The sequence below is a fragment of the Methylovulum sp. genome (assembly GCF_028687615.1).
Taxonomy (GTDB): Bacteria; Pseudomonadota; Gammaproteobacteria; order Methylococcales; family Methylomonadaceae; genus Methylovulum.
In genome coordinates, this window is the sequence record NZ_JAQTZU010000003.1 from 115,344 (window position 1) to 172,228 (window position 56,885).

Below are 56,885 nucleotides of genomic sequence, written 5' to 3' on the forward strand. Positions count from 1 at the left end.
TCAGCAAAAAAAGACCGCCATCGAACGCCAATTCAATCAGAATTATCAACAGGCGATTGATAGTGTCGATAAAAAAGCCAGGGCTATGAGCATCGCACTGTTCCGTGAAGATGACAATATCACCTTTGCGCCCATCCACGGCAACAAAACCCTCAATGAAAAACAATTCAGCCAATTGCCGGAGGCGGAGCGTGAAATGTTTCACTGCCAAGTCGAAGAGCTGGAAGATTTTCTAAGCGAAGTGCTGCTGGAAATGCCGTTGTGGCGGCGGCAAGTGTTGGAAAAAATCAAGCAACTGGACAATGACACCATCAAGCAAGAACTCCAGCCCTTGTTTATCGAACTCCACGATAAATATCTCGCCATTGATGATGTCATCAGCTATTTATCCGCCTTGGAGCAACAACTGTACACCACCATCTGCGATGAACTAATGCCCACGCGGACATCGGATTCACTCAGCCATGCCGCTAAACGCGCCCGCTTGTTTGAGCAATTCGCGCCGAATATCCTGGTCGACCATTCGCAAGACAGCGGTGCGCCCGTGGTTTATCAAGCCCATCCGACTTACCAAAACCTGTTCGGACGCATTGAATACGCCAGCGAACAAGGTATGTGGGTCACGCATTACCAGCGGATTTGCAAAGGTTCGTTGCATAAGGCCAACGGCGGTTATTTGATCCTCGATGCCGAAAAGCTGTTGGAATATCCGTTTGTTTGGGACGCGCTGAAACGGGCGTTAAAGTCCGGCACTATCGACATTGAATCGCCGTATTCGGAAATGGGCATCAGCACGATGACCTTAAGACCGGAATTGATCCCGCTGAATGTCAAAATCATCCTGGTTGGTTCCGGCGATATTTATTATTTGCTGGAAGAGCTGGATAACGAATTCAATGAAATGTTTAAAGTGCTGGCGGATTTTGATTATGAAATTCCGATTACACCCGAATCCATGCAACATTTCGCGATATTGGCGAACAAGCACGCCGCTGATTCCGGCGTAAAACTGTTGACCAAGGCGGCGATTGCCAGTTTGATGGAACACAGTTGCCGGCTTGCCGAAAATCAGCACCGCTTCTCGGCACATATCAATGACTCGCTCGAACTCATCGGCGAAGCCAGCCTGTTTGCCAAACAAGCCGCTAGCGGACAACTAGAGCGCATCCATATTGAACAAGCCTTGGCGGCCCGCGAATACCGCAATGGCGGGCTCTCGCAACGCATTCTCGAAGACATGCTGGACGGCACGATTTTGATCGATACCCACGGCGAAGCGATAGGCAAAATCAATGGCTTGACGGTGCTGACTATCGGTGGCAGCAGTTTCGGCGCCCCCGCCCGCATCACCACCACCGTTTATCCAGGCTCACGCGGCATCGTCGATATTGAACGCGAAGCCGAATTGGGCGAGGCGATACATTCCAAAGGCGTGATGATTTTGACGGGCTATTTGGGGCATTTTTATGCCCAGCAATTCCCGTTGGCGATTTCCGCCAGCATCGCCATCGAACAATCGTACAGCGCGATAGACGGCGATAGCGCGTCACTCGCCGAGTTGTGCTGCCTGATTTCCGCGCTGACCCGTATCCCGATCAAGCAAGCCTTTGCCGTGACGGGTTCGATCAACCAATACGGCGAAGTGCAGGCCATCGGCGGCGTCAATGAAAAAATCGAAGGCTTTTTCAGATTATGCCAAATGCGCGGTTTGACCGGAGAGCAAGCCGTCATTATCCCGGCGGTAAACAAACGCAACCTGATGTTGAAACAGGATGTGATTGATGCCGTGGCGCAAGGCTTGTTTACGGTTTACACTGTCAACAGCGTCGATGAAACGCTGGAATTATTGACCGGACACCTGGCGGGAGAAGCCGATGCGGAGGGTAATTACCCAGAAAACAGCATCAACTTCAAGGCCATTTCACGGTTGAAAGAAATTTCAGAAATGGCGGGGGATGATGAACATAAGGAAGAGGGATGTTGATGTTTTTATGTTGGAATTGGAGCTTTGGGGTTTTGAAGCTGTTCAACTGGCTTCAAGGAATTCCCGCACAATCCACGTCTGCCGCTATAATGCAAAATCCCTGATACAGCAACGAGGTGGCCCATGTCTGCCGTAATCCAACAAACAAGCTACACCGCCGAAGAATATTTAACGCTGGAACGTAACGCGCCCTATAAAAGCGAGTTCCACAATGGACAAATTTTTGCCATGACCGGAGCCAGCCGCAAGCATAATTTGGTTTCGATAAATATTGCTGCGGAATTGCGTAGCCAACTCAAAAAACGCCCCTGCGAAGCCTACATCAATGACATGCGGGTCAAAGCTGCTGAAATGCGTAGTTATTATTACCCAGACATTGCGGTTGTTTGTGGGGTCGCGCGATTCGAGGACAATATGCTCGATACGCTATTGAATCCGACGGTGGTGATCGAAGTGTTGTCGCCTTCCACCGAAGCTTATGACCGTGGCGGCAAATTTAGTCATTACCGTAAAATTGCTAGCTTGCGCGAGTATTTGCTGGTGGCGCAAGACCAGCCGATTATCGAGTGTTTTACGCGGCAGGAAAACGGCTGGGTGTTGACGGAAACAACGGGGCTTGATGCGGTTGTGAAACTGGCAAGCATTGATTGCTCGCTGAGTTTGCGCGAAGTTTACGATAAGGTGCTGGATGATATGGCAGATGGGCGGAGCGTTGATCAGGCGTCATAACCCGCAATAGTAAGCGAGGGCTACCAACTTAAGGCGGGACAAAAAGACCTGATCTAGAGCTGTCAGGTTTTTAAAACCTGACAGCTCTAAAGTCCTGCGAGTAATTGGGAAGTTACCTCTGCCCCGCCTTAAGTTGGTAGCCTAAGCGAGTGGATACAAGCCCGTATGGGGGGGGTATGGAATACGGGATTTTTCAGTGCTGATATGTCGTGTTTCATTGTTTTTCGCGTGTTTTGGGGAATTGCATGTTGTGCGGCTTCGACCCCCGTATTCCGCTACCGCTGCATACGGGCTACTGGCTGAACTTATTTTCGATTAAACAAAAGCCTCGGTTGCTTTCAACAACCGAGGCTTTTTTGTTCAAATCGGATGGGATTAAAGTGTCTATTCTAAAATCACAAATCAAAATGGGCAGCCAAACCGAAAATCAACTGGTGGTTGACCGTTTCGGTGTTGATTGTGCCGCCGCCTTTCAGGTCATCTTCAACATCGACATAAGTCAATTTATATTCGGCAAAAGCCGAGACATATTTGATTAAATCATAATTGACGCCCATCATGCCATTGATGACAGGGCCGGCACCCCACTGATATTCGTAAGTTTGGGTTCCGTTAATCACAGCTTCGACATGAGGGACGCTAAAGCCCGCTCCCAAACCGGTATACAACTGCATACGGCCTAACAAGGTGTTGTCACGTTGACCTGCTGGAAACCAACGGTATTGGCCGTTAAAGGTCAAGGTGTTGACGCCATGTGACATGTTAAAGTCCTGGATGTGGTTGCTAATTGGCTCTACGCCATTGACGGGATTGCCATTCAAATCCGTGCCGTTGATTTGCGCATTATTGTCATAGTTCAGATAGTTTTTAAGATGGGCAAAGTCTATGGACAAACCCCAATTGGGCGCATCATCAAACCAATAACCCAAGCGTGCCCCGTAAAATACGGGTTCTTCAAAAGAATTGTCTTCCCAGCTCACATCGCTGAAATTCAGGTTGGTTTTGCCCTGCGTCAAATTCAAATCACCATTATCAATGAATGATTGTCCTGCATAGATGGCAACATTGATTTCGGCACTTGCTAAAGATGTCACTAACAACCCGGTCAGCAGTGTAAGCATTTTTATTCTGGTGGGTACGCCTCTGGCAATTGCTGTCTTTTGCTTCATTTTTATAGATTTCCTGTGCTGGTTAAGACAAACTCAAAATACGCATGGGTGATTGTTTTTGAGCCGGTAAAAATGCTTACCTTACCATTTTTGGGCTATTTTTGGCAAAGATTGCGTTAGCAATTGCTTAAGTGCTTCTGTCCAATTTACGGTAACTGATGGCTTCACTTAAATGAGGGATTTGAATTTGCGGTGATTGCGCGAGGTCGGCAATAGTGCGGGCGAGTTTTAAAATGCGGTGATAGGCGCGGTTTGATAAGCCAAATTTGTCCATTGCCTGCTCCAGTAAACGGTGTCCGGCTTCGGGCAATTCGCAGACGATTTTGACTTCTTTCGCGCTCAAGGCCGAATTGGCTTTGCCGGAACGCGCCAAGGCAATATTGCGTGCCGCCACCACCCGCGCCCGAATCGCCGCACTGCTTTCTTCGCCCGTCGCCGAACCTTTACGCAAGACTTCATGCGGCACATGCGGCACTTCCAGGTGCATGTCGATACGGTCTAGCAAGGGGCCTGAAATCCGTCCGCGATAACGGGCGACTTGCTCGGATGTGCAATGGCAACGGCCTGACGCATCGCCCAAATAGCCGCAAGGGCAAGGGTTCATCGCCGCAACCAATTGGAAACGCGCGGGAAAATCGGCTTGGCGGTTGGCGCGGGAAATGGTGATGTGTCCGGTTTCCAAGGGTTCGCGCAAAACTTCCAAGACTTTGCGGTCAAATTCCGGCAGTTCATCCAAAAATAACGTGCCGTTATGCGCAAGCGAGATTTCCCCAGGTTTAGGATTGCTGCCGCCACCCACCAAGGCCGCCGCCGACGCGGTGTGATGGGGTGAGCGAAACGGCGGTTTCAGCCAATTATTGACATTAAAGCCTTGGTCGCTAATCGATGCAATCGCGGCGGTTTCCTGCGCCTGTTGTTCGGTCAACAACGGCAAAATCGTCGGCAAACGCGAGGCGATCATGGATTTGCCCGTACCCGGCGGGCCTAGCATCAAGATGTTATGTGAACCCGCCGCGGCAATCTCAAACGCGCGTTTGACGTGGTATTGCCCATGCACATCGGCAAAATCCAATTCATGCAGCGTCGGTTCGGGTTCGGTTTGTTGGCTTTGCATGTCGATTTGCGTCTGCCCGCTCAAATGCGCACAGATTTGCAATAAATGCTCGGCGGGGATAATCTCCAAGCCCTTCACTAAGGCCGCTTCGGCGGTGTTTTCCTTAGGCACAATCAGTTTCCGCCCCTGCTTACGCGCTTGCAACGCAACCGGCAACACGCCGATGACAGGCCGCAATTCCCCGCCTAAGGACAATTCGCCGATACATTCATATTCCGCCAACCGCGCGGTGGGAATCTGCCCCGAAGCCGCCAAAATGCCTAGCGCGATGGCTAAGTCAAAACGCCCGCCTTCTTTCGGCAAATCAGCAGGGGCGAGGTTGATGGTGATGCGCTGCATCGGAAAATCAAACTGCGAATTTAGCAAGGCCCCGCGCACCCTGTCTTTGCTTTCCTTCACCGCCGTTTCGGGCAAACCGACGATGGACAAAGCAGGCAAACCATTGGAGACATGCACTTCGACGGTGACGAGCGGCGCGTCAATACCGGAACGGCCCCGGCTGTAGATGACGGCTAGGGATGACATAAGGACGCGGGAAAACTGGCAAGCATATTAATTTTCATAGACTTAGACGGGTGTTATATTGTCATTGCTATACGTAAATTGTATTGGCATTTATTATAGGTCAGGTAAAAGATTATAGCTGTAACGAAGCCATTGGAGAGAGCTATGCACGGTCAACAATTATTACAGGAAATAGAGGTTTTACCGCCGGAATTACAAAAACAAGTGTCCGATTTCGTCATTTTTCTACGCAAACAGCAACAACAGCAATTCATCCAAAAACGGACGGTAGGCGAATATAAGGAAACTATCGTCATTCATGATGATTTTGACGAACCCTTGGCTGATGATTTCTGGTTGGGCGGACAATGAATATCCTGCTCGATACCCATGTGTTCTTATGGCTGAGGACAGAACCTGAAAAAATCCCAGAACAGGTGTTGGCAGCGTATTACGACATAAACAACGATGTCTATTTAAGCCTTGCCAGCATTTGGGAAATGCAAATCAAGCATCAGTTGGGAAAACTTGATTTGGAAGTGCCGCTTAAAGACATGATTGAAAAACAGCGTGCCAATAATGGCTTGCAGATTTTATCTGTCGAACCTCGCCATATTTATGGCTTGGCAGAGCTGCCTTTCCATCATAAAGACCCTTTTGATAGGATAATTTTAATCCAAGCAAAATTAGACGGTTTGGAGCTTGCTACTGCGGATACCGCTTTTTGCCATTATGGTGTTAATTTGTTTTGGGATTCCTGAGTTAAATAAAACTTATCCAGAATAATTTGATTTACATCTTCTCCCGCAATTTCAAAAACCGCTGATACCTTGTCAGCGCAATATCCCCTTGTTCTGCCGCCGCCCTGACCGCACAACCCTTGTCCGAAACATGGCTGCAATCATTAAATCGGCATCCGTCCAATAAAGGCTGGAATTCGCGGTAGCCATGAGCCAGTTGATTATGGTTCATGTCGGCGAGGCCAAAAATCGCCACGCCTGGGCTGTCGATCAAATCGCCGCCGTCGGGCAAATGGTACAAAGTCGCGGCGGTGGTGGTGTGCCGTCCGTGTTTGGTGGTGGCGGAAATGGTGTTGGTTTTGAGTTCCTTATCGGGAATCAGCGCGTTAGTCAGCGAGGATTTGCCGACCCCGGATTGTCCGGTGAATATGCTGGTTTGCTGGTTCAGGGCCTGTTTCAAATCGTCCAGGCCATTGGCGGTGGTCGCACTGACGCGGTGCAAAGGATAGCCCAGTTCTTGGTAAATGCTAAGTTCCTGTTCGATGTCCGGCGAAGGCGGCAAGTCGGTTTTGTTCAGCACTAAAGCCGCGCTAAAGTCGTGGTTTTCGCAAATCGCCAAATATTGGTCCAGCAATAAAAAATCACAAAACGGTTCGGTGGCGAACACGACAAACACGGTGTCGATATTGGCGGCGACGGGGCGGGCTTTGTCGCCCCGGCTGGGGCGCAGCAGCACCGAGCGGCGAGGGAGAATTTCTTCGATGCGGCCTTGTAACAAGCCAGCTTCTGATAACAGCACTTGATCGCCGACCGCGACGGTGTCCACTTTCCGTCGCGTTTGGCAGAGCCAGATAATGCCGTTGACTTCTACGGCGATACCTTGACCTAAGTGGGCGATGACCAGACCTTGACACAAGTCCGCAGCCATCAGGCTTTGGCAATCAGATGGGCGATGCGGATGGCCGCTGGCGGATGGCTGTAGTGGAAGGCGGAATACAAGGGATCGGGGGTCAAGGTGCTGGCATTTTCTTCGTATAATTTCACCAAACCGCTGATCATTTTGCTGGCTTGGGAATTTTGCGCGGCGAAATCGTCGGCTTCAAATTCAAACTGGCGTTGGAAAAACGCCGTGATCGGCTGCATGAAAAAGGTGAACGTCGATGATACCAGCATGAACAACATCAATGCGGCGGCGTTGGATTTTTGTTCAATGCTGACACCCAGGCCCGTGTAAAACCAGTCTTGGTCGATTAACCAGCCTAACACGGCAAAACCAATCAGGCTCATGATAGCACTGGCGATGAGCATTTTAATGACGTGTTTACGTTTGAAATGTCCTAACTCATGCGCCAACACCGCTTCCAATTCTTCTTCATCTAAAGAATTGACCAAGTTGTCATAAAACACGATGCGTTTGTTATTGCCCAAGCCCGTGAAATAAGCGTTGCCGTGACCGGAGCGTTTCGAACCATCCATGATGAAAATGCCCTGGCTGTTGAATCCGCAACGTGCCAACAGGTTTTGGATGCGGTCTTTCAGTGAACCGTCTTCCATCGGCGTGAATTTGTTGAACAGCGGCGCGATCAGGGTGGGGAACAGCCAGCTCATCAATAAGGAAAAACCCATCAAAATCGCCCATGCCCACAGCCACCAGGACGAACCGATGCTGTCCATGACCCACAAAATCAATGCCAGTAAAGGCAAGCCGATTGCCGCACCTAAGGCTAGTTGCAGGGCTTGGTCTTTGGCAAATTGTTGGATGGTGCTTTTATTAAAACCGAATTGCTCTTCAATGACAAAAGTCTGGTAGAGGCTGGTGGGGATTTCAACCAGCATCATGATTAGAAACACGGATGCCGTTGCCAGCAAACCTGCCAGGATGGGCGAATCGAGCATTTGTGACCAGCAAGAAAAAGCCAGATTGATACCGCCGCCCAAAGTCAGCAATAGCAACACGGCTACGCCGACAATCCGGTCAACATCGCCCAGCTTGCCTTTTGCCAAGGTATAATCGGCGGCTTTTTGGTGTGCATCTAAAGAGACGCTGGCGAGGAAAGCTTCCGGCACTTCGCCACGATGCGCGGCAACATGGTTGGCCTGGCGTTTTGCCAGCCAAAATTCAATGCCAAACGATAAGATTAAGGCGATCAAAAAAAACAGCGTGAAGGTATTCATACGGGCAAACAAGTCAGGTTGGAGGGTTAGACGTTCAGTGTACCCAATGCTACACTAAGCGCAATAGCAAACACAACGGAATCGACATGGCGCAGGAACCCCAAAACCTTATCTGGATAGACTTGGAAATGACCGGGCTGAATCCCGACACCGACCTTATCATTGAAATGGCGACGATAGTCACCGACAAAGAACTTAATATCTTGGCGCAAGGCCCGGTCATCGCCGTACACCAGTCAGATGAAGCGTTGGCGGCAATGGATGACTGGAACCAAAAACACCACGGCGAATCCGGCTTGATTGAGCGGGTCAAAGCATCGGTTATTAATGATGCCGAAGCTGAGGCCATGACGATTGAATTTCTTAAAGAATGGCTTCCTGAACGGACATCACCTATGTGCGGCAACACGATAGGCCAAGACCGCCGCTTTTTAGCCCGCTACATGCCCCAACTGGAAGCGTTTTTCCATTACCGTAGCATTGATGTGTCCACTTTGAAAGAATTGGCGGCGCGTTGGGCACCAGAACTTAAGCAAGGCTTCAATAAACAAGCCAAGCACCAGGCCCTGGACGACATCATCGAATCCATAGAAGAATTGCGTTATTACCGGACGCATTTTCTTAAATACTAGCCATGAACCAACTGTTCGCCGTCGCGCTGGGCGGGTCTTTTGGGGCTGTGCTGCGGTTCTTGGTTTCTACAGGAGTCTATCACTGGCTAGGGCGAGGCTTCCCTTATGGCACGTTGGTGGTCAATGTCTTAGGTTCGTTTTTGCTGGGTTTGCTGACTGAGGCATTGGTGTTAAACCGCATTGCTTTTGCCTTGGATTACCGCGCGGCGATTCTGGTGGGTTTTATCGGCGCGTTCACCACCTTTTCGACATTTTCCCTAGAAACCGTTTATCTGCTGGAACAAAACCAATTCAGCAAGGCGGCGTTGAATATTGCGGTCAATGTCGTAGCGTGCCTGTTGGCGATTTGGCTGGGTTTGTTATGTGGCAAGGCTTTGGCGGGTAAGGCCATTGTTTGGGCGGGTGGGATATTCCCGTATGGCATCATTATCGTCAATGTCCTTGGCGCCTTGTTGATCAGCTCGGTTTCCAGCTTGTTATTGCTGAAAGTGCCGATGGCTATTGAACAGCAACTAACTTTGGTTATTGTTATGGCCTTTGCGTATTTGGGATTGTCCGGTTTATACGTTTTGCTGCATCTATTGGAGCATGGCTATTCATATTCCACGCATGAGCGTCTTTTGATGTTTAGTTTTGCGGCCAACACCTTTGCTTGTCTACTGGTGATGTGGCTAGGTTGGTTGGCGGTCAAGCCGTTAACAAATTTTTGTAATTCGTAGGGGATATACTCTACGGCTACTGTATACATTCAATCTACAAAAGGTAACTATGCTAGACCTCCGTTTATTCAGAACCGAACTTGATTTTGTCACGCAACAATTGCAACGCCGTAATTTTGCGTTTGATGCCAGTGCGTATGAAGCCTTGGAAAACCAGCGCAAGGCTATTCAAGTCAAAACTCAAGACCTGCAAAATGAGCGTAACAGCCGCTCGAAAGCGATAGGTCAAGCCAAGGCTAAAGGTGAAGACGTGCAGCCCTTGCTCGATCAAGTCCAACACTTGGGTGACGAGCTGAAAGCTGCTGAAAACGCATTGGCGGACATCCAAACGGCGATGACGGCTTTGCTGGAAGGCATTCCCAATATTCTTGACGAGGCCGTGCCGGATGGCAAAGACGAGGAATCGAATCTGGAAATCAGCCGTTGGGGTGAACAACCGAATTTTGATTTTACGCCAAAAGACCATGTGGATTTGGGTACAAGCAAAGGCATGGAATTTGAACTGGGCGTAAAAATCGCCGGTAGCCGTTTTGTCGTGCTGAACGGGCCGCTGGCGCGTTTGCAACGGGCGATTATCCAGTTGATGCTGGACACGCACACGGCTGAGCATGGCTATTCTGAAACCTATGTGCCGTTTTTGGTCAACGCCGATAGCCTGTATGGCACAGGGCAATTGCCAAAATTCGCCGCTGATTTGTTCAAGGCTAGCGAAGATCCCGCTTTGTATTTGATCCCGACCGCCGAAGTGCCGGTCACCAACATCGTCCGTGACACGATTATCGAAGCGAAAGAGCTGCCGTTGAAATTTGTTTGCCACAGCCCTTGTTTCCGTAGCGAAGCGGGTGCGTATGGGCGCGATGTGCGCGGCATGATCCGCCAGCATCAGTTTGAAAAAGTCGAAATTGTGCAAATCGTCAAGCCGGAAGCATCCGCCAAGGCGCATGAAGAATTGACCGCCCATGCCGAAGTGATTTTACAAAAACTGCACCTGCCGTACCGCAAAATGTTGCTGTGCGCGGGCGACACGGGTTTTTCTTCCAGCAAAACCTACGATTTGGAAGTGTGGCTGCCAGGGCAGGGCGCGTACCGCGAGATTTCATCTTGCAGTAATTTCAAAGACTTCCAAGCCCGCCGTTTGCAAGCCCGCTGGCGTAACCCTGAAACCGGCAAACCCGAATTGGTGCATACTTTGAATGGTTCTGGGCTTGCCGCAGGACGGACTTTGATTGCCGTGATGGAAAATTACCAAGATGACCAAGGCCGTATCCATATCCCACAAGCCTTATTGCCTTATATGGGTGGTTTGACGGTTATCGGCTAAGGCAACCTGCAATAAATAATCTTCTTGGAACAAGACAAAACATCGTCCACGAAAAGCACGAAAAAACGATTCAAAAGTATCGTGTTGTGGTATTTTTCGTGCTTTTCGTGTCTTTCGTGGACAATTCTTTTAGTGGATTAATCAGTTGTGTTGCGAATCTGTGGCGGTTTATTTTTGCGAGTTGCCTAAGATGCTATCCATTCCGGTGTCATCACCGGATTTTTTAATAATCACAAAGGCGTAGATTGATGAAGAACATAATTAAAGGCTTGCTGTTGGTGTCTGTATTGTCGATAGCCACAGCTTGGGCTGAAGAAGCGGTGCAGGAAGATTTGGTGCAAGCAGCGGCTATCCAGGGTGATGCCAAAGCCCAGGCAAAATTGGGCGCGATGTATTTGCTCGGCAATGGTCAGGAAAAGGACGAACAACAAGCCGCCGAATGGCTGCTAAAAGCCGCAGCTCAGGGCTATCTTGATGCCCAGGTGCTGGTCGCCGCCTTGTATGATCGTGGCATAGGTGTGAAAAGCGATGTCAAAACCGCGACAGAGTGGTACGAAAAAGCCGCCGCCCAAGGCCATACCGCATCGCTTGCGATCTTGGGCAAAAATCCGGTTGCGGCGGGTGGCGTGGCTTTCAGTTACCAGAAAATGCGCCTGAATGCCGCCAAACAAATCCCGACCGAATACGCTAAAAAAATCTTACTGACAAAATAATCTGATGACCATTACCACACGTTTTGCCCCTAGCCCAACAGGCTATTTACATGTTGGCGGTGCCCGCACCGCGTTGTTTTCTTGGTTGTACGCCCGTAAAAATGGCGGAACCTTTATCTTGCGAATTGAAGACACGGATTTGGAGCGTTCCACGCAAGCATCGGTGGATGCCATTTTACAAGGCATGGACTGGCTAGGTTTGGGCTATGACGAAGGCCCGTATTACCAAACCCAACGCTTTGACCGTTACAAAGAAGTGATCCGGCAATTGCTGGACACAGGACATGCTTACCATTGCTATTGCAGCAAGGAAGAATTGGAAACCTTGCGCAATGAGCAAATGGCGAACAAGGAAAAGCCCCGTTATAACGGGCGTTGCCGCGATCATGCCGTGGCGATTGCAGGCCGTGAGCCGGTTGTCCGCTTTAAAAATCCCGTTGATGGCGTGGTGACGATTCCTGACTTGGTCAAAGGTGACATTACCGTTGCCAATAAAGAATTGGATGATCTGGTTATCGCCCGTGCTGACGGCACACCAACTTACAACTTAACCGTGGTGGTGGACGACATGGATATGGGCGTGACCCACGTTATCCGTGGCGATGACCATATCAACAACACGCCACGGCAGATGAATATTTTGGCGGCATTAGGCGCGCCTTTGCCGAAATACGCGCATCTACCGATGATTTTAGGCGCGGACGGAGCGCGTTTGTCCAAACGCCACGGCGCGGTCAGTGTCATGCAGTTCCGTGACGAGGGTTATTTGCCGGAAGCCCTGCTCAATTATCTGGTGCGTTTGGGTTGGTCGCATGGCGACCAAGAAATTTTCTCAATAGCTGAAATGATCGAATTTTTCGAGCTGGAAGATGTAAACGGTTCAGCTTCTACGTTCAACATGGAAAAATTGTTGTGGTTGAACCACCAATACATCATGGATAGCGATCCTGAACATGTCGCTAAGCACCTGCTCTGGCATATTGAACAGCGTGGCATCAATCCCGCTGATGGCCCGGCTTTGGCGGATGTGGTCAAAGCGCAACGCGAACGCTGTAAGACCTTGGTGGAAATGGCGAATGCCAGCGTGTATTTCTATAAGGAATTCGATGCCTATGACGAAAAAGCTGCTAAAAAAGCCTTTTCAGAAGGTTCGGATGCGGTGTTGGCGCAGATTTATGACGCATTTGCCGCTGTCCCTGACTGGCAAGGTGATGCTTTGCACGACATTATCATCAAACTAGCCGAAACTTTGGAATTGGGCATGGGCAAAGTCGCCCAGCCGCTACGGGTTGCGGTTTGTGGATCAGGTGTTTCGCCAGCGATAGATGTCACTTTGTCATTATTAGGCAAGGAAAAAACGCTGGCAAGAATACAGAAGGCCATTGATTATTTGCATAATCAATAACCAAATTTTATTTCAATTACTAGATAATTCTGATTTATTAAACTTGCAAGTGTTTAGTCGAAAAAGCTCGAATAGACATGAAATTTAAAATAACTATTGGACATAATGGGTAATTTCTGTAAAATGGCTGGCTTTACTGCGGGGCCATAGCTCAGATGGGAGAGCGCTTGCATGGCATGCAAGAGGTCAGGGGTTCGATCCCCCTTGGCTCCACCAACACATTTAAGTCATCATATAGTTTAAGTCCCCATCGTCTAGCGGCCTAGGACACTGCCCTTTCACGGCGGTAACAGGGGTTCGAACCCCCTTGGGGACGCCATACCGTATGATATAACTTAAATAGGCCAGACTAAACCGAGTTTAGTCCCCATCGTCTAGCGGCCTAGGACACTGCCCTTTCACGGCGGTAACAGGGGTTCGAACCCCCTTGGGGACGCCATTAATAAAAAAGGCTATCTTTAGATGGCCTTTTTTTATGCCTGTTATTTTGCCACGGTCTGGGCAATGGCGGTTTTTAGTGGTTAATTTCGCCACTTGCCGAGAACAGGAAAAATTATGTTATTTTTATCCTTTAAGCCCTCCGCATTCGTTTTTCGGATGTTTTTTTATGCTAGAATCCAACACTGAAGATAGCTATTTGATTTTATTACCATACTCTAAGTAAGGATTTGTTGTGTGGCTAGATTCACTACTAAAATATTAACTATAAGGCATACCTATGAAACAATTAAAACAAACCGTAATTTCTATCGCTATGGCCGCAACTTTGGCAATGGCTTCATCGCCTATTTTCGCTGAAGCGACAGGTGAAGCTAAAGTTAGAGAGGCAGCAGAAGGTGCTATTGCCAAGATAGAAGAAGCGGTTAGTTTGGTAGAAAAAGGCGCGGACAAAAATGAGATTATTAAATCTATCAATGATGCGCGTCAGCTTCAAAAAGAATTCCGTTACGAACTTACAGAGCGTCAACGTCAAAAAGCCAATGACAAATTGAGAGTGGCACGCGATGGCTTTGAAAATGGTGAGATACAACCAGCCGAAGCAAAATTGAGAGAAGCTTTGGCGGGCTTTAAAGAAATGAAAGAATTTTACGACGCAAACCATAAATAATCAGTTGTCAGCCAGATCCGGTCTATTGGTCCAATAGCATCGGGTCTGTCGTTTGCAGGCTGGAAATAATTCGGGAAACCATAATATTTAAGCGGTTTTCAAGATTAAAAATATTTAAAGTATGCTAGAATAATTTTGTCACATAACTGTAAATAATAGTTATGCAGGCAAAATTTTTACGATAATAACAACTAGGGGACTAGTGAAATATGAAAAACTTAAAAAAAATCTTACTTTCTTTATTAGTAGCATCCGCAATGGGTGGTGTTTCAGCCGTTGCTGTTGCTGAATCTGATCCAGGCAGAATTACATACGCTCCTACTGAAGCGATTGACATGGTGGCAGCTAAAGTAAAAGTTGCTATTGATGCGGTCTCTACCGGTTCAGACGGCGAAGCCGTTGCGAAATTGATTAAAGACGCTATGGATGCGAGCAAAGAAATCAATGCCAATGATAAAGTTGATATGGCTCGTTCAAGAGCGAACAACAAATTAAAATCGGCACGTACCCATGCTAAAGAAAATGCGTTACAAGAAGCCGAACAAGAATTAAGAAATGCTTATAAAGGCTTCCAGGATCTGAAAGGATTGCTGTAAGCTCCTAAAACCATACTGGGATGCTTTTTGCAGGTTTCTTGGTATGGTTTTAAACCGCCCCGCAAATACTCGCTACAGCGCTGCTTGCCCAGGCAAGCAAGTTACCCAAAAATTACTGGGCATCTTTCTGGTAATCTTCTGAAATCCCGAAGAACACAATATCCTTCGGGATGTTTATAATCAATCAATAGCCGATGTTGCCGGCATTTTCCTTGTCCCGGTATTGCTGCTCACTTCGGCATGTCGAATAAAGATTTGTTTTAACCTTTCAAACGCGCTTGATAACGTTTTGTCCATTACGGTTTCGTTACCTATCGAGACAATCACCCGCGTCAGTTCCGGCATTTTGTTTTTAGTCGATGCGATATAAATCGGTTGCACATATAGCACCGTGTTGCCCATAGGTAGAATCACCATCCTGCCCATTTCTACGACCGAACCCGCTTGTCCCCATAAAGTAAATTGCGCGGAAATTTCCGGCACCTGTTGGGTTAGGGCTTCGATTTGTGCCGGGCCGTTGACTTGCACTTCTTTGCCAAATTTATACACTGTGATATTGGGGCTGTAATCCGAGCCGCAATTTTTGCTATCTACGGTACTGGCAACGCCGATCATGCTCAAATTATTGCGATTGACTGGTGTCATGGGGTTGATCAGTACAAACTCTTCGCTGTCATTACAATTGCCAAAGTCCATTGTTTGATAATAAGGCAACACTATTTGGTCGCGCACATCGGCGAATTGCCAGGATTCCGCCTGCTCGTAGAACAATTCTGGACGGTCTTGATGATATTTGGCGTACATTTGCATTTGCACATAATAAAGGTCGCGCGGATAACGTAAATGCTTGCGTAATTCACTTGGCATGTCCTCCAGCTTTTTGAACAGACTGGGATAGGCACTGCTGTATGCGCGGATAATCGGATCTTTGTTGTCGGCAATATAATAATCTACGTCGCCATCGAAAGCGTCAACGACCACTTTTACTGAGTTGCGGATGTAATTGAAATGCTGTTTGCCATTTTGGAAATTGTCATCAATGGGTTTGGAAACCGGGTATTTATCGGACAAGGTATAAGCATCCAGTATCCAATAAAAGCGATCATTGGTGATGACCAGATAAGGGTCTTTGTCCAAATGTAAAAACGGTGTCAGCCTGTTGACCCGTTCGCTGATATTACGGAATATTTTCAGCTTGCTTTCTGTTGAGATATTGGTGGAGAAAAAGATTTTTTCGTCTTTCAGATAAAATGCGAACAAAGCCTTGCGAAAGTACGAAGGTATTGGGATGCCACCTTCGCCGTGGTAGGTTTCTGTCATACCCGGATCGCTGCCGGCAATGCCAACGATGTCCAGTTTATTGGGTACGATGGCATAATCGAGATTTTCCTGACCGTAATAAATGTCGGGATGTTTGATTTTAAACCCTACGTCAGAACCCATGTTCAAATCCCGTAAATACCAGGCTTGTGGTTTGTCGGCATCCTGTGCGGCGGGAGTGACTACGGCACCATAGCCGTGGGTGTAACGTAAGTGGATGTTCTCCCAATTCTGTGCTTCGTAAGGCAATTTGGATATATTGATTTCACGCGCCGAAATATTTACTTGCCGTGTATGGTCAAGCACAAAATAGCGGTCTTCATCAACCGAGCGGAAACGGTAGTATGGCCGTATTTCCTGCAATTGCCGGTAACTATCAATAATGAATTCCCGATCCCAGACCGGAATATTCTCAAAACGCTTTTGTGTGCCCCAGGTTTCTATGTCTTTGGCGGCGTTCAAGTTAATAGATACATCAGCTTGTTTAATGTTGCGCAATTGGTAGGCATCCAATGTGGCGTTGATATTGTGCTGGATAAATGATTTTTCGGCTTTGACCGGATTGGGGTTGACGATATAACGCTGGATCAGTTGCGGGATAAACTCGATTTTTGGCAATGCCAATGCACACAAAAATGCCGCCAGTGACAGAAAAAATGGCGTTTTGATGCGGTGTCTTGAGGAAAAAATAAATAAGCAGGCAGAAAGGGCTGTGGCTAAAAATGTACCTACAGCTAACCAAATCAAAGGCAATTGATAACGCAGTTCGACAAATCCCGGCCCATAAAAAATCGGCTCATGGCTATTATTGTAGAGCAGGGCAAACCGTTGCAACATAAAGCCCCAAACCACAAATGCAACGATAAATCCAATCAGCAGCGACAAATGGATTTTTGCGCCCAATGGGAATTCTTTGCGTTGGTTGGGGATAAACGTGTGTTCCAGCCAGTACAAAACGGTGACCATGACAAAGACTAAGATGGCGGTGCCCAACAATTCTTGTTGGATAAGCTGGTATACCGGATAGAACAGCATATAAAAACTGACATCCTTGCCATAAACCGATTCAGAGACCCCTGAGTCAGCCCCGAAAAAATACAGCAGCGAAGTTTCCCATTGGGTATAAAAAGGAATGGCAATAAAAACGGCTAATACCAGCGATATAGGCGTATAAACTTTTACCGAGCCGCTCATGAAGGTGTCGGCAAAACCTTGAAATTTACGACGTTTGACACTGTCATTCAGCACCTCGTCGGGTGGATTCAAGCCTAAAAATCTTGAGGCAATCCAAAAATGCAGGAAGAAAATAGTAAAGAAAAACAGTGTCACTGCACCTGACAGAAAAAATTTATAAAGGAGTTTCAACCAAAAATAAGCCTCCAGCTTTAAGGATTGAAACCACCACAAATCAACAAACAGATCAAGAAATATGAAATGGAAAGCAACATACACAATGATGGCGATGACCAGTGTTGCTCCAATCACCCCGGGTAACAACTTCAACTTCCCCATATCGTCCTCTATAAAAGTTTGTTAAATGATTTCGTTACCAGTCAGCTTGGGCTGGATTTAATAAAAAATTATTCCGTATTCTAACACCCAATAATGTCTTCGTAATATTTAGACTTTGCGGTTTTAATTTACAAGCCATGAAATGTGCATAAAACAAAGCGGATCATCGTATAGATACAGAAGCTAATCAAGCGACAAAGCCACACCTGCATATGAAGGCCAGCTTTTAGTTCATTCGTTCCCATGTCACTTTGTTAGCTTCGGACTCTATGTTGGTGGTAAACTTGGCGACGTTTATTTTTATCACAGATATTTGTTTGAATTTGCCGCCGCTCAGCCTTTATATACATATTCCTTGGTGTATAAAAAAATGTCCTTATTGCGACTTTAATTCCCATGCCGTTAAAGACGATGTGCCGGAATCCCAGTATATTTTAGCTTTGCTACAAGATTTGGCGCAGGATGTGGCTTTATATGGCATCACGCGGCCAATTAGCAACATTTTTATTGGCGGGGGCACTCCTAGCTTATTTTCACCAGAAGCAATCAATCGGCTTTTGGAAGGTGTTGGGCATCAGTTGGCCTTTGCAGATGATTTGGAACTGACCCTGGAAGCCAATCCAGGCACGTTTGAAAGCCATAAGTTTGCCGAATTCAGGGCGATAGGCATTAACCGGCTATCCATAGGCATCCAAAGTTTTAATGATGTTTTATTGACCAAGCTGGGTCGCGTACATACGGCTAAAGAAGCCGTCCGCGCCATAGAAATCGCCCACCAAGCGGGATTTGACAATCTCAATCTGGATTTGATGTTTGGTTTGCCTGAAGCCACCGCTTCTTGTAGCCAGAAAGACTTGCAGGCAGCAGTGGCCCTTGCGCCCACACATATTTCCTTTTACCAATTGACCTTGGAGCCGAATACTTATTTTCATAGAGTTCCTCCTTCATTGCCGGATGATGATGCGATTTTTATAGTGCAAAAAGCGGGTCAAGCATTATTGGCAGACAAGGGGTATCAACAATATGAAATTTCTGCATACAGCCAAACAGGTCGGCAATGTAAGCATAATTTGAATTACTGGCAATTCGGCGATTATTTGGGTATAGGGGCGGGCGCGCACGGCAAAATTACCCGGAAAGTGCCGGGGCATATTTTCCGTACACATAAACCTAAAAGTCCTGGACAATATTTGCCGGGTAAGCATAAAAATAACGATGCTGCCGGAAGTATTGCCGTTGCCGATTTGCCGCTGGAGTTCGTTATGAACCACTTGCGTTTACGGGAAGGTTTTTCACTGGCGCATTACCATTCTGCAACTGGACTTGACCCATGCACTTTGGAGCCGGCTTTATCTGATTGCAGGGCACAAGGATTAATCGATTATCAGCACGGACATTATCGTTGTTCACCAAAGGGTTGGGATTTTTTGGACAGTGTTTTGCAAAAATTCCTACCTAATTGATATGGTTTTGTGCCTTATCATGTGCTGAAATTATTTTTTCCCCAATGGAAGGAAGGCCGGATGTAGGCAAGGTCGTGGCAATTTTTGTCACTACCTTGTCAAATTAGTCACTCCTATGGCAACCTATTGCTGGGAATAGTGGTTTAACCACAAATACAATAGTCAAGATACCAGCAATAGTAAGTTGTTGGGTTGGCGATTCATAAAACCTTCGACACTAATGTACTGATTTTGCTGAGATGACTATAAAAACTCAAAACACATTACGATTAAGCTATTTTTTGTGGGATAGCGAACCGAATCAGTAGCATCTGATCGCTTTTATAATTAAATATAAAATCAATTTCTGGCATTTAATTTGCTTATTATTTTGAGTTGATTGATCACATTTAAATTTTCGTTTCGCACAGATAATTAATATTTTTGAAACAACCGTCTATTACTTTGTTTGGGTCTAGTGGTTAAAACTACCATGATATTTGTTTTTAATGTTATATGATCGATTATAAAAAAGAATTTATTTCCTACGCCATAGGGTGCGGGGTATTAAAATTCGGTGAGTTCATCCTTAAGTCAGGACGTACAAGCCCTTATTTTTTCAATACGGGTTTATTTGATACGGGTGCAAAGCTGGCAAAATTAGGTGAATTTTATGCCCTGGCTTTACAGCAATCGGACATCCAGCCTGATATGCTTTATGGCCCCGCTTATAAAGGGATTCCTTTGGTCTGCGCCACCGCGATTGCATATTCCCGATTAACCTCAGTTGATATCCCATTTGCTTTTAACCGTAAAGAAAGTAAAGATCACGGGGAAGGTGGTGTGCTAGTAGGGGCCCCTGTACAAGGTCGCGTCATTATCATCGATGACGTAATCAGTGCAGGTACATCAGTCAGGGAATCCGTTGACATCCTAAAGCAAACGGATGCGGTGCCAGCAGGCGTATTAATTGCTTTGGATAGACAAGAAAAAGGGCAAAACCACGTCTCTGCCATTCAAGAGGTGAAGGGGCATTTGGGTTTGCCGGTTATTGCCATTATCAGTTTGGCTGATATTATTGAATATTTAACCCCAATTGCGCCTGGACAGGTCAATGCGATCCATGCCTATCAACGGCTCTATGGATTAGATAACGGTGACCTTGCGCAGATTTAAAATTAAAGATTTATGACCCTAACCGTTGTCGATATTTGAACTACAATTGTCAGATATAATTTGAATTCTCGATTCATTTACTAAAATCGTGTTTTTTACAAAAGGCTTGCCATGAGGAACTTGGAATTTAAAGAAAAAATGCACGAATATTCGATATGGCGTGCAAATCTGATACAAGCAGTAGAAATGTATCAGCAATGGCTGGTGCGCTATGGGATGGATGAAGGCTATCGCACGAATACTCTTTTAAATATCCTGTCCAGCTTAAAAAATGACCGCATTACCTTGGCGTTTGTTGCGGAATTTTCGCGTGGTAAGACAGAGCTGATCAATGCAATGTTTTTTGCCGAGTCCGGCGTAAGATTGTTGCCTTCTTCACCAGGGCGCACCACGATGTCGCCGACCGAAATTTTCTATGATGAACAGGGCGGCAATTATATCCGTTTATTGAATATCGAAAGCCGCCTTGAAGATATATCATTGGCAGAATTCAAGAACATACCCGAGCGGTGGACCCAATTGGATCTTGACTTCAATTCGCCGACACAAATGCAGGCTGCATTTAAAGAATTGATCGCCAGTAAAAAAGTGGACCGTGAATTGGCTGACCGATTGGGTTTATGGAATGAGCGCGAAGCGGCCACCCAAGGTGAATTGAACCCTGATAAAGTGGAAATACCCTGCTGGCGGCATGCCCTCATCAGTTTCTCTCATCCTTTACTGAAAGAAGGATTGGCCATCATTGATACTCCTGGGTTAAACGCATTAGGTACGGAGCCGGAACTGACGCTCAATATGTTGCCTAGTGCCCAAGCCATAATTTTTATGTTGGCGGCTGATACCGGCGTGACTAAAAGTGACTTGGAAATATGGTTGAACCATATCAACCGTGCCCGTAGCAGCAGAAAGCAAGGTTTGGCGGTGGTTATGAACAAGATTGATGCTATGTGGGATGATCTGGGCGGAAATGCTGACTATGACCGTTCAATTAAATCGCAAATCAAAGCCTCCGCAACTATTTTAAAAATAGATGAAGATTCCATTTTTCCGCTTTCAGCCAAACAAGCATTGCTTGCCAAAATTAAGGGTGATGAGGAACTTCTAGAAAGAAGCCGGATCTCGAATTTAGAAAATTATCTTGCCAATGATATTTTAAAGGATAAGCGTAGCATCATGGCATCCATTGTTGCTCGTGATATTGGTGGCCTGGTTAGTGAATCGATTAATGCAAGCAATATGGCATTGTCACACGCAACTGAGCAACTGGAAGAATTTAGAAAAGTTGATTTCCATAATCAGGACATGACCGGCAAATTAATGGCCGAAACCCGTGACAGACAAAATGTCTATATGGCGAATGTGGAAAATTTCCAATCCAGCCGACGGGTGTTTATCGTTCAGGCCAAGATGCTCATCAATTCTTTTTCCGAAGAAAAGATCAATGAAGTTATTGGTGTCGCCAAGCATGATATTAGCAAAAGCCTCACTACGATAGGCATGAAACAGAATATCCGCAAACTATTTGATGACTTGCGGGATATGCTTCAAGACTCGGTGGATATTACCAACGAAACCCGACGTTTGGTTAAGGCGATACACAAAAAGTTTAAAGATGAATATGGTTTTAAAGAAATCGAGCCCAAATTATTTGACATAAAAAAATATCAATTGGAACTCGAAGAAGTCTTTGAAGAGGGCGAGGTTTTCCGCACCAGTGCCAGAGTAACTATGACCCAGCAGGGGGTCGTGGTTGATAAGTTGTATAGCACATTGGTTGCCAAAGCGAAAGGCATACTTAAACAAGCCTATGCTGATGCGATTGCTTGGAGTAATGGGGCGTTGTCGCCGTTGGCGAGGCAGATTAAAGACCACAAAAAGCAAATTGAAGGCCGTTTGCAGATGTTAAGAAAGATTAATGAATCTAAAGGTACAGTTGCTGAAAACATAGCAGCCCTTGAAGCGGAGCTGGCACCCTTGAAACGTCAGCGCGAAGAGCTGGCCATTATTATCAAATCCATGCAACTGGAAACTCAAATAGTAGCAGAAAACAATCCATAGATGTTTGCCATGCCAACTTAGGCGAGGTTTAAAATTAATTTTATCAACGTATTAGGCTTACTTAGCCTAGGTGTTTAAATGATATTCAAGTGCTGCGACCATAAAACGCGCTTGAATATCAAATCCCAAACCCCGTGCCCTAAACGCAAACCACGTTGCTCAAACTTGGTTAATGGTCGATAGTTGGGGCGGTCACAATAGCCATTCGTTTCGCTGTTGTTCTTCAAGCGAGGTTCTGTAGCAAGCATTTTCAGCATCCATTCCGCATAATGTTGCCAATCAGTGGCGGCGTGGAAATAACCGCCAATAACCAGTTTCCTGGTTAATAAATCGACAAAACCAGAGCTTACGATACGGCGTTTATGATGTTTTTTCTTGGGCCAAGGGTCGGGGAAAAATAAATGGATACCTGCCAAGCTCTGGTCGGGAATTTTCTGCTCCAAAATCTCGATGGCGTCGTGGCAATAAATCCTGACATTATTTAACCTCTCCTGCTCCAGCAGCATCAGCAAATGTCCGACTCCTGGGCGATGCACTTCTATTCCGATATAGTCCTGTTCTGGATTCGCCGCCGCCATTTTTGCCAAACTTTCACCGTTACCAAAACCGATTTCCAAAATCAGCGGCGAGGTGCGTCCAAATACTTCGCTAAAGTTATAATCCAATTCGGGATTTAAGCAAAATTTGTCCCAATGCGTATCTAACGCCAATTGTTGTCCAGGAGTCAAACGGCCTTGCCTACGGATAAAACTGCGGATTTTTTTCAGGGGAATTTCAGGATTGAGCATAAATTGATGAGGGAGCGTCTTAAGCCACGAAGGGCAGGAAACGCACGAAATTTTGTTAGGGATTGTCCACGAAAAACACGAAAAAAGCACTATTTGTAATCAATGATGTGTCCTTCGTGCTCTACGGGCCGTGGATATGGCTTTTAAGCAATGGCTAAATAATCAGGCCATCAATAGGGGAGGAAGCGGAGGCAAACCGCCGTCTGGGCATACGTCCCGCCAAGAAAGCTTCGCGTCCGGCCTCTATGCCTTTGCGCATGGCTGAAGCCATCAGGATAGGGTTTTTCGCGTCGGCAATCGCGGTGTTCATCAACACGCCGTCGCAACCCAATTCCATCGCAATGGCGGCATCGGAAGCCGTGCCGACCCCTGCATCGACCAAAATTGGCACAGAAGCGTTTTCGACGATAGTCAATATGTTATACGGATTGCGCACACCCAAACCAGAACCTATCGGCGCCGCCAACGGCATCACCGCGATGCAGCCTATCGCTTCCAGACGCTTTGCCGCAATCGGATCATCGTTGGTGTAGACCATGACATCAAAACCGTCTTTCACCAACAATGCCGCCGCGATATAGGTTTCGGCAACATCCGGGAACAAGGTTTTCTGGTCAGCCAACACTTCCAGCTTGACCAATTTATGCCCGCCCAACAATTCCCGCGCCAAACGGCACGTCCGAACCGCATCATCGGCAGTGAAACAACCTGCGGTATTGGGCAAAATCGTGTATTTGTCCGGTGAAATGACATCCAACAAATTCGGCTCGCCTGGATTTTGCCCGATGTTTGTGCGGCGTATGGCGACGGTGACGATTTGCGCCCCGCTAGCTTCAATCGCCAAACGGGTTTCTTCCAAATCTTTGTATTTGCCAGTGCCGACCAGCAGACGCGATTGGTAAGCCTTACCCGCCAAAATAAAGGAATCATCCTGGCCGCCACCTATCGCGTGGACGATTTCCAAACGGTCGTCTGTTTGTAGCAATTGGCTAGCGTATTGGTTGAAGGGCAAAATTTCCTTATTCAATTCCACGGCAATTTTTTTGCCAGTCAACCCTAAGTCAGCGACCAAATCGGCTACTGAGGCATTGTCGGCACAATCACGGCTAGCGCCGTTCACAAAAACTTTCATATTTTCAAACTCCCATCAGGATTGGCGACACGGCGTTTTTGCACCGCCGCCGCCAATTCATGCAATAACGGCACGGTATCTTCCCAGCCCAAACAGCCATCAGTGATGCTTTGTCCGTAGACCAATTCCTGGCCTTCGATTTGTTTTTGGCTGCCCGCCTTCAAATGGCTTTCAACCATCACGCCCATGATGCAGTGGTCGCCATGGGCAATTTGCGCACTGACATCTTCACCGACGATCATCTGCCGTTGGCATTGTTTCAGGCTATTGGCGTGGCTGAAATCAATCATGATATTGGGTCTAAGGTTGGCTTTACGCAGGCCTTCGGCAACTTGCCCGACACTGACCGCATCGTAATTCGGGCGGTCATTGCCACCGCGCAGAATGATATGCACGTCTTCATTTCCGGTGGTGGAAAAAATTGCCGAATGCCCGGTTTTGGTCAAGGACAAAAAGTGATGCGGGCTCATCGCCGCGCCTATCGCGTCAATGGCGATTTTAATCGTGCCGTCGGTGGAGTTTTTAAAGCCGATAGGGCAGGACACGCCGGAAGCCAATTCACGGTGGCCTTGGCTTTCGGTGGTGCGTGCGCCGATGGCGCCCCAGGCGATCAGGTCGGAGATATATTGCGGGCTAATCAAATCCAGGTATTCGGTCGCCGCCGGCATGCCCATGCTGGTGACATCGACCAACAACTGCCGCGCAATGCGCAAGCCTTTGTTGATATTGAAGCTGGAGTCCAAGTCAGGGTCGTTGATCAAACCTTTCCAACCTACCGTGGTGCGCGGTTTTTCAAAATAGACGCGCATGACGATGAGCAGGTCGTCTTTCAGCTCATCTTTAACGGCTTTCAGGCGTTGCGCGTATTCTTTGGCGGCAACCGGGTCATGGATGGAGCAAGGCCCGATCACCACCAGCACACGGTCATCCGCACCCGTCAGGATGTTGTGGATTTCGGCCCGTGCGACCAGGGTGGTTTCTGCCGCCGCGTCGGTAATCGGCAATTCCTCGTGGACCAGAATCGGCGCAATCACTTCTTTAATTTCACAAATTCTCAAATCATCAGTATTGTATTTTGTTTGCATGAGTGCTACCAAGCGGCTGTTTTGTTACAGGATGTGTTTCAAATTCTGGCATTTTAACTGTTTTCGGCTTTTTGGGGGTTAGTTTTTGCTTATTTCAGTACTCGAATCAACTTCAAAAAGCTATAACTGAAAGTGACCTGCGGGTCATCGGCTATATCTTCCCTGGCCACTTCCCGCCATTCTTCCGCCCGCACTTCAGGGAAAAAGGTATCACCCGCAAATTCTTGTTGGATTTCGGTCAGATACAACTCATCGGCGAGCGGTAGCAACGCTTCGTACAAGCTTGCCCCGCCAATCACAAACACCCGTGCTGATTCCGTGCAGGCATGGCGTAACGCAGCATCCAGCGAACCAAAGACTAGGCAGCCACCTTGTTGATAATCGGTGTTACGGCTGATGATGATATTGCTCCGTCCTGGCAAGGCTTTGCCTATGGATTCAAAAGTTTTCCTGCCCATGATGATGGGGTACCCCATCGTAATCTGTTTGAATTTTTTCAAGTCCGCCGATAAATGCCAGGGCATTTTATTGTCCAGACCAATCACGCGGTTGCTGGATAGGGCGACAATCAGCGATATTTTCATATTCTTAAAAAGAAGGCTTTGCTATGCTTTGAGAAATTATGTTTAACATCGCATCATACACTATGGTTAAAAAAAATATTTTGCTGGTGTTTACCGGCGGCACGATAGGCTCTACAACAACGGCGGGTACGATTGACACGTCCGATACGGCTTCGTTCAAGCTCCTGCAATTGTTTCAGCAACGTTATCCAGGGCATCAGCAGATTGCTTTCAAAACTATCCAGCCCTTGAATGTGTTAAGCGAAAATTTGGCTCCGGCAGTGTGGACGGAGTTAATTGCCGCCATTGAAAACGAGCAGCCGGGGCAATATGACGGCATTATCATCACCCACGGCACAGATACATTAAGCTTCACGGCGGCGGCCTTAAGTTTTTATTTTCACGCGCTGGGCTTGCCGATGTTGTTGGTGTCCAGCGATTTTCCGCTGGATGATGGCCGCGCCAATGGCTTGGACAATTTTATTTGTGCGGTGGAGTTTATCCGGCAATCCCCACAATCCGGCGTATTTGTCCCTTACCGCAATCAAGGGCAGGCCATGCAAGTGCACCAAGGTGCCCGTCTTGCCGCCTCCTTGCAATTAAGCGGCGACTTTTTCAGTGTGCAAAATAAAAGTTTTATGCAATATGACGGTGCCATGTTCAGCGTGTTGAATCCCCTTAAAATAAGGCAACATACAAATTATGGCTTAACTGCCAAATTTGCCGGGCGCGTCCTGCTGTTAAGGCCTTATCCCGGTTTGGATTACCGCGCGGTCAATCTGGATCATGTCGATGCCGTGCTCCATGATTTATACCATTCCGGTACGGCTTGTGTGTCGTCCGAATGGGGCAAACAACACTCGTTGCTTGAGTTTGCCAAACGCTGCCAGCAACAAGACATCAGCGTTTATTTGGCTCCAGCCTTGGAATCGCCCAATGCCTACCAAAGCACCCGCGCCTTGGTCGAACAAGGTGGAAAGATGTTGTGGAATCTTTCCATAGAAGCCGCTTATGTCAAGCTACTGCTGGCGTATGGTAATTTTACAAAGGAAGAAGACATGGTTGCCTTTATGGAGGCGGATATTGCGGGGGAGCATGTTGAGTGCGACAGCTAAATTACGCAGCTAGGGAATCAGGGCAATTAACACTTCAAATCACGATAAAAATTCTCATGCACTCCAATGGCTTCTAAATAAACCCATCGGACGGCATCGTTAAATGTGTAACCTAGTAAATAAAGCTGGCCATGACTGCGGAATTTATGGACGTGTATTCGGCTAAATCCCTTTTTTTTCGTTCACCAAATTCTGGATTATTGGCTATGGCAACAACAGCTTGGTCAACATCAACGGCGATATTATCGTGTAATTTCTTGTATTGACTGGCAAAACGACGCGTTTGTACGACATCATTAGCCATGTAATCCGCCCCGTGGCATAAACGGCTCAAGTTCGGTATGCGGTTCCATTAATGACAACAATGATTCAGCGATAAAACTGATGGGCAAATCGGGATTTTCCAACGCGGCACGTCCCAATTTTGCCCAAAACTCAATTTGTTCGGTGGTAGATCGGTGTTCCAAAGCCGCCTTATCCTGTGCTTGCTCGTAAAGCTCTTGGTCGATAGCAATAGAAATGGTTGCCGTCATAGGGCTTTCTTATTCTCCCAGCATCCCAAACATCCATTCTGTGCTATGCTTTTTGCCCAACAGAAACAGAATCGTCCACCAACCGTCCGAGGACATAAAAATGGGCTTGGCATTAAAAGACACCCAATATTACTGCTATGGCGATTATCTGGCTTGGCCTGATGATGTGCGTTATGAATTGATCGACGGTCAGGCCTATGCGATGTCACCCGCGCCGGATTTGGCCCACCAAGATGTCGCTGGGGAGATTTATCTGCAAGCGCGGTTAGCATTGAAAGGCAAGCCCTGCCGCGCTTTTATCGCGCCTGTGGATGTGCGCTTGCCGAAGCACGATGAAGCCAACGAACAGGTTGATACCGTTGTGCAGCCGGATGTGTTGGTGGTGTGTGATGGCGGTAAGTTAGATAAACGCGGGGTGCGCGGTGCGCCGGATTGGCTGGTGGAAGTGTTGTCGCCGTCCACCGCCAGCCATGACCAAATCCGCAAACGTGCGCTTTATGAGCGGCACGGCGTGAAGGAATATTGGCTGGTGCATCCGGTTGACCGTTTATTGACGGTTTATCGCTTGGCTGGGGCGGAATACGGTAAACCGGAGCTTTATGAGCTGTCCGGCGAAACGCGGGTGATGGCGTTGCCGGATATTGTGATCCAGTGGGATGAGTTGGTGGCGCGTCTGCCGGATGATTATTAAGCAGTGTTTTTGCGCCATAATCCGTAACCCCCGTGGCACAAGCCGTTGTATTTCGTCTCAAATGTTATTGCATTTAGTTGGGGGATTGGAGGACACAGGCTTAGGCAAGATAGAATTATCCCAATAAATCAGTTGGTCAAAAATTAGGCAGCAAGCGAAAACCAGATAAGCCAAAGCCAACATTAGGGTTTCTGGGTATAATCAAATTTTAATTTATCAAACACCCACATGCTGACACCGACATCATTATTCAAATGCCTGGCCGATGAAACCCGCCTGCGTTGCCTGGTGCTGCTCCACCAAAAAGGCAGGCTGTGTGTTTGCGAGCTGACACAGGCCTTGGATATGCTGCAACCCAAGATTTCCCGCCATTTGGCCTTGTTACGGCAAAGCAAAATCTTGCTCGATAGCCGGGAAGGGCAATGGGTGTATTACCAGATCAATCCTGAATTACCGCAGTGGGTAGCGGATGTCTTGGAAATCACCGCGCAACAGTTCGCCAATCATCCAGGTCAACAAGAAGATTTGCAACGCTTACAAGCGATGGCAAACCGTACTGACAAGCTGAATTGTTGTGAATAGTTTTTTTCGCCCATATAATATATGGAAATACGAATATTAAAATATAGAGGCGATCATCATGATAAACGTGTTAATTTTGTGTACCGGCAATTCCTGCCGTAGCGTGTTGGGCGAGGCTTTGATCAACCATTTGGGACAAGGCCGTGTGCAGGCGTTTTCCGCAGGCAGCCGTCCGGTCGGCAAGGTCAACGACAACGCGTTGGCTACCTTGCAGCGCAACGGTTTGCCCACTGAAGGCTACAGCAGCCAATCTTGGGATGAATTTGCCGATGCGGGCATTGACATTGCCATCACCGTTTGCGACCAAGCGGCGGGCGAGGTGTGTCCGGTGTATCTGAACAGCACCACCAGGGCGCATTGGGGCTTGCCTGACCCGGCGCATACGGGTGGCACGGAAGCAGAAACCAAGGCCGCGTTCCAAGCGACATACAACGCTTTGGAACGCCGGATCAAAGCGATGCTTGAGTTGCCTTTAGAATCCTTATCCGGTGCCGAGTTGGGCGAAAAGCTCAACCACATCGGCTTGGCCTATTAATTTTAAAGGATATTGACTATGGCTACGCAAAACACCCACGTTGCCGACGGCAATGGCACGACTAAACGCTTAGGCTTTGTCGAACAATTTTTAACACTGTGGATTTTTCTGGCGATGGCGGGCGGTGTGGCCTTGGGCTATTTTGTCCCTGAGGCGACGCAATGGCTAGGGCATTTCCAGACGGGGACAACGTCGATTCCAATAGCGGTTGGCTTGATCCTGATGATGTACCCGCCGCTGGCTAAAGTGCGTTATGAAGAACTGCCGCTGTTGTTCAAAAACTTCAAAATCCTGTCCATTTCCTTGCTACAAAACTGGGTGATAGGCCCGGTGCTGATGTTCGCGTTGGCGGTGATTTTCCTGCACGATTATCCATCTTACATGGTCGGCTTGATACTCATCGGCCTGGCGCGATGTATCGCAATGGTGCTGGTTTGGAACGAACTGGCGGATGGTGATGGCGAATATTGCGCCGGATTGGTGGCCTGCAATTCAATTTTTCAAGTCTTGTTGTTCCCATTATATGCCTACGTTTTTATCACCGTCTTGCCGGATTTGCTGGGCATTGCCGAAGGCTTGGAAGTCAAACTGACCATGCTGGAAGTCGCCAAAAGCGTGTTGATTTATTTGGGCATCCCCTTTTTCGCGGGTATGGCCTCGCGTTTCGTGCTGGTGCGCCAAAAAGGCAAAATCTGGTATGAGCAGAGTTTTATCCCGCGCATCAGCCCGATCACGTTGATCGCCTTGTTGTTCACCATCTTGGTGATGTTTTCGCTGAAAGGCGAATACATCGTGCAATTGCCGATGGATGTATTGCGGATTGCCGTGCCGTTGGTGATTTATTTCACCATCATGTTTTTGCTGACATTTTATATGTCCGCCAAAGCGGGCGCGAATTACCGGATCAGCGCGACCTTGTCATTCACCGCAGCGGGCAATAATTTTGAGTTGGCGATAGCGGTGGCGGTGGCGGTGTTTGGTTTGGATTCCGGCGAAGCGTTTGCCGCTGTCATCGGCCCTTTGATTGAAGTGCCCGCGTTGATTGGTTTGGTCAGGCTGGCCTGGTATTTTCGCAGAAAGTTTTTTGCGGATGAGGTGGCGGTAAAATAGCTGTTTTGCCGTTACAACTTTTTAGACTGTTACAAAATCGCAGGCAAAAAAAAGCGGCTTTGGTAAGCCGCTAAAGAGAAGGATATAAAAACTCTAAGGTTCCCGGAGGAGCTTGCATCTCAAGAGTTGTGCTTATCTTACGGATAAACCTGGACAAATGGAATGTGACACATTGCCGCGTGGCAGATTGTCGCAGTGTGTGGTTGGTTGGGTTGGCAGGGCTTTTTATAGGCAATACCCAAACAACCCAGTTACAACAAATCACTCAATCTGGCGAAATCAGCCAATGCCAAGGTTTCTGCGCGTAGTGTGGGATCAATACCCACGGACTGGATTTGTTCGGCGGTCAGTGTTTTGCTTAGGGAATTACGCAGGGTTTTCCGGCGTTGCGAGAAGGCTTCGGTGACGAGGCGGCCGAGTTGGGCGGGGTCACGCACGGGGACTGGCGGTTGCTGGTGGGGGGTCAGTTTCACCACGGCGGACATGACTTTGGGGGCGGGATCAAAACTTTCTGGTGGCACGTCGAACAATAATTCCGGCTCACAGTAATACTGCATCATCACGCTCAACCTGCCGTATTGTTTGTTGCCTGGTGCGGCGCAAATCCTATCAACCACTTCTTTTTGCAACATAAAGTGCATGTCTTCAATGCAGGATGTGCTTTCCAGCAAATGGAACATCAGCGGCGTGGAAATGTTGTAGGGCAGGTTGCCTATCACCCGCAGTTTTTCATTGTCTTTGACCAGTTGCGAAAAATCGAAATTCAGGGCGTCGGCACTGTGTATGGCCAGGTGCGTTGCTTGGCTGAATTTATTCTGAAGTAACGCCACCAAGTCCCGGTCAAGTTCAACCACGTCCAGGCTTATGCCGGTTTTCAGCAAGGGTTCGGTCAACGCGCCCATGCCGGGGCCGATTTCCACCCAATGTTCGCCTGGGTAGGCGGCTATGCTGGAGATTATGTCGTTGATGATTGAATGGTCATGCAGGAAATTCTGCCCGAAACGTTTGCGTGGGGTGTGGGTCATGTTGGGGAGGCAAGGGTCGATAGGGAAGCCGTCGATAGGGAGGCCATAGCCAGGGCGGTTTGCAGGGCGACCGATAAGCTGCCGACATCGGCTTTACCCGTGCCGGCAAGGTCGAGGGCGGTGCCGTGATCGACCGACGTGCGGATAATCGGTAAGCCTAGGGTGATATTGACGGCTTGCCCGAAACCTTTGTATTTCAGTACGGGCAGACCTTGGTCGTGATACATCGCCAACACGGCATCGGCTTGGTCTAGGTATTTGGGGGTAAATAACGTGTCGGCTGGCAAGGGGCCCGTTAAATCAATGCCTTGGCTGCGAAAACTCTCCATCACGGGTTCGATGATGTCGATTTCTTCCCGTCCCAGATGACCGCCTTCGCCTGCATGGGGGTTTAATCCACAGACCAAAATACGCGGTTTGTCTATCTGTAGGCGGGTGCGTAAATCATGTTCCAGGACTCGGATGACACTTCTAAGGCGGTTATGCGTGATTGCCTGGCTGACTTCCGCTAAAGGCAGGTGGGTGGTGACCAGAGCGACGCGCAACCCCTGGGTGGCAAGCATCATCACCGGATAACCGCCAGCCAGGTCGGCAATATATTCGGTGTGCCCGGTAAACGGCAAACCCGCATCGTTGATGATGCCCTTATGGACCGGGGCTGTGACCATCGCCGCAAAGACCCCGTCGAGACAGCCTTTGGTGGCTTTGGTGATGGTTTTCAACACATAGCGGCTGTTCTGCACATGTAAACTACCCGCTTGCACCGGTGCGGCAAGTTCCACGGGCAACACGGTCAAGCCACTTGCTTGATGTGGCTTTGCCGGTGCTTGGCTGTCAAACAGCTTGATCGTAAGCGGCAAACCCAACTGGGCGGCGCGTTGTGTCATCAGTTCTGGGCTGGCGATAATGACCAATTCACAGGGCAGGTCTTGTTGCGCCAGTTGTAGGCAAAGATCAGGGCCGATGCCCGCCGGTTCGCCGGGGGTTAGGGCAATACGCAAAAGTGGGGGGGGCATGGAATGTTGGGGGCGTTGATGTTGGGTTGGATATTGAAAATAGGGGCGGAAGCCTAGATGCTGCGTACTAGCCTTACGCCGTAACCGTAATTGATATTGCCATAAAAAGCACTGCCGTTGACGAAATCGACAATCCACGCCACGTTGTCATTGTAAGAGCTGGATGAAGATGACCAAAATAAATCATAATTTCTTGGGAACACCCGATTATTGATAAAATGGATTGACTTTCGGGCATCACCTTCCTTTAGGTCGATCAGGGTTTTTAATTCTTCAATAGTAGGCAAACGCCAGTCGGTATGTCCGTCGTAGCCGCCTTGTCCGTTGAATATTTCGGTTTCGGCAAAAGCCTCACGCCAGGTGTAACGCGCCAGTCTGCCTTGGTTTAGGTCATGGCGCCATTCCTGGCCCAGCGCAAACCTTAGCCAGATGAGACCATTTTTGGTGTCTGTGGCGATGCCGCCGCTCACCGTGAATTGCTGGTCTTCAACAAACAAACCTAAAGTTTGTTTGAAATAGTCAAAATAACTCGGATCAAGAAATTGCGCCGCCGTTTTAGGATCTTCATAAATGGCAAGGGCAAGCTTTTCGGCGACCAACTCATCTGCATCTTCCAGCTCAAGATAGGCGGCGGCCTGTCCTAAAAAAGCCAGTGAGCGCAAGACCTTATTGCTAAAAGAACCGGTGTTGCCGTGTTCGGGGATGGTCGATAAAGAATAAAAACCCGATAACGCGGCAGACACCAGTTCACGTTTTGCCTGGGTGCGCGAAGAGTCTTTTAATTGTCTAAATGCACTGTTTAACATTGACAGCCTTTGCTGTTCTTGGCGTGTCACCGCCTGAATCAAATCTTCGTTTAATCTGATCAGATAGGCGTTTATTTTAGGTTGCCTTTCGTTCGACGATAGGCCCAGTTCCTGGCACAAGAATCTGATTTTGTAGCGAAATTTTCGCGATGAGATTTCGGTGTCAAAAAAATTCTGAATGTCAACCATCACTTGATTCGACTCAATCATTGCTTTATATCTTGAAAGGTGATTTTAAAACATGGACTGCAAAATAGTTGGATTTAGGTATCTTGGCATTATTAGTGATATTTTTACATTAGCCGTGTGAACGATTGCCATTTTAGCATTATATTTGACTGGCACAGGCATCAATGCTTTGTATCGCCAGTTTTTCACTTGTAACAGATGTTACTGCGTAACGTCAGTTAGTGATTTTATGGCGATGATAAAAAAATTCAATGCCGCTAGAAGTTGAAACGGGTAAAAATCCATTTTGTGCGTTGCGGCTTAAGCCAACACCTGCGGTTATGCGATAATAGCCACCAGTCCGATGCCAACGGGCAATTGCCTTGGGTTTTTATTGCAGAAAAAACCGCCGAAGTCTTTTTATGCTCTTGCGTCCGTACTGGAAACCCACCTTTTTGCGATGGTTTAAATTGTGATCCCTAATTGTAACGCAGCTTATAAGCCTATGTTTTTGAATAAAACACCAATGAAGGACAAAAACTTCATTACCAACTTCGTCGCCGTGCTGGTTATTTTTACCGGTTATGTGTGCCCCGTACAACAGGATTTGGTCAAATCCATTGGTTTTTTTGCCCTGTCTGGAGCCATCACCAACTCGCTGGCAATTTACATGCTGTTTGAGAAAGTGCCATATTTGTATGGCTCCGGCGTGATACCCGAACGTTTTGAAGAATTCAAGCTGTCCATCAAACAATTGATGATGGAGCAATTCTTTACCGAACAGCATATCGAGCAGTTTATCGAAACGGAAGAACAGCAAGGCGGCAAGTTATTGAACTTGGAGCCTTTGTTGAATGCGGTCGATTATGACAAAATTTACGAAAGCTTGGTCTCGTCGATCATGGAGTCGTCTTTTGGCGGCATGTTATTGATGATGGGCGGTGTCGAAGCTCTGGCTCCGTTAAAAGAGCCGTTCAGCGAAAAAATGCGTGCCACCTTGACCGACATGGTCGGTTCTGACGTGTTCAAACACGCGCTGCAACAAGGCTTGGACGCACATAAAATCAGCACGGACTTAGTCTCGAAAATCGAAAGCGTGATTGACAAACGCTTAAGTGAATTGACGCCGCAATTGGTCAAGGAAATCGTCCAGGCGATTATCCGCGAACATTTAGGCTGGTTGGTGGTGTGGGGCGGCGTCTTTGGCGGCTTGTTGGGCGCATTGTTTGGATTTGCCTGATGGCTGGCGTTGATCTCGCGTTTGAAACTTTTGGCGTGGCGACTGACCAGCCGCCGCTGATCATTCTGCACGGCTTTTTTGCATCGTCCAGAAATTGGCGGCAGATTGCCGGAAAACTAGGCGAAAACCATCGGGTTTATGTGTTGGACATGCGTAACCACGGCGCGTCCGCACATGATCCGGTGATGAATTATCCGGTGATGGCGGTGGATGTGTTGCGGTTTATCGACCAGCAAGGGCTGTCAATGGTCAATTTATTGGGGCATAGCATGGGCGGCAAAACCGCGATGTGGTTTGCGTTGAATTATCCTGATTATCTCGACAAGCTCATTGTCGTCGATATTGCCCCGGTCAGTTATCCGCACCGTTTTGCAAGTTTGATTGCCGGCTTAAAATCCCTGCCGTTGGCGGAAATGACCAACCGCAAACAAGCGGAAAATCATCTCGCCGAGTCCATCCCTGATTTGAGTTACCGGCAGTTTTTATTGCAAAATCTGGTGCTTAACGAGGGCGTGTATGGCTGGCGCGTTGACCTGGATATATTTTCGCGCACGGCGGACAATATCGCCGCGTTTCCTGAAACCCAGCATTTACAGCCCTTTTCCGGCAAGGCACTGTTTATTGCCGGCGCCGATTCCACTTATGTCGAGGCGGAGCAAATCCCCGCCTTATTCCCCACCGCCACGCTCAGTGTCATCGCCAATGCCGGACATTGGCTACATGTCCAGCAACCGCTTGCATTTATCGACCGGGTCGGGCAATTTTTAGTGTTGGAAACTTAAAAATTGCCGCCCTAATATCGGATTTGAACTGCTGCCTTTGAAATAAAATAATTTTCCTCCATTGGCAAATAGCCAGCAAGTAGCCCGTATGGAGTGAAACGGAATACGGGTTTTCACTGACCGCATTGATTCCATTAATTGCCGAAGGCACCCCAATCGCATCAACCGCCGCAAACAAGGGTCAAACAAGGCTCCGAAGCTAACGCCACGTCGGCATTCGGCCCAAAACATACAAACGCCTAACGCAAGGGTAGTAGGCTGACCGTGACGGAGTTCGCTGGAATACTATATTAGACATGGTCAAGACTAGCCATGATGTGGTTTGGAATATCTGACTCCTTTCTTCCGACCAGTGCGTAATAAAACAAAGGAAGCCCGTCAATGGAGATGCGGTGCTGGTATCGTTCCAAATGATGGACTTCCAATGCATCGTTTAGTAGCAACCACTTAATCAAGCGGGAGAAGTCCGATATATCGCTTTCAAGCAGGAATGACTCCTTGATGTTGAAGGCAACCCATCCTGACTGTGCAATCACATTGAACGCAGTGGCAAAAGCTTTTGCTGGAATATCCCCAAAACCGAGCGCGGCAACACAAGAAAGACAATCAATCTGCCATGTAGCTAGGTCTTGTTGCGTGACAGCATCCAAATCGCAAAAGTCGCGGACATAATACGCATCGTATAAGCCTGGCCGGTCGCGCTCACAGGCGATATACGCTTCTTCGCTGATGTCAACACCAATAACGCGGGCAACACCCACGATCTGAAGCTGCTCTCCAAACATGCCGTTTCCGGCTCCCAGATCGAGCACACGTAATCCTGTCATTTCAATGTGGTTATCCCGCAGAACCTGGCACAATATATCGCCGACTTTTTTTGGAGAATTACACTTGAGCCGTTCATAAAAAAGTTGCTCGTATAAACCAGGGCGCTTGTAAAGCTCGCCATAATCATGAAAACGAAATTGAATTTCCTGTTCATTTTCAATGAGGTAGAAAAACTCCTCATCTTGCCCGAGCTGATGGGGTTCGGTGACGGGAAACTTGATATTATATTTTTGATAACTCATCTTAACCTCACATTGAAAATGCCGGGAAGAAGCCTAACGGCTAAAATAACCTGCCGCTAGATATTGAATTACAATATAAAATTAATAACTTAAGTGTACCTTAAGACAGGATAACTGGGGTCAGAGTAAATTAGCCGGTTGGGCATGTTTGTTTATGCCCAACGCTCCACTGTCCGGTAACTGATGGAAAATCGGTTTCATTGTGGTTTTTCATCATCGGGCGCTTAAATGTCGGGCAACGATAACCTGTAAGGTGCTGAAGGCCGACTATCCGGCACCACCAGAAGCGGCAACGCCTACCGCTACGGCATCAACGCCTTGGGCCAGCGCGTCAGCAAGGCCAGCACCGCCCTGAGCACGGGCGGGCGCGTCTATGAGTATGACGAGGCCGGACACCTGGCCGGCGGATACGATGCCACCGGTGCCCGCACCCAGGAACACATCTGGCTGGGTGACAAACCCGTCGCCGTCATCTCCAGCGGCCTTTTCTACGTCCTCAGCGACCACTTGGACGCCACGGCAAATCATCAACGGTGGCCAGCAACTGCGCTGGAGCTGGGACAACGCCGACCCCTTCGCCCATTCCCAAACCGTCCAAACCGCAACAAAATCCCCGGCAACAACAACAAATTCAGCACCGTGGAAGAAGCCAAGCCGCCGACGATAATCGCCGCCATCGGCCCCATAATTTCGCGGCCTGGGTTGTCGCTGTTAAACGCTATCGGGAACATCGCCAAGGCGGTGACCAGCGCGGTCATCAAAATCGACGGCAGACGCTCTTGTGCGCCTAATAAGGCCGTGTCCAGATTCCATTCCCTGTCTTCAACCTCGACCAAATATCGGTAATGCGACAGCAGCATGATGCTATTGCGGACGGTGATGCCGAACAGGGTGACGAAACCGACCACCGAGCCGACCGACAAGCTGGCGTGGGTGAGCAACACCGCCGCCACGCCGCCGATCAGTGCGAACGGCAAATTGCACAAGGTCAACAGCATCAGGCGGACGCTGCCGATTGCCAGGTAGATGAACATCAACACGCCCGTGCCAGCCAGCAAGGAATGGATGATTAACGCTTGCCGCGCTTTGGCTTGTTCGACGGCGGCCCCGGTGAATTCGGGGTAGCTGTCTTTGCTGATGGGGATGTTTTGCAGGACGCGGGTTTTCAGCTCCTGCATGAAGGCATCCAAATCCCGTTCTAAGACATTGCAGGTCACGGTTTGCCGCCGCTGGGCATTTTGGTGCAGGATGGAATAACGGCTGGTGGTGTGGTGGATGTCGGCGACCTGGCGCAGTTTGATGAAACTGTCGTCTTTGGTGCGTAAGGGCAATTCGGCGATGGATTCCGGTTGCTGGCGCAATTCCGGCGTGACGGTGACGGCGACGTTCAGGACTTTGTTGCCCAAAACGTTTTTGCCGACAACTTTTCCGACAACTTTTCCGACAACATGGGTTTCGTAAGCCGCTTGCAAGGTTTCCGCGACGTTAGAGGGCAGCAAGCCGTAAAACGCCAATTGGTCGAGATTCAGGTGGACTTGCAACAAAGGCGTGGCGGGTGGCGAGCGCAATTGCACGTCCGCCGCGCCGTTCATGCCGCGCATGATGTCGGCGATGGTTTGGGCTTTGCTGTCCAGCACATCCAAATCATTGCCGTATAAATTGACGACGACCGCCGCCGTGTAGCCGGATAAGGTTTCGTCAATGCGTTCGGTCAAAAACGTGTTGGCTTCAAAGGAAATGCCCGGGAAACTTGCCAAAATCTCCCGCAATTTGTCCATGATCTGTTGCTGTTCCGCGCCGGATAAAGGCTGCAAGCGCACTTCATATTCGCTGTAATGGCTGCCGTAAGTGTCCGCGCCACGCTGCGCCCGCCCCGCCCATTGTGACACGGATTCGACACCAGGGATTTGTAAAAATTGTTCGGTCAAACGGCTGCCGATACGCAGGGACTCCTGCAAAGACGTGCCAGGAATGCTGGTGGTATGCACCATGTAATGGCCTTCACGCAATTCCGGCAAGAATTGGCTATGCAACTGTGAGAAAGCAGTAAAGCCAACGGCGCACACTAGAATGCTAATCGCCATGATGATTTTGAAATGCTGGTTGACATGTAGTAATAAACGTTGGTATAGCGGCTTGAGGCGTTTGATGAGCGGTGGATCTTCTGCTGTATTTACACTGTTTCCGAGCAGCGCGTAACACAATGCGGGGGTGAGGGTGAGGGCGACCAGCAAAGACGCGAGTATCGCCAGGATGTACGCATAGCCCAAGGGCGCGAACAAGCGTCCTGCCACGCCGTCTAGCGTAAGCAAGGGCACAAACACCAGCGCGACAATGAAGCTGGCGTAGACGACTGAGCTGCGGACTTCTAGCGAGGCTTTATAAATGATGGTGGCGATGGTTGATAATGGCTTAGTTTGTAGGTTGGGCTGAACAACGGGAAGCCCGACGTTGCCTTGAATTTCAAGCGATGGGCTTCCTTCGTCAGCCCATCCTGCGGTTTGCCCTGCACGAAACTCCCGCAAGCGCCGGAAAATGTTTTCCGTGTCGATGATCGCATCGTCCACCACCTCGCCCAAAGCGATTGCCAAACCGCCCAGCACCATGATGTTCAGGCGCACGTCCAGAGCCAGCAACACCAGCACCGCACCCGCTAACGACACCGGAATCGCCACGGCGGCAATCAAAGCGGTGCGGACATTGAACAAAAACAGGTATAAAACGACCAGCACAAACAAGCCGCCTATCAGCAAATGCCCGGATAAATTCGCTAACGAGCGTTCGATGTAATCGGCGGGGCGGAACAGATGCTCGTAAAACGTGACTTCCTCATGCTTGAATACGGGTTGCAATTCCTGCAAAGCTTGCTCGACTTGCCGCGACACGGTCAGCGTGTTCGCGCCGTATTGCCCGATGACCATCAGCACAATCCCTGTTTTGCCTTTGATTTGCGCCGCGCCTATCGGTGGTTCCGGCGCGTAACGGATATTGGCGATTTCGCCCAAGACCAAGCTACGCCCGGAACCAACGCGCGGAATCGGGAGTTTGGCGAATTGCCCAGGTGTCAGCGGCATTCCCGCCACTTGCAAAGTCAAGCGTTGGTTGCTGTTTTCGATAAAACCACTGCCCAGATGTTGCGTTGCCAGCGTGGTCGCTTGGATGATTTCATCCAAAGTCAGGTTGAAGCGTTGCAATTGCACCGGATCGACTTGGATTTGCAATTGCGTGATCTCGCCGCCAAAGACATTGACATCCGCCACGCCAGGCACCGCCAGCAAACGCGGCACGACCGTCCAATCCACCAAACTGCGCAAGGCCATCAAGTCTTTGTGGTCGGAATTAAGCCCCAGCGTCAACACCGTCGCCGACGATGAAGACAACGGTATGGCGATAGGCGTGATGCCAGCCGGCAGTTTTGTGGTCAAGGTGGCGAGGCGTTCGCTGACCAATTGGCGGTTGCGGTAAATGTCGGTGTCGTCGTGAAACGTGGCGGTGATCACCGACAAACCTTGGATGGATTCAGAGCGCACCGACTCCATCCCCGCCAAGCCGCTGACCGCCGTTTCTATCGTCCGCGTCACCAGCACTTCCACTTGCTCGGCGGCAAAGCCCGGCGCTTCAGTCTGGATAATCACCCGTTTGGGGGAAAATTCGGGAAAAATGTCCAAACCCGCTTCGGCGAAACGGTAGCCGCCGTAAACGAGGATGAGCAAGGCTAGGGCAATGACGATGCCGTGGAAGCGTAGGGAGAAGCGGACTAAAATGGCGGGCATTTGTTAATGAGGGGGACGTTTGCGGTTAGGTGCGCTGATTTTAAACTACTTAGCTCAGGTAGGTCGGGTTACGCTATCGCTACCAACAGTAGGCGCTTTAGGCGACCCGACCTACGGCTAACCCCCAAAAAAACTTTCCCGCTACGCGGAAATAGCCAAAAGAAAATAGCTAAAGGGTTAAATAGTTAAAAAGCCCTCACAGCACGGACATAAAACGCGCTGCTCTTAAGGTAGCTGTGCTGGACGCCACTGCCGAAGTTCTGGTTCCAAGCGGTGCTGCTGCCGAACTCGGACGAACTCCAGTAGGTGTCGGACGCAAAACCCCCGACATTGGTCAGCGGCGCGGCGGCACCCGGGCCGATGTTTTTATACATTAAGTTTAGTTCGTCTTTGGATGGCAAGAACCAGTCATCGTAACCGCCCAGCACCAGGTTGGCGGCGAGTTTGGCGGCATAGGAACCCGCGCCTTGCGCCTTGATGATTTTGCTGGTGTTGGCCGCCCCCGTGCCGACGGCGGTGGCGGTCGCGCCGGTGTCAAAATAACTGCCGTTATACCACTGGATGCCGGTGCTTTGGTCTTTGGGCGCAGCCACCAGGCCGTGTTCGCCGCTTGCGTCAACATAAAAAATGAGGCCGCCCTGATAGGTCTTGCCGATCATGATGGTCTGGTTCTCAAAGCGCACCAAGGCCGACAGGTTGAGCAGCTCCGCCGCGCTGAGGTTGCTGGCGACGGCGGTGACAAAGCCACGGCCTTTGACAAACTCCCATTGTGTCGCCGGATCATCATCCAACATCAGTTGTGTCCAGGCATTGGGATACAGGGTTTGGTTGATGGTCACTTCATAACAAGGGTATTTGGCGTCGCTGCTGAGGCATCCGGTGCCGCCCGCGCGTTTGCCCTTGGGGTAGACGCGGTACAGGGCGTTGGTGGTGGTGCCTGTTTTGGGCACATACACATGGACTTTATAGGCGGAAGTGAACGGTGCGGGCCAGTCGGCACTGGAACTGCTGCCGCCTTGGAGCTTGATGGCGGCGGCGACTTGCTCGCCGAAGGGCGCGGCGGCGTGGGCGGTGCCGAACACAGACAGGGCCAGCAAGAAGGCAAGGGCGAGGGGTTTGGGGCTAAAGTTCATAAGGTTCTCCAAGGAGGAAAGTTGGACAATAATAGGGGCGCGGCCATCTTGGCCTGCCCGGTGCACATTGTACACAGGCTTGACAATTTTGTAACCGTGTGAATAGTTCACATTTTTTTCGGCTTTTTGTATAAACTTATAACTGGAACGGGCTTCAAACCCGCGCCAGTTGTAGAATGAACACAACACATGTCGGCAATATGACGACTGCGCGGACCTCAAAGGGCAGGCAGTCGTAGCCTATGCAATAGAGAGGTTGGTGTGCCAGTAAGAACGTTTGAAGACAAATATCCGCAGTTGGGTGCGTCGGTTTATATTGACGACAGCGCGGTGGTGATTGGTGATGTCACTTTAGGTGATGATGTGTCGGTGTGGCCCACCACGGTAGTTCGTGGTGATGTGGAGCGTATCTGTATTGGTGCGGGGACGAATGTCCAGGACGGCGCGGTGCTGCATGTCTCCCATGCCGGAAAATTCTCGCCGCAAGGCCATCCGTTGACGATAGGCAAGGGCGTGACGATAGGGCATAGGGCGGTCGTCCATGCTTGCACGATTGGCGATTATTGCTTGATAGGCATAGGCGCGATCATCATGGATGGCGCGGTGCTGGAGGATTATGTCATGCTCGGTGCGGGTGCTTTGGTTCCGCCAGGGAAACAGTTGGCGGGTGGTTTTTTGTATGTCGGGTCTCCAGCGAAACAAGCGCGTCCATTGGCTGAATCGGAGCGGGAGTTTCTGGAATATTCGGCGGCGCATTATGTAGTTTTGAAAAACAAGTACTTACTAAAGGGTTAAATAGTTAAAAAGCCCTCACAGCACTACTTAGCTCAGGTAGGTCGGGTCGCCTAAAGCGCCTACTGAAATAAATAGAGAAAAACTATTTAGGAAAGATGTCTATTAAAACGATTGGCTACATTTGCAGTGCGAAAAATACCGTAACCAGTTCCGCCGAACTTACTGGTTCGGTGGCACTGGTTTTCTGTGATAGGCAATTTGTCCCTTCCCCGTTCCAAGGTCATTGCCTTGGCAATATCTGAATTAAGGAATGTGCATGGAATAAATTCGCGGATCAAGACCTGTCAGGTTTCTTGTGCCCCAGAGGGTATCAAAACCTGACAGGTCTGACGAGCCGGTGCGGAAATTATTTCATGCACATTCCTAAGCTTCAAATCTTTACGGAATTTTTACCCTGTTTCAAATTAGACTGCACACTGATGTTAAGACAACGATGCTGGAATCAGCGGTAGGCTTAGGCCGTTTTATCTGGGGTGGTTTTTATGAGTAGTGTATTTCTGTTATTGACGGTGGTGTTTTTTGCCGTCACCGTCGCATTGGTTTATGCCTGTGGGTCTTTAAGGGGGCAATCATGAGCTGGATGTATTTATTAAGTGGCGTGCTGGTGCTGGTGGTTTTTGTTTATCTGATTGCCGTGCTGTTTTATCCGGAGTTGTCTGATGACTAGCAACAGTTTTTTTCAAATCGCGTTATATGTAATCACCCTGCTGGCTTTGGCGAAACCGCTAGGCTGGTATATGGCGAGGGTCTATGAAGACGAGCCAGTGTGGTTGAATCGTGTATTGGCCCCGTTTGAAGCGTTGATTTATCGGGCAAGTGGTGTAAACCCGAAACAAGAGATGCGTTGGATGGATTACGCCATCGCCATGCTGGTGTTTAACTTGTTGGGGTTCTTGACGGTATTCGCGTTACAAAGCTGGCAAGCTTTCTTGCCGTTTAATCCACAAAACCTGCCCAACGTCAGCGCTGACTCGTCATTCAACACCGCCGCCAGTTTCGCCACCAATACCAACTGGCAAGGCTACGGCGGTGAAACAACCATGAGTTACCTGACCCAGATGCTGGGGTTGACCGTGCAGAATTTCGTTTCCGCCGCAGCGGGCATGGCGGTGCTGGTTGCGTTGATCCGTGGCTTTACCCGCCGCAAAGCCGATATTATCGGTAATTTCTGGGTGGATATGACCCGTAGCACTTTATATATCTTGATGCCGCTGTCGTTGGTTTTAGCATTGGTGCTGGTCGGGCAAGGCGTGGTGCAGACGTTCAGCCCTTATCAAAGCGTATCGCTGGTTGAAACGGTCAGTTACGAACAACCTAAACTGGGTGTCGACGGTGTGGCCTTGCAAGATGCCGCTGGCAAGCCAGTGATGGAAACGGTCAAAGTCAAAGAGCAAACGGTGGCGGTAGGGCCTGCCGCTTCGCAAGTGGCTATCAAGCAACTCGGCACTAACGGCGGTGGTTTCTTTAACGTCAATTCGGCGCATCCTTTGGAAAATCCGACCCCGTTGAGCAACTTCCTGGAAATGCTGGCTATCCTGCTTATCCCCGCCGCATTGTGCTACAGCTTCGGCATGATGGTGGGCGATACCCGCCAAGGTTGGGCGATTCTGGCGGCGATGACGCTGGTGTTCGTCGCGCTGATTTTTGTTGCGGTACCGGCCGAGCAAAGCGGCAATCCGGCGCTGGCGGCATTGGGCGTCGATCAGTCGGTAAACGCCGATCAGACCGGTGGCAATATGGAAGGCAAGGAAACCCGGTTCGGCATTACCAATTCCGCGTTGTGGGCAGTCGTTACCACGGCGGCTTCCAATGGTTCGGTCAATGCCATGCACGATTCCTTCACCCCTATCGGCGGCATGGCGCCAATGTGGCTGATGCAGTTGGGCGAGGTGATTTTCGGCGGCGTGGGTTCGGGGTTGTACGGCATGATTATGTTTGCGATAGTTGCGGTGTTTGTGTCCGGTTTGATGATAGGACGTACTCCCGAATATCTGGGCAAAAAAATCGAAGCCTACGAGATGAAAATGGCGGCTATCACTATCTTGATCCCGCCGCTGGTGGTCTTGGGCGGCACTGCGCTCGCCGTCATGGTCGATGTCGGCAAATCCTCGGTTTTTAACCCGGGCGCACACGGTTTCAGCGAAGTGCTGTATGCGTTCTCGTCGGCAGGTAACAATAACGGCAGTGCTTTTGGTGGCTTGTCGGCGAACACGCCGTTCTATAACGCGATGCTGGGTCTGGCGATGCTGTTCTCGCGTTACTGGCTGGCGGTGCCGGTGCTGGCTATCGCCGGTTCACTGGCGGCGAAAAAGATTGTGCCGACCGGTCCTGGTACCTTGCCGACGCATACGCCGCTGTTTGTTGTGTTATTGATTGGTACTGTGCTGATGGTGGGTGCGCTGACGTTTATTCCGGCATTAGCCTTGGGGCCGATAGTCGAGCATCTGCAAATGATCGGCGTTGCATCGGCTAAATAATGTTGGGCCGCCTAATGCGCCTACTACTGAATACATGTGAGAGAATTTCATGAGTAACAAATCTACTACTATGTCTTTATACGATCCACAAATCCTTGGCACAGCCCTGGTGGATTCCTTCCGTAAACTGGCCCCGCAGCAACAATGGAAAAATCCGGTGATGTTTGTGGTTTATCTGGGCAGTATGCTGACCACCCTGCTTTGGGTGCTGGCCCTGAATGGCGAGGGCAAGGATCCGGCTCTGTTCATTTTAGCGATTACCTTATGGTTATGGGGAACGGTGTTGTTCGCCAACTTTGCCGAAGCGGTCGCCGAAGGGCGTAGCAAAGCGCAAGCGGCGTTTTTACGCAGTGCCAAACGCGATATTGCCGCGAAAAAACTCGATGAGCCGCGTTATGGGGCCAATTATTCCAAAGTCGCCGGTTCCAGCCTACGGCGTGGCGATGTGGTTTTAATCGAAGCGGGGGATTTTGTCCCTGGCGACGGCGAAGTGATTGAAGGCGTTGCGTCTGTGGACGAAAGCGCGATCACGGGTGAAAGTGCGCCGGTGATCCGCGAATCGGGCGGCGATTTCAGCTCGGTAACGGGCGGTACACGGGTGCTGTCGGACTGGTTGGTGGTGCGTATTACCGCCAACCCCGGTGAAGCGTTTCTGGATAGGATGATTGCTATGGTCGAAAGTGCGAAACGGCAAAAAACACCTAACGAAATCGCCTTGACTATTTTGTTGGTCGCGTTGACGCTGGTGTTCCTGATGGCGACCGTGACCTTGCTACCATTTTCCCTGTACGCGGTAGCGGCTTCAGGTGCAGGGCAACCGATCACGATCACCGTGCTGGTGGCTTTGCTGGTCTGCCTGATCCCGACCACTATCGGCGGTTTGTTATCCGCCATCGGCGTTGCTGGCATAGGGCGGATGATGCAAAAAAACGTCATCGCAACGTCGGGCCGGGCCGTGGAAGCGGCGGGTGACATTGACGTATTGCTGCTGGACAAAACCGGTACGATTACCTTGGGCAACCGGCAAGCTTCCATGTTTTTAGCCGTGAGGGGCGTGACCGAGCGGGAACTCGCCGATGCCGCACAGTTGGCTTCACTGGCTGACGAAACCCCGGAAGGCCGTAGCGTGGTGATTTTGGCAAAACAGAAATACGGGTTTCGGGAACGGGACGTGCAATCTTTAGGGGCCACTTTCGTACATTTCAGCGCCCAAACCCGTATGAGCGGCGTGAATATTGAAGGACGGCAGATCCGCAAGGGAGCCGCTGATTCCATTCGTATCCATGTTGAGGAGCTAGGGGGCAAGTTTCCGCCAGAGCTTTCGAAAATGGTCGATGATGTCGCGCGGCGCGGCAGCACCCCGTTGGTGGTGGCTGAAGGCACGCGTGTGTTGGGTGTCATCGAGTTGAAGGACATTGTCAAAGGCGGCATCAAGGAGCGTTTTGCCGAACTTAGGCAAATGGGCATCAAGACCATCATGATCACCGGCGACAACCGTTTGACCGCCGCCGCGATTGCCGCCGAGGCGGGGGTCGATGATTTTCTCGCCGAAGCGACACCCGAAGCGAAGCTGAAACTGATCCGCCAATACCAAGCGGAAGGGCGTTTAGTGGCGATGACAGGGGACGGCACCAACGACGCCCCCGCACTGGCGCAGGCCGATGTTGCGGTGGCGATGAACAGCGGTACGCAAGCCGCGAAAGAAGCGGGCAATATGGTGGATTTGGATTCCAACCCGACCAAGTTGATTGAAATTGTCGAAACGGGCAAGCAAATGCTGATGACGCGCGGTGCTTTGACCACGTTCAGCATCGCCAATGATGTCGCCAAATATTTCGCCATTATCCCAGCAGCCTTCGCCACCACCTATCCGGTGCTGGATGTACTGAACGTGATGAAGTTGGCGACACCCGCCAGCGCGATTTTGTCGGCGGTCATATTCAATGCCTTGATTATCGTGGCATTGATTCCCTTGGCTTTAAAAGGCATCAAATACAAGCCTGTCGGGGCCGCCACGCTGTTGCAAAATAATTTGCTGGTGTACGGGGTAGGCGGATTGATCGTCCCATTTATCGGCATTAAGGCGATAGACCTGGTTCTGGTCACGCTGGGCCTGGCTTAAAATGCTTAAATGTAGGGTGGGCGACGCTTTTTTGCCCGCCTTTTGTCTGATAATCGGTGGGCAGAAAAGCGTCGCCTAAAGTGCCTGCTTTTGGTGCCCACCCTACTTTTAGAGATCGAAAATGATTAAACATCTACAACCGGCAGTTATTTTGTTTGCAATTTTGACGGTGTTGACGGGCGTTATTTATCCCGCCATCGTGACGGGTCTGGCGCAATTGTTGTTTCCCAATCAGGCCAATGGCAGCCTGATGACGGATAGCGGCGGCAAGACGATAGGCTCCAGCTTGATCGGGCAAGCATTCAGCGACCCTGGGCATTTTTGGGGACGGCCTTCTGCAACGGGCCCTTTCCCTTACAATGCCGGGGCTTCCAGTGGCTCGAACCTAGGACCGACCAATCCGGCTTTGGCGGATGCCGTCAAAGCCCGTATTGCCACTTTACAAGCCGCCGACCCCGAAAATAAAAATCCGGTTCCGGTTGATTTGATCACCGCATCAGGTAGCGGATTAGACCCCCATATCAGTCCGGCGGCGGCGGATTATCAAATCAACCGCGTGGCTAAGGCGCGTAAGATTAATCCAGAAAAGCTTAGGGAGTTGGTGCAAAACCATACTGAAGCGCGGCAATGGGGTGTCTTTGGTGAGCCCAGAGTTAATGTGCTGGCGTTAAACCTAGCGTTGGATGTTTTGCGTTAAACGATGCCAATGCCTTGATTTAAGATAGGAGAATCAGGCATTGCTAGTCGTCCTGAGTTAGCTTGACGGCGGCGGAATTAAATCGAACCAATTTATCCCAATCAATTTCGCCGCTGTCTTTGCAAAAACCGTTGGCAAAGGTCTTGGTGAATTTGTTAAGCATTTGTGCATAAGATTTGACAAATTCATCGTTGTTTTCCTTTGCGTCATATCCAAGCGGCTCGATGATTTCGGTAAACAGTTCATTATTTCCAGAGACAAATTCCCAAAAGGTTTGACCGCAGTATTTGAAATAGTCACCTTTATCGGGTTTGTTGTCCCGGCCATAACAACAGTCGGTAGTCCTGTAATCGGAATGATTTGTAAAAAGTCAAGCCTACCGATTTATTGGGTCGAATGCCCGTACTTCAAGGCGTACAGTCATCGCAATATTTTATTGACAAATCTATTATCATTCCGATTGCAGGACTACCCTTATGAAATAAATAACAGCCAATAACAGATTGGGATTAATTCCAAGGAGTTGGTAGGATTACCACAATACGAATTACAGCAAGGCCAACAATTAAGACAATTTATCAAAAATTGCTGTTTCTCTTTATCGGTCATCCTTTTATCATTATCTGTTTGATATTTAATTGTTTCTTTATGTTTTGTCTATTATTTCTCAGCGTCTACTGTCAATCTTAAAATATTAAACACTCCCACCCAAGCCTTCAATGAAAGTGTCAATATAAATGGTTATCTTATCCTTGACCCGTTCGAGAATGGGTTTTCTCTGTAATATCTTGGGCTTGAAATTCAGCGCATTGATGATTTCTTCATCTTTGGGCAGTCGGTTGGTAAAGCCATAATTAGCTAACAATTTTGTTAGTTTTTCGGGGTTCAAATCTTCTTGGCTGCATAATTCGTCTAGGGCTTTTTGCTGTTGTAACGCCCAAAACTCAGTAAACGCATTCGCCACGTCTTCATTGGCGTTGAGGTTTGGCAAATTTTCCGCGATAAACGCCTCAATCAGCACCCGTTTGCTGCGTAGCTGCACTTCACCTGTCAGTAAGTCGATAATTTCCTTACGTTGGTTTTTGGTACTTTCGGTATCGTCTTTGCCCAATTTTTGCAACAACGCCAAGATATAAGCGACGTTGATTTCATCCCGATGAATCAAGCTTAATTCAAAATCGACATCTTCCAGTATCGAAGCTTTTTCACCCGCTTGCTTGCGTTTGTTCACTTTGTCGTGCAGGTCGAGGTATTTGCTTTTGTAATCTTCAAAAGCCTGTTCTGGCAAACTCAAGTCGGTATTGGCGAAATCCGCAAAGGTGGTCAGGATATTTTTAATGCGGAGCAATTCCCTAAATTGGGTGATAAATTTCAATTCCTCATTTTCACTGGGCAATTGCTCGACGCTTTGCACCGTGGGCGCGGTGTTTAACAACGCTACTACCACTTGATTAAAATCCTGCACGTATTCTTGATAAGGTTTTATTAATACGGTTTCTTTGGCGTTCTTGTTGGAAAATAAGGCAATCGCGTCATCGGTGGCATCTTTCAAGTTGCGGAAACAAACGATATTGCCCTGTGATTTCTTTTCGTTCAGGATACGGTTGGTTCGTGAAAATGCTTGTACCAGCCCATGATATTTCAGGTTTTTATCGACATATAGCGTGTTCAGGCGTGGGCTATCAAAGCCCGTCAAGAACATATTCACCACCAGCAAAATATCAATTTCCCCCGAACGAACCCGCTTGGCAATATCCTGATAATAGAAGTAAAAATTCTGGCTATCCTTGATATTGTGGCTCGTACCATATAGCCCATTGTAATCCGCAATGAATTCATCCAATTTGTCGCGGCGGGATGTATTGATCTGCGCCCCTGTGGGAATTTCCAAGGCTTCTTCTGGCAATAAGCCATTCAAGCCATTAGCTTCTGGGTCTTCTTCATTGGCTGCATAACTAAAAATGGTGGCGATTTTTAAGGGTTTGCTGATGCCTGCCTGTTTACGTTTGAAAAGTTCGTAATAGCGGATTAGGGTAGCGACACTACTCACGCAAAACATCGCGGTAAAATCTGGGGCTTTGGTTTTTTGCGGATGATGTTCAAGAATGTAATCAACGATTTTTTCCAAGCGTTTTTCACTGTCCAACAATTCTTTGGTATCAATCGCCTCGACTTCAATATCCAGCTCGTTGGCACTGTTTTTTTGATACTTGCCTACATATTCGACTGAAAACCGTAACACGTTATTGTCGCGTATCGCATCCACAATGACGTACTTATGTAAGCATTCGTCGAATAACGACGCGGTAGTCGCTAAACCCGTGGCGTTTTTTTCCAGAATAGGCGTTCCCGTAAAGCCAAACAGTTGCGCCTGTCTGAAAAACCGTTTGATGTTTTGATGGGTTTCACCAAACTGGCTACGGTGGCATTCATCGAAAATAAAAACGACTTTCTTGTCCTGCAACTGTTCAAGTTTTTCAAAGTGGCGTGGGTTTTGGATGGCGTTATTGAGCTTTTGCAGGGTGGTGACAATCAGGGTGCAACCATCATCCTTCAGTTGCGCCACCAGCTTATGGGTGTCCGTGGTGTTATCAATGCAACCGGGCGCAAAGGCGTTAAACTCGCGGGCGGTCTGATAATCCAAATCCTTGCGGTCAACGACGAACAACACCTTATGCACTTTAGGCAAGCATTTGATAATTTGGCTGGTTTTAAACGAAGTCAGTGTCTTGCCTGAACCCGTCGTGTGCCAAATATAGGCGTTATTGTTACTGTTTTTAACTTGATTGACCAACGCTTCCACTGCATAAACCTGATAAGGGCGCATCACCATTAACGCCTTTGTGGTATCGTGCAACACGGTGTAGTGGGTAATCATTTTAGCAATATGGCATTGCTTCAAGAATTCAGCGGTGAATTCGTGCAAGTCCGACAGGCGGTTATTTTGTTTGTCTGTCCAAACAAAGGTTTGCTCGAAGGATTGCTTGCTGTTATTGGCAAAATACTTGGTGTTCACCCCATTACTGATAATGAAGAGCTGCACATACTGGAACAGCCCAACCCCAGCATCGTAAGAATCGCGCTGGTAACGGTTGACTTGATGGAAGGCGACTTTTAGCTCAGCACCGCGTTTTTTTAATTCGATTTGCACCAATGGCAAGCCATTGATTAACAAGGTCACATCATAGCGGTTATTGTAGTTCCCAGCCATTGTCACTTGATGGGTGACTTGAAACTCGTTCATGCACCAGTCATCACAGTTTAAAAAGCTCAGGTAAACCGTATCATCGCCATCCCGTTTTAGGGCGAACTTGTCGCGCAGGATTTTTGACCTATCGAACACGTTGCCTGTGTTCAAGTGGTTTAAGACGCGCTCAAATTCGGCATGGCTCAGGGTAACGCTGTTGTGAACTTCCAATTGCCTTTTAAGGTTGCCACGCATATCGATTTCATTGTCGATACGGACAAATTGGTATTCCATGCCTTTGAGCTGGGCAATTAGGGCTTGTTCCAAGGCGTTTTCGGATTGGGTAGTCATAATAGTTAAGTAAATTTTTTCATGTCCTGATCGAAACTAAAAACATCCCAATCCTGCTGTTTCGCGGTTGCATGAACAATCGCATCAACGACATCAACGTTATGTTCTGCAAATAATTGTAAGCTGGTTATTAAAATATCACGATTAATCTGGCTGATTCCTGCATAACTAAAAAACCCCATTACTAAAAAACCCCATTAATACCTCACAGGCTTTGGCTTTCGGTACTTTATAGACTTTTAATAACACATAAACACACTCGGCAAGCACACTGTCTGGAATATACACCGTTATTTTTCCACTGATAACGTCTGCCATAAATGCTTGTGCCCGCAGAAAATGCTGTGGATGGTCATTGAGCAAATAGCGCAAAATGACATTGGTATCAAGAACGGTGATATTTTTCATGGGTTGCTGTTTGCCAAGCTTGTTGTATCGCTTGATCGGTTGGAATATAGCCGTTTGTATAGTCTTTTAAACACCCTGCCAACGTTTGCTGTTCTGCTGTTCTGCGGCTTTCACTGTTTAATTTAAGCCGAAAAGCATGAATAAGCTCATAAAGCTCACTTAACTGGGTTTCGGGGATGTATTGCAATTCGTTGATAATGTCGTCTTGAATCATGGCGTGATTCCTGTGTTAAGGATTAAACAAAAAGCTGTTGCAACAAGCCTTGTTTGTACTGTTTTACCGCGTCCAATTGGGTTTGGTTGTGGCTGATTTTATCGTCTAGGGCGGTTAGGAAGTTGGCGATTTTGGTTTGTTCTTTCTGGCATGGCAGATTAACCATACAATTGCTAATTTCTCCTAAATTGATTTTTTTAGGGAATGCCACATGGATTATTCTTTTGTGTAATTCATTTTGAAAAAAACGTGTTCTAATGAAATGAGCTAGATACAAGGAACTGGCTTTATTCGACTTTTTGATTAAAGCCAAACTCACATAAAAAGAAGCCTCAACATCCCAATCAATATATTTTGGTGTACCAATATCTCCAATTTTTGTCATTAGAATATCGCCTTTTTCTAACCTAACTCTTTTATTTTCTCGCTCAAAAACATCGCGAGAAATAAACTTTGTATCCTTAAAATTATTATTTGTAATATGCTCGACACTATAAAATGGAATTCCTGACTTTGTATAATTTGGGGTCATGTGTGTACCATCATATATTTGGGTCAAATCACCTAAACTCTTTTCTTCCCAATCAGGAAAATCCCGCCCGTCATCGTCCTTAAACCGCAATTGCTGGCTAAAAATCTGCTGCATCACGCCTTTTTTGTAACGCGCCAATAATTCACCTTTTTGCGTGAGCCGGGCTATTTTTTCATCCACCGCAGTGAGGAAGTTGGCGATTTTGGTTTGTTCATTTCTATCAGGTATATTTAAATCCAATGACTTCAATTGGCTTGAATACAAATGAACAACTGAATTGCCCTGTGCCAATTTAGCAATATCCAGTTTCTTTTGATTATTTAAATAATAGCTAAGAAAAACACCATTTTCTTGTGATTTTATGATGTTTAAGTCACTACCTAGTGCAATCCCTGCTACCTGAACACATGAAGCGGTTGCAATATCAATCTGTGTTTCACCTGACGCTGGGATAATAACGTCATTTATTTCACTTAATACGAGGTTATCAACGTGAATATTTGTTTTTGATTTAACATAATGGATAGTTTCGCCATATTCCGTATAAAGTTCACCATATCTAATGCAAAACGTTTTACCATTTTTGTCAATATCAGCCTTCGAAATTCCTTTGCCTTTTGAAAAAGTGGCAATATCACCGAGTTTTTTAACTTCCCAATTCCCGCTAAACTCCTTAAACCTCAACCGTGGCACATTCACAAAGCGGTCTCCCAATCATTCAATAAAACAATATGCCCGAGTTGCTGAGTTTTACTAAAATGCTTTTTATCAGCGGTTACAAAATAACAATCATTAAGAATTGCCAAAGCATGATAGCTTGAATCATAAAATGAAGGAAAACCAGATTTTGTATGACCTGTTTTACAAATATCAATAATTTTATTGACACAATATTCGTCTAATTCAACCGTGTGTAACAGTGATTTTTGCAATTTAATCATTAACCCATAAACTTCAATCGCCGAATAGTTGCCAATACTAACCGTTGCCAAAACTTCATATACCCACAATTGCGGAACAATGATATGAATTTTGTCTATCAGCAACTTTTCAATTAACGCCTTTGCTTGATGGCTATCCTGTTCTTTTAAAAACTGTTTACTGAAAACACATGAATCCAAGACGATTTTATTTTTCACTTTAATGCTGTCCCGTCCCGTAAGCTTCTTACAATCTGCTCTGAGGTATATTCACACTTAACAGGTTTAATTTTGCGTAGCATTTCTAAAAGCTCTTGGGTGTTATCTTCTTCAATAAGCAGTGATTCTGTATTTTGCAAAGCCCCAACTAAGCTTTGTGTTTGTGAAGAATGTTCTTTGTCAGTTTCCAGTCTTCTATCAGCGAGCAACTCATCCACTAGGCTGACCGACGCGGGAATAACTGACATGAGTGCTGTTAAGTGTTCTTTCGCTTGCCTTTCCTGCTTTTGCTCTAAAAACAAGACAAAATCTAAAACCTCGGCTTTTAAGTCCATCGGCAATAAGTCTAGGTGCTGGTGTAGTTGTTCATCCAAGTGCATTTTGTTGTCCTCAAAGCGATTAAAACGGTGGTTTAATACCCAATTCCAGACAAAATGCTGCAATCGTCGCATCGGTGCTTTTACTGGCCTGCTCCAGTCCAGCCAATTGTGCCGCTATCGCGTTTAAATCAATCGCGGTTTCAGTTTCAAAGGTATCGACATAGCGGGGAATGTTCAGATTGTAATCGTTGGCCTTAATATCCGCTAACGGGGCGACTTGGCTGTATTTTGGCGTGTTGGTGCGGTTGATATAGGCGGTGATGATGTTGGCTATATGTTCAGGCAGGAGCTTGTTTTGGGTTTTGACTTTCTCAAAATGCTGGCTGGCATCAATAAACAAAATATCGTCTGGATTTTTACGACATTTTTTGAACACCAGTACGCAAGTGGGAATGCTGGTGCCATAAAAAATATTGGCAGGCAGACCAATTACCGCATCCAAACAATTGAGCTGTTCTATGATGGTCTGGCGGATATGGCCTTCTGCTGCACCCCGAAACAACACGCCATGTGGCAATACACAGGCCATCACGCCATCGTCTGCCAAGTGGTAGATCATGTGCTGGACAAACGCCAAATCCGCTTTGGTGCTGGGGGCTAACCTGCCATATATGCTGAAACGGTCATCGCTCATAAACAGCGGGTTTGCGCTCCAATGGGCTGAAAAGGGTGGGTTGGCGACGATAGCATCAAAGCGTTGGTCACGATGCTGGGGATGTTCCAAGGTGTCTTCTTGGCGCAAGTCGAAATCCGCATAATGCACGTCATGCAAGATCATGTTCATGCGTGCCAAGTTGTGCGTGGTGCGGTTAAGTTCTTGCCCGACAATTTTAATGGCGTGGTCTTGGGCCGCTTCGCGTTTTACCCGCAGCAATAACGAACCGCTGCCACAAGTGGGGTCATAGACGTTTTTGATTTTTTTATTTTGGCAAGTGACCAGTTTGGCTAACAGGGTCGAAACGGGTTGCGGGGTGTAAAATTCACCTGCTTTTTTACCTGCACCACTGGCAAATTCGCCTATCAGGTATTCGTAAGCATCGCCCAGCACGTCTGCGTTGACATCCTGTAACTGAAAATCGATTTGGTCAAGGTGGCTTAAAATTTTGGCAATCAGCTCATTTTTGGCTTTTTCGCTATTGCCCAGTTTTGATGAGGTTAAGTCCAAGTCCTCAAACAGGTTGTTAAAATCATCAGCACTTTCTGTGCCTTGGGTGCTTTGTTCGATGTTTTTAAAAATGCGGATCAGGTCTGGAATAATAAAATTGCTGCCCGTATCCGATTTGCTAATGCCTTTTAAAGCAATGGCATGGAAAACTTCAGCGGGTTTTAAAAAATACCCTAATTCTTTTACCGTGGCTTCCTTTACCGCCTCGATAATTTCCTTATCATCGGTTTTATTTTCATCCAAGCGGGTAAATTGTAGGCCATCTTCTTCCAGTATGGTGTTGGCAAAACGTTGAATTTTTTCGGACAGGTATTTGTAGAAGATAAAGCCCAGCATATAGTCGCGAAACTCGTCAGCGTGCATTTTTCCACGCAAACTATCCGCAATTTTCCATAATTGTTGTTGTAACTGGCGACGCTGTTCTTCGGACATGGGGGGAATGATGAATGGGTTATTCTTGACAAAGCAAGGATGATACCCGATTTATTGCTTATTTTGGGTTGGCGCACTAAAAAATAAACTTGGAATTATCAAGCGTTGCTTCACCATCCCAACGATAGGCGACCAAATCACCGCCTTTTCCTGCACTGTAATCTAAACAGGCAACATTTTCGGAAAGTTGAGAAGGCGAACCTGTCATCCAATAGTGTCCAAAAAATAATGGCTTATCGATTGGGAAATTCAAGCGAGCCTGTTCTGGAATGGGTGAGTCAGGGAGTCTTTCGCGTTCTGCCTCATCAGGCAGTATGGCAGCCTGACGATAAGTTAATGCGGATTTATCCCACCAACGCACCCGCGTATTGGTTCTTTTAACGCCATCCTTGTCGAGGAAAAAATGTCCTGTGGGCAGGGCTATTTCAATCCCTTTACACAATGTCTCTACTGCTTCAAATAAGGAAGGCATGGCAGCATCTTCTGCCACACTGTCAGGCTCATTGGTTACGTCGTGCAACAATGCCTGTGGAATTGTGCCATCAGGAGCAAGATGGGGTTTTAGAAAATCCATGTATTGCTGATGCCAACATGCGTGTACCACCCGAATTCCAGGCAGGTCAAGCCAAAGTGGCAGGGTTTGAAACCACTCGATAATGTCTTTATGGGTGTCGTGCAGGTGTTCAACTTCGTTTAGAAAAGCCTGATGCTGATCACGATTTTTATCACCTGATTGGTGGGGAGGGTGTGGGCGTAAAAATTCCCCTTTTCGTTTTGGGTGGGGCGTATGCCATGCGATGGCATTGAGTTCATGGTTTCCTAATATAGCTAAAGCCGCTCCAGCTTCCACCATGTCACGGGCTATTTTGACTGTTTCTAATTGATGCTGTCCACGATCAATGAAGTCGCCTAAAAAAATAACCTGTCGTTCAGAATGATGCCAATCCCCGTTTTTATTTTTGCAATAACCCAATAGGTTGGCAAGTTTTTCTGCGTGTCCGTGGATGTCGCCAATGATGTCGTAATTCATATTTCTCGACCTATTTGATATTGGCAAAGTCTGTTAATCACTTATACCTTCAGGGTAATGTAACGTTGTACCAGAGTAAAATTTATCTTGTGACATTTTCAATGTTAAATCATTTTCCTCATTGCAAAGCATATCGTCTATTAAATAAGCCAAGTGAAAGCAATCATCATGGTCTTCAAAAACTTCACCAGAACATTCAAAATATTTTATAAATGTATCTCGCCATTTAGAATTATGGCTTTTTCCTTTTTTAATACAGATAGTTACTAAAAAATCATAAGCATTTGTAACCATTTTAAATTCAAAAGTTTTTAAATTCTTTGTAGTGATTTTACTCAATAAAATAATGACTACACAATTTCCTTCAGTTATTGACTGCCCTACCTCTAATC

General features: G+C 48.0%; 55 protein-coding genes, 3 tRNA genes and 1 pseudogene (1 of these 59 only partly in view). 29 read left to right on the top strand and 30 right to left on the bottom strand.

The window, feature by feature from the left end:
- Together PHH59_RS02850 and PHH59_RS02855 are read left to right on the top strand one after the other, a co-directional pair.
- A protein-coding gene (locus PHH59_RS02850; protein ID WP_300010912.1) for an AAA family ATPase crosses the window boundary here: on the top strand, positions 1–1,984 show its 3' portion. The gene continues 407 nt to the left of window position 1, outside the view; 1,984 of the gene's 2,391 nt are visible here — the last part of the coding sequence; its start codon lies beyond the left edge, outside the window; the stop codon is at positions 1,982–1,984.
- A 123-nt stretch (positions 1,985–2,107) separates the two neighbouring features.
- Positions 2,108–2,713 (top strand): Uma2 family endonuclease, encoded by a 606-nt coding sequence (locus tag PHH59_RS02855; protein WP_300010914.1) that lies wholly within the window; start codon positions 2,108–2,110, stop codon positions 2,711–2,713.
- Positions 2,714–3,108: 395 nt separating this feature from the next.
- Here PHH59_RS02855 and PHH59_RS02860 read toward each other — a convergent pair whose 3' ends face one another.
- Together PHH59_RS02860 and PHH59_RS02865 are read right to left on the bottom strand one after the other, a co-directional pair.
- Complete coding sequence (locus tag PHH59_RS02860; RefSeq protein WP_300010917.1) at positions 3,109–3,882, bottom strand: hypothetical protein; 774 nt, start codon at positions 3,880–3,882, stop codon at positions 3,109–3,111.
- Between the two features lie 127 nt (positions 3,883–4,009).
- Positions 4,010–5,521 (bottom strand): YifB family Mg chelatase-like AAA ATPase, encoded by a 1,512-nt coding sequence (locus PHH59_RS02865; RefSeq protein WP_300010920.1) that lies wholly within the window; start codon positions 5,519–5,521, stop codon positions 4,010–4,012.
- Positions 5,522–5,665: 144 nt separating this feature from the next.
- Here PHH59_RS02865 and PHH59_RS02870 point away from each other — a divergent pair, with 144 nt between their 5' ends.
- Both PHH59_RS02870 and PHH59_RS02875 read left to right on the top strand, forming a co-directional pair.
- Complete coding sequence (locus PHH59_RS02870) at positions 5,666–5,872, top strand: DUF2281 domain-containing protein (protein ID WP_300010923.1); 207 nt, start codon at positions 5,666–5,668, stop codon at positions 5,870–5,872.
- Positions 5,869–6,261 (top strand): type II toxin-antitoxin system VapC family toxin, encoded by a 393-nt coding sequence (locus PHH59_RS02875; RefSeq protein ID WP_300010925.1) that lies wholly within the window; start codon positions 5,869–5,871, stop codon positions 6,259–6,261. The genes PHH59_RS02870 and PHH59_RS02875 overlap by 4 nt, the downstream gene beginning before the upstream one ends.
- 31 nt (positions 6,262–6,292) lie before the next feature.
- Here the strand turns inward: PHH59_RS02875 and rsgA are convergent, their stop codons facing one another.
- Together rsgA and PHH59_RS02885 are read right to left on the bottom strand one after the other, a co-directional pair.
- Positions 6,293–7,168, bottom strand: coding sequence for a ribosome small subunit-dependent GTPase A (gene rsgA / locus PHH59_RS02880; protein ID WP_300010928.1), 876 nt, complete (start codon positions 7,166–7,168; stop codon positions 6,293–6,295).
- Positions 7,168–8,415 (bottom strand): M48 family metallopeptidase, encoded by a 1,248-nt coding sequence (locus PHH59_RS02885; protein WP_300010931.1) that lies wholly within the window; start codon positions 8,413–8,415, stop codon positions 7,168–7,170. The genes rsgA and PHH59_RS02885 overlap by 1 nt, the downstream gene beginning before the upstream one ends.
- Positions 8,416–8,501: 86 nt before the next feature.
- Between PHH59_RS02885 and orn the strand changes: the two genes are divergently transcribed.
- The 10 genes from orn to PHH59_RS02935 all read left to right on the top strand — a co-directional run bounded on the left by orn (position 8,502) and on the right by PHH59_RS02935 (position 14,909).
- The gene (orn, locus tag PHH59_RS02890; protein ID WP_300010934.1) at positions 8,502–9,047 is read left to right on the top strand and encodes an oligoribonuclease; all 546 of its coding nucleotides are present in this window, start codon (positions 8,502–8,504) and stop codon (positions 9,045–9,047) included.
- A 2-nt stretch (positions 9,048–9,049) separates the two neighbouring features.
- Positions 9,050–9,766, top strand: coding sequence for a fluoride efflux transporter CrcB (crcB, locus tag PHH59_RS02895; protein WP_300010937.1), 717 nt, complete (start codon positions 9,050–9,052; stop codon positions 9,764–9,766).
- 49 nt (positions 9,767–9,815) lie between these two features.
- Positions 9,816–11,087 (top strand): serine--tRNA ligase, encoded by a 1,272-nt coding sequence (gene serS, locus PHH59_RS02900; protein WP_300010940.1) that lies wholly within the window; start codon positions 9,816–9,818, stop codon positions 11,085–11,087.
- 248 nt (positions 11,088–11,335) lie between these two features.
- The gene (locus PHH59_RS02905; protein WP_300010943.1) at positions 11,336–11,800 is read left to right on the top strand and encodes a tetratricopeptide repeat protein; all 465 of its coding nucleotides are present in this window, start codon (positions 11,336–11,338) and stop codon (positions 11,798–11,800) included.
- Positions 11,801–11,804: 4 nt separating this feature from the next.
- The gene (gltX, locus tag PHH59_RS02910) at positions 11,805–13,205 is read left to right on the top strand and encodes a glutamate--tRNA ligase (RefSeq protein ID WP_300010947.1); all 1,401 of its coding nucleotides are present in this window, start codon (positions 11,805–11,807) and stop codon (positions 13,203–13,205) included.
- Positions 13,206–13,345: 140 nt separating this feature from the next.
- Positions 13,346–13,421, top strand: a tRNA-Ala gene (locus PHH59_RS02915).
- Positions 13,422–13,448: 27 nt separating this feature from the next.
- A tRNA-Glu gene (locus PHH59_RS02920) sits at positions 13,449–13,524 on the top strand.
- 44 nt (positions 13,525–13,568) lie between these two features.
- Positions 13,569–13,644 (top strand) — tRNA-Glu (locus PHH59_RS02925).
- 279 nt (positions 13,645–13,923) lie between these two features.
- Positions 13,924–14,313 (top strand): hypothetical protein, encoded by a 390-nt coding sequence (locus tag PHH59_RS02930; protein ID WP_300010950.1) that lies wholly within the window; start codon positions 13,924–13,926, stop codon positions 14,311–14,313.
- A 209-nt stretch (positions 14,314–14,522) separates the two neighbouring features.
- Positions 14,523–14,909: a hypothetical protein gene (locus PHH59_RS02935; RefSeq protein ID WP_300010953.1), complete on the top strand. Its 387-nt coding sequence runs from the start codon at positions 14,523–14,525 to the stop codon at positions 14,907–14,909.
- A 180-nt stretch (positions 14,910–15,089) separates the two neighbouring features.
- Here PHH59_RS02935 and PHH59_RS02940 read toward each other — a convergent pair whose 3' ends face one another.
- Positions 15,090–17,741 carry a UPF0182 family protein gene (locus PHH59_RS02940; RefSeq protein ID WP_300010956.1) on the bottom strand — a complete coding sequence of 884 codons (2,652 nt, stop codon included), beginning with the start codon at positions 17,739–17,741 and terminating at the stop codon, positions 15,090–15,092.
- A 269-nt stretch (positions 17,742–18,010) separates the two neighbouring features.
- Here PHH59_RS02940 and hemW point away from each other — a divergent pair, with 269 nt between their 5' ends.
- The 3 genes from hemW (at position 18,011) to PHH59_RS02955 (ending at position 22,417) form a co-directional block, all read left to right on the top strand.
- Positions 18,011–19,204 (top strand): radical SAM family heme chaperone HemW, encoded by a 1,194-nt coding sequence (gene hemW / locus PHH59_RS02945; RefSeq protein ID WP_300010959.1) that lies wholly within the window; start codon positions 18,011–18,013, stop codon positions 19,202–19,204.
- 495 nt (positions 19,205–19,699) lie between these two features.
- Entirely contained in the window at positions 19,700–20,359 is a 660-nt protein-coding gene (gene pyrE, locus PHH59_RS02950) for an orotate phosphoribosyltransferase (RefSeq protein WP_300010962.1), read from the top strand.
- A gap of 111 nt (positions 20,360–20,470) precedes the next feature.
- Positions 20,471–22,417, top strand: a complete 1,947-nt coding sequence (locus PHH59_RS02955; protein WP_300010965.1) for a dynamin family protein — start codon at positions 20,471–20,473, stop codon at positions 22,415–22,417.
- A gap of 74 nt (positions 22,418–22,491) precedes the next feature.
- Here PHH59_RS02955 and trmB read toward each other — a convergent pair whose 3' ends face one another.
- From trmB to PHH59_RS02975, 4 genes are all read right to left on the bottom strand, one after another.
- Positions 22,492–23,205 carry a tRNA (guanosine(46)-N7)-methyltransferase TrmB gene (gene trmB / locus PHH59_RS02960; protein WP_300010968.1) on the bottom strand — a complete coding sequence of 238 codons (714 nt, stop codon included), beginning with the start codon at positions 23,203–23,205 and terminating at the stop codon, positions 22,492–22,494.
- A 154-nt stretch (positions 23,206–23,359) separates the two neighbouring features.
- Positions 23,360–24,337 (bottom strand): sulfur carrier protein ThiS, encoded by a 978-nt coding sequence (gene thiS / locus PHH59_RS02965; RefSeq protein ID WP_300010971.1) that lies wholly within the window; start codon positions 24,335–24,337, stop codon positions 23,360–23,362.
- A complete protein-coding gene (gene aroG, locus PHH59_RS02970; protein WP_300010974.1) occupies positions 24,334–25,422 on the bottom strand; it encodes a 3-deoxy-7-phosphoheptulonate synthase AroG in 1,089 nt (362 codons plus the stop codon). The genes thiS and aroG overlap by 4 nt, the downstream gene beginning before the upstream one ends.
- An 89-nt stretch (positions 25,423–25,511) precedes the next feature.
- On the bottom strand, positions 25,512–26,006 hold the full coding sequence (locus tag PHH59_RS02975) for a dihydrofolate reductase (protein WP_300010977.1): 495 nt from the start codon (positions 26,004–26,006) through the stop codon (positions 25,512–25,514).
- Positions 26,007–26,068: 62 nt separating this feature from the next.
- On the opposite strand from PHH59_RS02975, the gene PHH59_RS02980 reads away from it, so the two are divergent.
- Positions 26,069–27,100: an asparaginase gene (locus PHH59_RS02980; RefSeq protein ID WP_300010980.1), complete on the top strand. Its 1,032-nt coding sequence runs from the start codon at positions 26,069–26,071 to the stop codon at positions 27,098–27,100.
- A 26-nt stretch (positions 27,101–27,126) separates the two neighbouring features.
- Here PHH59_RS02980 and PHH59_RS02985 read toward each other — a convergent pair whose 3' ends face one another.
- The 3 genes from PHH59_RS02985 to PHH59_RS02995 are packed head-to-tail and all read right to left on the bottom strand — an operon-like array spanning position 27,127 to position 27,633.
- Entirely contained in the window at positions 27,127–27,258 is a 132-nt protein-coding gene (locus PHH59_RS02985) for a type II toxin-antitoxin system RelE/ParE family toxin (RefSeq protein WP_300011080.1), read from the bottom strand.
- Positions 27,213–27,404, bottom strand: a complete 192-nt coding sequence (locus tag PHH59_RS02990) for a type II toxin-antitoxin system RelE/ParE family toxin (protein WP_300010983.1) — start codon at positions 27,402–27,404, stop codon at positions 27,213–27,215. The genes PHH59_RS02985 and PHH59_RS02990 overlap by 46 nt, the downstream gene beginning before the upstream one ends.
- Entirely contained in the window at positions 27,397–27,633 is a 237-nt protein-coding gene (locus PHH59_RS02995; protein WP_300010985.1) for a ParD-like family protein, read from the bottom strand. The genes PHH59_RS02990 and PHH59_RS02995 overlap by 8 nt, the downstream gene beginning before the upstream one ends.
- Positions 27,634–27,733: 100 nt before the next feature.
- On the opposite strand from PHH59_RS02995, the gene PHH59_RS03000 reads away from it, so the two are divergent.
- The 4 genes from PHH59_RS03000 (at position 27,734) to arsB (ending at position 30,551) form a co-directional block, all read left to right on the top strand.
- The gene (locus PHH59_RS03000; protein WP_300011083.1) at positions 27,734–28,324 is read left to right on the top strand and encodes a Uma2 family endonuclease; all 591 of its coding nucleotides are present in this window, start codon (positions 27,734–27,736) and stop codon (positions 28,322–28,324) included.
- Positions 28,325–28,552: 228 nt separating this feature from the next.
- Positions 28,553–28,906, top strand: a complete 354-nt coding sequence (locus tag PHH59_RS03005; protein ID WP_300010988.1) for a metalloregulator ArsR/SmtB family transcription factor — start codon at positions 28,553–28,555, stop codon at positions 28,904–28,906.
- Positions 28,907–28,964: 58 nt separating this feature from the next.
- Positions 28,965–29,441: an arsenate reductase ArsC gene (locus PHH59_RS03010; RefSeq protein WP_300010991.1), complete on the top strand. Its 477-nt coding sequence runs from the start codon at positions 28,965–28,967 to the stop codon at positions 29,439–29,441.
- 18 nt (positions 29,442–29,459) lie between these two features.
- Positions 29,460–30,551, top strand: coding sequence for an ACR3 family arsenite efflux transporter (gene arsB / locus PHH59_RS03015; protein ID WP_300010995.1), 1,092 nt, complete (start codon positions 29,460–29,462; stop codon positions 30,549–30,551).
- Positions 30,552–30,802: 251 nt separating this feature from the next.
- On the opposite strand, the gene rsmA is transcribed toward arsB, so the two are convergent.
- The 3 genes from rsmA to PHH59_RS03030 are packed head-to-tail and all read right to left on the bottom strand — an operon-like array spanning position 30,803 to position 33,398.
- On the bottom strand, positions 30,803–31,576 hold the full coding sequence (gene rsmA / locus PHH59_RS03020) for a 16S rRNA (adenine(1518)-N(6)/adenine(1519)-N(6))-dimethyltransferase RsmA (protein WP_300010998.1): 774 nt from the start codon (positions 31,574–31,576) through the stop codon (positions 30,803–30,805).
- Complete coding sequence (pdxA, locus tag PHH59_RS03025) at positions 31,573–32,592, bottom strand: 4-hydroxythreonine-4-phosphate dehydrogenase PdxA (protein ID WP_300011001.1); 1,020 nt, start codon at positions 32,590–32,592, stop codon at positions 31,573–31,575. Before pdxA ends, rsmA begins: the two co-directional genes overlap by 4 nt.
- Before the next feature lie 53 nt (positions 32,593–32,645).
- On the bottom strand, positions 32,646–33,398 hold the full coding sequence (locus PHH59_RS03030) for a DUF1566 domain-containing protein (protein ID WP_300011004.1): 753 nt from the start codon (positions 33,396–33,398) through the stop codon (positions 32,646–32,648).
- Positions 33,399–34,092: 694 nt separating this feature from the next.
- On the opposite strand from PHH59_RS03030, the gene PHH59_RS03035 reads away from it, so the two are divergent.
- Positions 34,093–34,806 carry a DUF445 domain-containing protein gene (locus PHH59_RS03035; protein ID WP_300011086.1) on the top strand — a complete coding sequence of 238 codons (714 nt, stop codon included), beginning with the start codon at positions 34,093–34,095 and terminating at the stop codon, positions 34,804–34,806.
- Positions 34,806–35,588: an alpha/beta fold hydrolase gene (locus PHH59_RS03040; RefSeq protein ID WP_300011007.1), complete on the top strand. Its 783-nt coding sequence runs from the start codon at positions 34,806–34,808 to the stop codon at positions 35,586–35,588. The genes PHH59_RS03035 and PHH59_RS03040 overlap by 1 nt, the downstream gene beginning before the upstream one ends.
- 290 nt (positions 35,589–35,878) lie before the next feature.
- Here PHH59_RS03040 and PHH59_RS03045 read toward each other — a convergent pair whose 3' ends face one another.
- The 4 genes from PHH59_RS03045 to PHH59_RS03060 all read right to left on the bottom strand — a co-directional run bounded on the left by PHH59_RS03045 (position 35,879) and on the right by PHH59_RS03060 (position 41,564).
- Positions 35,879–36,658: a methyltransferase domain-containing protein gene (locus tag PHH59_RS03045; protein WP_300011010.1), complete on the bottom strand. Its 780-nt coding sequence runs from the start codon at positions 36,656–36,658 to the stop codon at positions 35,879–35,881.
- Between the two features lie 267 nt (positions 36,659–36,925).
- Positions 36,926–37,222 carry a hypothetical protein gene (locus PHH59_RS03050; protein WP_300011013.1) on the bottom strand — a complete coding sequence of 99 codons (297 nt, stop codon included), beginning with the start codon at positions 37,220–37,222 and terminating at the stop codon, positions 36,926–36,928.
- The gene (locus PHH59_RS03055) at positions 37,186–40,431 is read right to left on the bottom strand and encodes an efflux RND transporter permease subunit (RefSeq protein WP_300011016.1); all 3,246 of its coding nucleotides are present in this window, start codon (positions 40,429–40,431) and stop codon (positions 37,186–37,188) included. Before PHH59_RS03055 ends, PHH59_RS03050 begins: the two co-directional genes overlap by 37 nt.
- Before the next feature lie 185 nt (positions 40,432–40,616).
- Complete coding sequence (locus PHH59_RS03060; RefSeq protein WP_300011019.1) at positions 40,617–41,564, bottom strand: DUF1566 domain-containing protein; 948 nt, start codon at positions 41,562–41,564, stop codon at positions 40,617–40,619.
- Positions 41,565–41,825: 261 nt separating this feature from the next.
- Between PHH59_RS03060 and PHH59_RS03065 the strand changes: the two genes are divergently transcribed.
- From PHH59_RS03065 to kdpC, 5 genes are all read left to right on the top strand, one after another.
- A complete protein-coding gene (locus PHH59_RS03065) occupies positions 41,826–42,359 on the top strand; it encodes a gamma carbonic anhydrase family protein (protein WP_300011022.1) in 534 nt (177 codons plus the stop codon).
- Between the two features lie 571 nt (positions 42,360–42,930).
- Positions 42,931–43,026 carry a potassium-transporting ATPase subunit F gene (locus PHH59_RS03070; RefSeq protein WP_300011026.1) on the top strand — a complete coding sequence of 32 codons (96 nt, stop codon included), beginning with the start codon at positions 42,931–42,933 and terminating at the stop codon, positions 43,024–43,026.
- Positions 43,019–44,836 (top strand): potassium-transporting ATPase subunit KdpA, encoded by a 1,818-nt coding sequence (kdpA, locus tag PHH59_RS03075; RefSeq protein WP_300011029.1) that lies wholly within the window; start codon positions 43,019–43,021, stop codon positions 44,834–44,836. The genes PHH59_RS03070 and kdpA overlap by 8 nt, the downstream gene beginning before the upstream one ends.
- A gap of 49 nt (positions 44,837–44,885) precedes the next feature.
- Entirely contained in the window at positions 44,886–46,958 is a 2,073-nt protein-coding gene (gene kdpB, locus PHH59_RS03080; protein WP_300011032.1) for a potassium-transporting ATPase subunit KdpB, read from the top strand.
- Positions 46,959–47,079: 121 nt separating this feature from the next.
- Positions 47,080–47,655 carry a potassium-transporting ATPase subunit KdpC gene (gene kdpC / locus PHH59_RS03085; protein WP_300011035.1) on the top strand — a complete coding sequence of 192 codons (576 nt, stop codon included), beginning with the start codon at positions 47,080–47,082 and terminating at the stop codon, positions 47,653–47,655.
- A 202-nt stretch (positions 47,656–47,857) separates the two neighbouring features.
- On the opposite strand, the pseudogene PHH59_RS16885 reads toward kdpC, so the two are convergent.
- From PHH59_RS16885 to PHH59_RS03130, 11 genes and pseudogenes are all read right to left on the bottom strand, one after another.
- Positions 47,858–47,983, bottom strand: a pseudogene (locus PHH59_RS16885) (PmeII family type II restriction endonuclease); the annotation flags it as partial.
- Positions 47,984–48,349: 366 nt separating this feature from the next.
- A complete protein-coding gene (locus PHH59_RS03090; RefSeq protein ID WP_300011037.1) occupies positions 48,350–51,193 on the bottom strand; it encodes a type I restriction endonuclease subunit R in 2,844 nt (947 codons plus the stop codon).
- 5 nt (positions 51,194–51,198) lie between these two features.
- Complete coding sequence (locus PHH59_RS16890; RefSeq protein WP_366904480.1) at positions 51,199–51,375, bottom strand: PIN domain-containing protein; 177 nt, start codon at positions 51,373–51,375, stop codon at positions 51,199–51,201.
- The gene (locus PHH59_RS03095; RefSeq protein WP_300011040.1) at positions 51,362–51,601 is read right to left on the bottom strand and encodes a PIN domain-containing protein; all 240 of its coding nucleotides are present in this window, start codon (positions 51,599–51,601) and stop codon (positions 51,362–51,364) included. Before PHH59_RS03095 ends, PHH59_RS16890 begins: the two co-directional genes overlap by 14 nt.
- A complete protein-coding gene (locus PHH59_RS03100) occupies positions 51,579–51,815 on the bottom strand; it encodes a hypothetical protein (RefSeq protein WP_300011043.1) in 237 nt (78 codons plus the stop codon). Before PHH59_RS03100 ends, PHH59_RS03095 begins: the two co-directional genes overlap by 23 nt.
- 22 nt (positions 51,816–51,837) lie before the next feature.
- Entirely contained in the window at positions 51,838–53,046 is a 1,209-nt protein-coding gene (locus PHH59_RS03105) for a restriction endonuclease subunit S (protein ID WP_300011046.1), read from the bottom strand.
- Entirely contained in the window at positions 53,043–53,486 is a 444-nt protein-coding gene (locus PHH59_RS03110) for a type II toxin-antitoxin system VapC family toxin (RefSeq protein ID WP_300011049.1), read from the bottom strand. Before PHH59_RS03110 ends, PHH59_RS03105 begins: the two co-directional genes overlap by 4 nt.
- The gene (locus PHH59_RS03115) at positions 53,483–53,866 is read right to left on the bottom strand and encodes a DUF2281 domain-containing protein (protein WP_300011052.1); all 384 of its coding nucleotides are present in this window, start codon (positions 53,864–53,866) and stop codon (positions 53,483–53,485) included. Before PHH59_RS03115 ends, PHH59_RS03110 begins: the two co-directional genes overlap by 4 nt.
- 19 nt (positions 53,867–53,885) lie before the next feature.
- Positions 53,886–55,463: a type I restriction-modification system subunit M gene (locus PHH59_RS03120; protein ID WP_300011054.1), complete on the bottom strand. Its 1,578-nt coding sequence runs from the start codon at positions 55,461–55,463 to the stop codon at positions 53,886–53,888.
- A 76-nt stretch (positions 55,464–55,539) separates the two neighbouring features.
- Positions 55,540–56,493, bottom strand: a complete 954-nt coding sequence (locus PHH59_RS03125; protein WP_300011057.1) for a metallophosphoesterase — start codon at positions 56,491–56,493, stop codon at positions 55,540–55,542.
- Positions 56,494–56,526: 33 nt separating this feature from the next.
- Positions 56,527–56,832, bottom strand: coding sequence for a hypothetical protein (locus PHH59_RS03130; RefSeq protein WP_300011060.1), 306 nt, complete (start codon positions 56,830–56,832; stop codon positions 56,527–56,529).
- Between the last annotated feature and the right edge of the window lie 53 nt (positions 56,833–56,885).

Excerpts from the sequence above, each read along its gene's own strand:
- PHH59_RS02855 (WP_300010914.1), top strand. The coding sequence starts at position 2,108 with ATGTCTGCCGTAATCCAACAAACAAGCTACACCGCCGAAGAATATTTA.
- PHH59_RS02860 (WP_300010917.1), bottom strand. The coding sequence starts at position 3,882 with ATGAAGCAAAAGACAGCAATTGCCAGAGGCGTACCCACCAGAATAAAA.
- PHH59_RS02865 (WP_300010920.1), bottom strand. The coding sequence starts at position 5,521 with ATGTCATCCCTAGCCGTCATCTACAGCCGGGGCCGTTCCGGTATTGAC.
- PHH59_RS02870 (WP_300010923.1), top strand. The coding sequence starts at position 5,666 with ATGCACGGTCAACAATTATTACAGGAAATAGAGGTTTTACCGCCGGAA.
- PHH59_RS02875 (WP_300010925.1), top strand. The coding sequence starts at position 5,869 with ATGAATATCCTGCTCGATACCCATGTGTTCTTATGGCTGAGGACAGAA.
- rsgA (WP_300010928.1), bottom strand. The coding sequence starts at position 7,168 with ATGGCTGCGGACTTGTGTCAAGGTCTGGTCATCGCCCACTTAGGTCAA.
- PHH59_RS02885 (WP_300010931.1), bottom strand. The coding sequence starts at position 8,415 with ATGAATACCTTCACGCTGTTTTTTTTGATCGCCTTAATCTTATCGTTT.
- orn (WP_300010934.1), top strand. The coding sequence starts at position 8,502 with ATGGCGCAGGAACCCCAAAACCTTATCTGGATAGACTTGGAAATGACC.
- crcB (WP_300010937.1), top strand. The coding sequence starts at position 9,050 with ATGAACCAACTGTTCGCCGTCGCGCTGGGCGGGTCTTTTGGGGCTGTG.
- serS (WP_300010940.1), top strand. The coding sequence starts at position 9,816 with ATGCTAGACCTCCGTTTATTCAGAACCGAACTTGATTTTGTCACGCAA.
- PHH59_RS02905 (WP_300010943.1), top strand. The coding sequence starts at position 11,336 with ATGAAGAACATAATTAAAGGCTTGCTGTTGGTGTCTGTATTGTCGATA.
- gltX (WP_300010947.1), top strand. The coding sequence starts at position 11,805 with ATGACCATTACCACACGTTTTGCCCCTAGCCCAACAGGCTATTTACAT.
- PHH59_RS02930 (WP_300010950.1), top strand. The coding sequence starts at position 13,924 with ATGAAACAATTAAAACAAACCGTAATTTCTATCGCTATGGCCGCAACT.
- PHH59_RS02935 (WP_300010953.1), top strand. The coding sequence starts at position 14,523 with ATGAAAAACTTAAAAAAAATCTTACTTTCTTTATTAGTAGCATCCGCA.
- PHH59_RS02940 (WP_300010956.1), bottom strand. The coding sequence starts at position 17,741 with ATGGGGAAGTTGAAGTTGTTACCCGGGGTGATTGGAGCAACACTGGTC.
- hemW (WP_300010959.1), top strand. The coding sequence starts at position 18,011 with ATGTTGGTGGTAAACTTGGCGACGTTTATTTTTATCACAGATATTTGT.
- pyrE (WP_300010962.1), top strand. The coding sequence starts at position 19,700 with ATGATCGATTATAAAAAAGAATTTATTTCCTACGCCATAGGGTGCGGG.
- PHH59_RS02955 (WP_300010965.1), top strand. The coding sequence starts at position 20,471 with ATGAGGAACTTGGAATTTAAAGAAAAAATGCACGAATATTCGATATGG.
- trmB (WP_300010968.1), bottom strand. The coding sequence starts at position 23,205 with ATGCTCAATCCTGAAATTCCCCTGAAAAAAATCCGCAGTTTTATCCGT.
- thiS (WP_300010971.1), bottom strand. The coding sequence starts at position 24,337 with ATGAAAGTTTTTGTGAACGGCGCTAGCCGTGATTGTGCCGACAATGCC.
- aroG (WP_300010974.1), bottom strand. The coding sequence starts at position 25,422 with ATGCAAACAAAATACAATACTGATGATTTGAGAATTTGTGAAATTAAA.
- PHH59_RS02975 (WP_300010977.1), bottom strand. The coding sequence starts at position 26,006 with ATGAAAATATCGCTGATTGTCGCCCTATCCAGCAACCGCGTGATTGGT.
- PHH59_RS02980 (WP_300010980.1), top strand. The coding sequence starts at position 26,069 with ATGGTTAAAAAAAATATTTTGCTGGTGTTTACCGGCGGCACGATAGGC.
- PHH59_RS02990 (WP_300010983.1), bottom strand. The coding sequence starts at position 27,404 with ATGGCTAATGATGTCGTACAAACGCGTCGTTTTGCCAGTCAATACAAG.
- PHH59_RS02995 (WP_300010985.1), bottom strand. The coding sequence starts at position 27,633 with ATGACGGCAACCATTTCTATTGCTATCGACCAAGAGCTTTACGAGCAA.
- PHH59_RS03000 (WP_300011083.1), top strand. The coding sequence starts at position 27,734 with ATGGGCTTGGCATTAAAAGACACCCAATATTACTGCTATGGCGATTAT.
- PHH59_RS03005 (WP_300010988.1), top strand. The coding sequence starts at position 28,553 with ATGCTGACACCGACATCATTATTCAAATGCCTGGCCGATGAAACCCGC.
- PHH59_RS03010 (WP_300010991.1), top strand. The coding sequence starts at position 28,965 with ATGATAAACGTGTTAATTTTGTGTACCGGCAATTCCTGCCGTAGCGTG.
- arsB (WP_300010995.1), top strand. The coding sequence starts at position 29,460 with ATGGCTACGCAAAACACCCACGTTGCCGACGGCAATGGCACGACTAAA.
- rsmA (WP_300010998.1), bottom strand. The coding sequence starts at position 31,576 with ATGACCCACACCCCACGCAAACGTTTCGGGCAGAATTTCCTGCATGAC.
- pdxA (WP_300011001.1), bottom strand. The coding sequence starts at position 32,592 with ATGCCCCCCCCACTTTTGCGTATTGCCCTAACCCCCGGCGAACCGGCG.
- PHH59_RS03030 (WP_300011004.1), bottom strand. The coding sequence starts at position 33,398 with ATGTTAAACAGTGCATTTAGACAATTAAAAGACTCTTCGCGCACCCAG.
- PHH59_RS03035 (WP_300011086.1), top strand. The coding sequence starts at position 34,093 with ATGAAGGACAAAAACTTCATTACCAACTTCGTCGCCGTGCTGGTTATT.
- PHH59_RS03040 (WP_300011007.1), top strand. The coding sequence starts at position 34,806 with ATGGCTGGCGTTGATCTCGCGTTTGAAACTTTTGGCGTGGCGACTGAC.
- PHH59_RS03045 (WP_300011010.1), bottom strand. The coding sequence starts at position 36,658 with ATGAGTTATCAAAAATATAATATCAAGTTTCCCGTCACCGAACCCCAT.
- PHH59_RS03055 (WP_300011016.1), bottom strand. The coding sequence starts at position 40,431 with ATGCCCGCCATTTTAGTCCGCTTCTCCCTACGCTTCCACGGCATCGTC.
- PHH59_RS03060 (WP_300011019.1), bottom strand. The coding sequence starts at position 41,564 with ATGAACTTTAGCCCCAAACCCCTCGCCCTTGCCTTCTTGCTGGCCCTG.
- PHH59_RS03070 (WP_300011026.1), top strand. The coding sequence starts at position 42,931 with ATGAGCTGGATGTATTTATTAAGTGGCGTGCTGGTGCTGGTGGTTTTT.
- kdpA (WP_300011029.1), top strand. The coding sequence starts at position 43,019 with ATGACTAGCAACAGTTTTTTTCAAATCGCGTTATATGTAATCACCCTG.
- kdpB (WP_300011032.1), top strand. The coding sequence starts at position 44,886 with ATGAGTAACAAATCTACTACTATGTCTTTATACGATCCACAAATCCTT.
- kdpC (WP_300011035.1), top strand. The coding sequence starts at position 47,080 with ATGATTAAACATCTACAACCGGCAGTTATTTTGTTTGCAATTTTGACG.
- PHH59_RS03090 (WP_300011037.1), bottom strand. The coding sequence starts at position 51,193 with ATGACTACCCAATCCGAAAACGCCTTGGAACAAGCCCTAATTGCCCAG.
- PHH59_RS16890 (WP_366904480.1), bottom strand. The coding sequence starts at position 51,375 with ATGGGGTTTTTTAGTTATGCAGGAATCAGCCAGATTAATCGTGATATT.
- PHH59_RS03095 (WP_300011040.1), bottom strand. The coding sequence starts at position 51,601 with ATGAAAAATATCACCGTTCTTGATACCAATGTCATTTTGCGCTATTTG.
- PHH59_RS03100 (WP_300011043.1), bottom strand. The coding sequence starts at position 51,815 with ATGATTCAAGACGACATTATCAACGAATTGCAATACATCCCCGAAACC.
- PHH59_RS03115 (WP_300011052.1), bottom strand. The coding sequence starts at position 53,866 with ATGCACTTGGATGAACAACTACACCAGCACCTAGACTTATTGCCGATG.
- PHH59_RS03120 (WP_300011054.1), bottom strand. The coding sequence starts at position 55,463 with ATGTCCGAAGAACAGCGTCGCCAGTTACAACAACAATTATGGAAAATT.
- PHH59_RS03125 (WP_300011057.1), bottom strand. The coding sequence starts at position 56,493 with ATGAATTACGACATCATTGGCGACATCCACGGACACGCAGAAAAACTT.